Here is a 43,341-nt window from a genome sequence, read left to right on the forward strand (position 1 = left end):
AGCGCTGATGGTAGTGTGGGGTTACCCATGTGAGAGTAAGTCATCGCCAGCTCATTATTCGAAACACCCCCTGCATAAGCAGGGGGTGTTTTTTTTTGTGTATTTAAAATAATCAAGTTATTATTTAAATCTCAAGCTTTTCAAAAAATGATTGAGATATGTTCAAGTTTAGCTATCAAGATATAGTCAAACCGCTTAATTACCCATACACTCGTTAAAGAAACGACTAAAAAGCTTATCTATTGAGTTAACCAACCATTTTTTCCTTTTTGCTTTCACCCATGCCCACATTTTTTCAATAGGATTAAGGTCAGGACTATAAGGTGGTAACCAAAGTATTTGATGCCCATGTTGGGCTAATAGATCTTGTATATCTTGTCGTTTATGGAAGGCTGCATTGTCCATGACAATTACACTATTCGAGGGTAATTCTGGTAATAAAAACTTATCTACCCAAAAATGAAATACATCCGAATTTACTTTGCTATCAAATAAGCCAACTGCAAATAACTTACTCTCATGGATTGCTCCTATTGCATTGGTTTGATTTTTTAATTGCCAATTATATGTTCCATAACAAGGAATTCCCTGTTTTGAATAACCATGAGGTCTATATTCATGAGATTTAAATCCACTTTCATCAAGATAGATGATCGGGTGTTGACACCTTAATCGGTTTAAATCTTTTAAATACTGCTCTCTGAGTTCTGTTTTTGCTTTCGGGTGCCGTAAGGTCTTTTTTTAACTGTAATATTTAGACGCTTGAGCGCATCTCCAATTGTAGAAGTACCACAACCAAAACGAGCAGCGCGTTCATATTGATAATCATCAGGATATTGCTCAACATCTGCACGTAAGGCATCATCATCAACTTTAGATGGTTTTCTTGGTCGAGTTCTTTTTATTTCGATTCGCTTTTTCCATTCGACAATTGTATTTTTATTAATTTCGAAGTGCTGAGCAACCGCTCGGATAGATTGACCTTCTTCAAGCTTGGCTAATATTTTCTTTCTAAAATGTATTGGATAACTCATATCAGTATTGTATTGGTTTTTTGGCGTGTGGACTATAGTTAGAATAGGACTAAGTGCTAGGTCTTTATTTAATAAATCCTGTGATAGCTTTCTTAGGTGTTACTGGCATGATTTAGATATTAGAATAGAAATTGTTAGAGTAATTGATAAAGATAACCGATTATTTGCTGAGAGCAGTTCGGTATCGTTCAGATATTCATTAGCGAGTGAGTCTTTTCATAACATTTGGTGATTTCAGCGTCGTGGATATTCGTTTTAGTCGTTGGCCTAAAATAGGTGTGTGGCAGAGAGTCTTTGAAGTGCTGTCACATGACAGTGACAATAAATAGCCATGTTCGACTCCACCATTGTGCTCATCAACACAGCGCTGGGGAAGAAAAGGCGATCGGACGGAGGAAAGATAACTTAAGTACCAAAATGCGTGCTCATAATGATGTCTTAGGCAATCCAATAAAATTTTATCTTACTGTTGCTGGGCAAGTTCATGATTTAAATGGTGCTGATATATTGCTGGACTTATTATTCAGTCAAACTTAGCCCATAGATAAACCCTAAAAGTCTAAAGATCGAATAATTGTTCCAATCCATAAAATTAATGTTTAAGGCGTGATACCCTCTAAAAATAACGCTATGAGTCAAGGTGATTATAAACCGATATTTTTATAAAGCACGGCATTTGATCGGGAACTTTTTTGCCAAGCTCAAACAGTATCGTGTTATTACCATACGCTATCATAAATTAGTTCAAAACTTTTTGTCAGCAATTTATCTTGCCTCAACAATAATTTAGCTTAATTGATGACGGACCATAGTTTCGTAAATATAAATAGGATAGAGCATTTAAAACCTAAATTTTAATTTTATATGCTGCAATATCAGTGCTAGCTTTTTTGGTTGCGTACAGTAGCTGACCGAGTAAAACTTCTTTGGAAGAAAGAATGACTATAAGCATTGGAAAATTAGGATGTTGAATAGATGCCATAACAGCCTTACCATTATCTGCATCTAGGGTTATGCTCTGGCATCCTGTAAAATTAATTTCATTCATAAATGCATGAATCATAGCCAGAATTGAACTACTTACAGCTGCAAGTTTTCCATGATTTTCAACATCCTTTTTATGCACTGACGCAAGTTCAAAACCATCTGAAGAGCAGAGCATAACTAAATTGACTTCGGAAACATCCCTAAGAATAGCTTGTATATATTTTTGTGCAAACTGAATTAAATCCTGAGGTGCGGTACGTTTAGATAGTTCATGTAGTGACATATTAATTTAACTCGAAAAGAACTTCAGCTTGTGTGATTAATGCATCAACTAAAAGGAGAATATCTTCTTTATCGCGAGCATCAATTAAAAATAAAGGGTAATTTATATCTTGTTGGTCTAGCCATTCATGATAGATCGATGAGTTATATTGAGCTTTGCTATCTAAATGAGTAATGCCAATTATAATATTTGAAAGCTTGGCTTTATAATAAGTTAAATATTCATTTAGTTGTTCAATGGGGTTTTCTATAGTGTGATCAATGAGTAGAATCACACCTAGAGCGCCTTCCGTAATAATATCCCAAATAAAGTCAAAGCGTTCTTGTCCTGGTGTGCCATATAAGCCAACAATATTTCCATCTTCTAAAATGAGTTCACCATAATCGATCCCTACAGTTGTTTGTGCTTTTTTATGTGCATTTAAATCGGTATTAATGGCTTCCGTACTTAAAACGTCAATACTGGAAATGGTTTGAATCGCAGTACTTTTACCTGCCCCCATACTTCCAGCGAACACAAGTTTGTATCTTTGTAAAACCATGGATTAAACTTTAAAGCCCTAGCTTTTTTCTTAAACTATTAAAGAACCCACTTAGTCCATTATTTTTAGTTTTATTTTGTTGGGTTAACTTAAATGGGGACATATTTTCTGAAATAGGAATTAAATCTCCTGCTAAATCAGAAACACATAAAAAGAAATTAATATATTTATAACCAATTTTTAAAGAAGACTCTGCATAGCTGATATGGCTGCCCGAGCTAAATACAGTAGATAACTTAAATAAATGTATACGGTCGGTTCTGTTTGATATTTTTGGCCAACGTTTAATTTGATAATGAAATGGATAGTTTGGAATCTCTTGGTCGAGATAGTCCCAAATAAATTGCCAGACTCCCTGTTTAAGATCTATGCCTTTTGCATATTTTTTAATGCTTAAAATTTGATTAATACTTGCAGGGATAATGTTTAAATTTTTTGTTGTTATAATTTGAAGATTAGGTTTTAAATAAAATTGAAACCGATCAAAATCGAGTATGGCAATATCATCACTTTCACTTTGTAATAAAAATAAACCTGTTCGATATTTTTTGAATATATCTTTAAATATATTTTCTAAATTATCATAATTGAATTTTTGATTTTGAATAAATAGAGAGTTATTGTTCAGCTGATAAGATAAATTATTAGATTTAAGTAAATTGAAAAAATAGGATTGTATCCATTGAATGAGAGGTTTTTCATCAAATAATGGCAAATAGATCGTATTATTAATAATTTGCTGGGTCGTATTCGTATCAGATTTCTTTATACGCAGAATCTGATTTTTTTTTATCCATTTGTTCAATATGAGGAATATTAATAAAATCCTCATTGATTAAGAGTAATTGGAGTTTTGAATCAGCAAGATGTGTCCAGGAAATCTCATATTTTTCCTGTAGAGCGATATTAATGATGGCCTTGAGTTCATTAATCAAAGCAAGATTTAAACCAAATACAGAGAGATAAATTGTGTCTTTCATATTCAAATTAAATAATAGATTGCCCAAGAATATATGGGCAATCCTGATTGGAAATTAAGAGAAATCTAGTTCTTTTTCGAAACGCTTAAGTTCATGACGTGACATAGCTAAGTTAGCACGCGAACGATCAAGAATAAGATAAAGGAATAGATTTTCATTTGAATCAAGTGGACGAAGAAGATAATATTGCTTACCTAAGGTAATGAGAATATCTTCAATTGTATCATCAAGATTTAAACTCTCTGCAACTTTACGTTTTGAACGAATTACCCCAGTATTACTAGCAGCAGCGAGTTCTAAGTCAATTGTACTATTACCCTGTGTAGCAAGTGCTAAACCACTTTCACTATCAACAAGTGCAGCCGCTACAAAACCACAATACTTGTTAAATTCTCTAAAGAAACTTTAGCCATAATTATCCCCTATTTTCTAAATAGATTTAGCTATTAGATGGAGTTTCTAATAATTAACAAAAAATTGCAATATATATTAAAAACATTAAGTATAAGTTTAATTCTATTTTTCTTAAAAATAATGTAATAAAGATAAATTAATGTAGTTTTTATTATTTAATTTATTCATTGGATTTATTTTTATTTAAATTAATTAAAATAAATGTATGAAATATAATTAAATATAGTTTTTCGCTAGACATATAAAATTATATTTTATATGTTGATATTTAATATATAGGTATAAAGTTGATTGGTTAAATATTAATCTTCCCCAAATTAAATGAAAAAATAAATATGTGATGGGTTTTGCATTATTTTAACGTTTGCAGAATCAATATAGCCGATAAAAGATGAATCAGTTTAATTTTAGGAGTTTTAAACTGATTCAAGCATTATGTTAAAGATAAATTAAATCACATTCTTCAGATCTTTTTTATGCTGTTTCACTTGTTGTGCATAACGTTTGCCTTGCTTACGCATTTTACGGTTTTTCTCATAGGCAGTCGGACCTACATTATAATAGCCCAGTGCTTTTTCTAAGCTACCACTGGATTCATGATAACGAGAAAGAATATGGCTACCACATGAAATATTTATAGCTTCATTATATAAATCATCACCACAAGTCGCTTGCCAATATCTTGGCATAATTTGCATGAGGCCAACAGCTCCAGCATGTGAAGCCACCTGGCTACGATAAGTTGACTCCTGACGAATTACGGCTGCTACAAGTAATGGATCCAGACGGTTTTTTTCTGCATTCTGAATAATCAAAGGTGAAACGCGAGTTGCTGTGGTTGCTGGAACACCGTAGGCTGTCTGAATTCCTTTAGACAGTTGAGCAGAACGTTTTTCTAAAGAATTGCCGCCGAGAGAAGAACAGGCACTAAATAACACGGTACTTAGACCAAGCAGCCCAATTTTAAAAATTGTGCTATTGAATACTGGTAATAATAAGTTTTTTCTAACAGAAAATTTGCCTAACAACTTTCAGCTTCCATGTATTTTTAAAATTAAACTGATCTTAGGAAGATGTATAAAAATCGTCAAGAAATTATATGATTTGTTTACAAAGTCAAAGTAGATCTACTTGAATCATGGATGATTTATGAAGAGATGATCAAAGAAAAGCCGGTTGGAATAGAGATTTATTTAAGGCTTTTCTTGGTGTTATGGAGAAGATGAGGATCGACATCGATTAGGCTAGGTTTTTAAGCATCCAGATTTCACAGGCTTGACTATGGCCAGTGTCGCCTTCAGGCCGATCCAGATGCTCAAAACCTAAGTTCTCGTACAGCTTCACCGCTTGCCAAAGGTTTTTGGTAGTCTCGATATAAATCCGTTCAAATTTATGTTGTCGGGCAAAATCAAAGGCCAAATTCAAAATCTGTTTTGCAAAGCCATATCTACGAATGGCTGGTAGAAAATACATTTTCTGTATTTCTAGAATATTGTGGTCACCTTGTAGTGGAGCAATACCACCACCGCCATAGACCTGATCCTGTTCATCAACAATGACCCAATAGGCAGAATTTGGCTGTTGATATACGTCATACAGGTGATCCAGGATTGAATCACCTACAGCGAAACCGGACTCCGCTGCCAGACCAAACTCCATGGAAACGTCACGAATAATCTTGGCAATTTGAGCATTATCTTGAGGCTGAATGGGACGAATAGAATACATAGCACATGACATAAAAGAAGATGGAATTTTTATAGTCCGAAAACTTTAAAAAAGCCATCTTTTTCGTTCAATTTTCCTTCGATAAAGTTTTATTTTAGCTCACTCGAAGATTTACCCAGTTCGCGTCGGGCGATAATCAGTTGTTGAATCTGCTGGGTACCTTCAAAAATATCCAGAATCTTGGAATCACGTGCCCATTTTTCCAACAGTTCAGTTTCGTTATAGCCTACCGCAGCTGCCAATTCTACACATTTTAAGGTGATTTCATTACCCATACGTCCAGCTTTGGCCTTTGCAATAGATGCTTCACGTGAATTCGGTTTATGATTATCTGCCATCCACGCCGCTTTGAGCATCAGCAAGCGCGCAGCTTCCCATTCTGCTTCCATGCGATAGATTTGTGCAGCGATATTGGAGCTTTGTAAATAGGGCGTGACATAACTGGAATCCAGTTGATCCTTAAAAATTTCCTTGATACGTTCCAGCGAGGCTTTGGCACAGCCAATTGCCATGGCAGCGACCAATGGCCGGGTATTATCAAAGGTTTCCATTACACCGGCAAAGCCCTTGGCAACATCGATTTCTGCATGACCGAGCAAGTTTGCCGCAGGTACTCGACAATTGATCAGGCGAATCGTGGCAGTATCCGAAGCTTTAATTCCTAACTTATGTTCCAGTCGTTCAACCTTCATTCCGGGCGTACCTTTGGTCACCACAAATGATTTAATTGCCGATCGTCCCAGTTTTTTATCTAATGTTGCCCAGACCACGACCGCATCGGCACGTTCCCCAGAGGTCACAAAAATCTTCTCACCATTTAAAATATAGTTATCACCATCTTTGGTCGCAGTGGTGCGAATTGCAGCGGAATCTGAGCCGAAACCTGGTTCGGTAATCGCCATGGCTGCCCAAGTCCCATGAAAACGTTGTTGCTGTTCTTCATTTGCCACCGCTGCAATGGCTGAATTTCCTAAACCTTGACGTGGCATAGACAGCAATAAACCCGTATCGCCATAGCACATTTCAATAATACTCAGGGCAGTAGACATATTAATACCATTTTTATTGCTGCTGTCGGTCTCGCCCCGTTTATTCACTGCTGCGCCCGCATTCATACCTTCACTGCCTTGGTTCATACCATCTACGATGGAGGCCAGCATATCCAGCTCTTTAGGATAAGTGTGTTCAGCCTTATCATATTTACGCGAAATAGGGCGGAGTACATTGAGTGCAACTTCGTGCGCTTGATCAATCAGGAGTCTGAATTTTTTTGGATTTTGTAGATTCATGATAGTTTTCTTTATTCTCCGATCAGGCATGTAGGCCAGAATGAACAATCGCAGTGGCTCTGAGGTCTCGATACCAGCGCTCGACCGGATGTTCTTTGGTAAAGCCATGACCACCCAAAATCTGCACGCCATCTGTACCGATTTTCATGGATTTTTCTGCGCAGAGTAAACGTGCCAGATAAGCTTCTCGATGAAAAGGTTGGCCAGATTCAGCCAGACTGGCAGCATTAAGAATAAGCATCTGCATGGCATCAATTTCAATCGCCATATCGGCAATCATAAAAGCGACACTCTGACGATGGGAAATGGGCTCGCCAAAGGCAGTCCGTTCATTGGCATATTGTATGCAGTATTTTTTCACGGCTTCACAAGTGCCGACGGCCATGGCACCCCACATCAAATTGCCTAAATCAACGAAAGTATGATAATCAAAATCATCATCACCCAAACGCTGCGCTGGTGTATTTTTAAATTGAAGTGTGACGCTTTCAGTTGCTTTTAGACCCATGGCAGGGGATTTTTTTGCAGTAATGCTATGGTCACGTTGTACCACAAAGACCTCAGGTGTTCCGTCTAGATCGGCACTGACCAGATAAAGATCCGCATTTTCTCCGAGCATGACCAAGGTCTTTTCACCGCTAATCAGATAATGCGCCTGATGAGCAATCGCTTGAGTTTTTAGTTGGTACGGATTAAATGCGGCGGTTTCTTCCTGTACCGCAAAGCTTGCTTTCAGCTCTGGATTTTCTGCGAAAGCACCAAGATATTTTGCCTGAATCTGCTCTGAACCCCAGCGGGTAATGGCATTGATCACACTAAAGCTAGACAGTAAACCGGCAGTCAAACTGAAATCCCCGCGAGCCAAATGTTGTGCAATTAAAATATTACTGACAATGTTTTGTTCGGAGGCGACACCCCCTAACGCTTCGGGCAAGGCATAGAAATTCAGGCCGAGATCGGTGTTATATTGCCACAGTTCATACGGAAATATTTCCTGCTGATCGGCAGCATGCGCCAATGGATAAAGTACCTCTTGAGCAAATTTCTGCATCGCATCGCAGGTCAGTTGCTGTTCTGCAGACAGGTTTAGATCAAACAGTGCTTTAGATTGAGGGGGGAGACGCTGTTTTTGAATGTTCTGGCCAGATTTCAGGATTTTCTGGGTTTGACTCAGGGTTTTAAATCCTGCTTTGGAACTTTGATACAGGGATTTTTCTATAAATTTACGCAGCTTTAATTGATCTAATATTTCGCTACCCGCAATTTTGGTCAGCATGGACAAGCCAAATCCTTGAGCTTTGTTCACCATATTATTCATTTTGATTATCCTATGGGTGTTGTCACGTTATTTTAGTCATGCTGACATGCACGCCAAGAAAAAACCATGTCATCGCTGACATGAATGATTGACAATTTTTAAGTTATTAAAAGTTAATAGATGGTAAGCTAAGTTTATGAAAATATAATTAAAAACAAGAAAAGAGAAAATTATTTTTGAATAAAAATTGACCCGGATGACAAAATCATCCGGGTTTCTATGTGGCGTCTATTGGGGTATCAAAGGTGATTTTTGATCATGGCACGCACATTGGTTTTGGCATCAATCACGGTCATAAAGGTATATGCACCGATGAATTTACGGCTAATAAACATAAATTCCTTGGGTGGAACACTGAAATAACGTGAAGCCATAGATCTTGAAGCCTGTTGCATGACACGGCTATGCAATTGGCTTTTTTTCCAGTCATAACGATTATGTTGATCCATCACATTAGCTGGCAGCTCCTGATTATTCAATGGTGAGCTAAAAGCCTCAGTGGCCAGTAAAAAGACCTTGGCCATATCTGGCTTGATGCTTTGCGGAATTGAATCAAAAAACTCATAACCGGTCATGGCTTTGACCATCATATCTGAGTCGTGATGATAACCGGCCTGAATCAGATTGCGCGCGACGCTGAGCAAATGCTGGTCAAACTGACGGATGGCACCAAAGTCGAGCAGGACAATCTTGTCAGGAATATCTTCGCCATTGCCCAGACGAACCAGATAATTCCCAAAGTTCGGATCGGTCTGCATTTCACCCCATTCAAAAATTTCACGTACGGCAATTTCTAACGATGCTTCACCCAACTGGTTGCGGCGTTCTTGTGGCAGAGACAACATTACTGGGCTATTGATCGGCACACCGCGTTCGAAAGTCATGCACAGCACGCGATCAGAGCAATACTCATCAATAATCGTCGGCACGATATAGCGCGGATCGTCTTTTAAACGTGCCGCAAAACGCCGTGTGGTATCTGCTTCAATCTGATAGTCCACTTCACGATGCATCATCTCACGGACTTCATCGAACCACTGGTCGAACTCGCGGGTTTGCGGCACCAGACGCGTCAGTTTGAGCATGTTTTTAAACAGGCTCATATCCGAATCAATGGCTTCTGCCACACCGGGATACTGAATTTTTAAGACCAGTTCCATGCCATCAGATTTGCGGGTAGCGCGATGGACTTGGGCTAAAGATGCAGTGCCCAAAGGCTCATGATCAATGGTGAGATCATTCAGCTTTGCACCGAGCTGCTGCTGTAATTGTGTCTTGATCGCTGGCCAAGCCAGTGCCACGGTCTGGTTGTTGAGCGTATTTAAAGCCTGAGTGACTTCTTCTGGCAAAAAGTGTTCGCCATACAGCGCCATCATCTGGCCGATTTTAACAATTGAACCTTTGAGCTTACCAATTTCTGCAACCAGATAATCCGCCTGCTCTTTCATGGCTTTTTTACGTTTCTTTTCTTTTTCTTCTTCACTCGAAAATATGGAGCCTGCACTGGAAGCCGCCCAACGCGTGCCTGCCAGCAAGGATGCCTTTGCGATCGATAAGCGTCGATCCATAGAGGAGGTTTTCAGTTGTTTAAGCTTATCGTTCTGATCTGACATGTAAACTCAATCCTTTCATCATCAGCATGAAGCAGAATAAATCATTGTAGGGGATATTAGCGCTTCTGCACGTATTAAAAAAGTTTAAGCCGCTGAATTCATAGTAAAAGCTAGGCAAGCTTTCATTTATTCACCAGCCTGTATCAGTTTAGACAGGGCATTATGCCATTTGAAATTGGATTTTTAATTCAGATCGTTGTTGTAACTGTTGTTTATTTGTTTGAATATGTTGATGAATCAGGTGCTGGACACTGTCGTGCATAAAACCCAATGCATAGCCTTTTACAATCACAATACTCGGCAAACCAAAAAACAGATATTTGGCATCGTCCAGTGTCGCACTGCTAAATACACCATGCTGGATTAAAGTTGACTGCAAAAATACCTTTTCTTGCTGCACCTGACCGGAAACCTGGTCATTCCAGTAATTTTGGCGCATCGCCATAAGATTATTGTGCTTATAGCTCATAGGACCGGGCTCGTTTGAAGATTTAATTCGGATTATATGTGGGTGATAGGCCAGTTTTCAATTGCACAACTGTTTAATTTGCTGCCGGAGAAATACATAGGATTATTGCAAGGACTGCGTTAATATTCATGGATAATTTAAACAATATTGATTGTTAAACATTTATTGGAATTATACCAGTTTAGGTAAAGGGGATTTTATGCGTCTTGCATGGTTTTTGGTTGCAGTTTTTGCGGGTAGTGCAGTTCAGACTCAGGCTGCTGTAGGATATTCCAAGGAATATTCGCAGTGTATGAACTTTAGTTATGGTAATACCGCTAAAGCAGAGAAATGCCTAAAGAAAGAGCTGAAACTACACAACAAACGTCTGAAGAAAAGCTATAAAAATTATCTAAAGCTGAATCCGAATCAGACCGCGGCCATCCGCAGTCAGCATGTGCTTTGGGAACGCAAACTGTCGCAGCAATGTAATTTAAGAGTGTCTGGAAAATATGCCAAACAGCAGCAAGGTCAATGTATGCTGGCCTTGATTATGGATCAGGCAAATCTTTATCAATCCCGCTCTTATGCACCAGGTTCACGATAAATCAATACATGAGGCATAGTTTGAATCGTCTGAACTTGCTCTAAAAAACTAGAATGACAGGTTGAGGATTGGGTAAAAAAACACGAATTTTATCATTTTTATGAGCCTAGAGAATTCGTGTTTTTCATACTTTTAGCATTATAAAAGCAGGCAAAACAAGGTATCATAAGGCGTTTAAAAAAATGACCTTGGAGACGCCCTACGTGGATCGACCGACTATTAGCCCTGAACATATTCAGGAAGCCGCTGAAAACCTAAGCACAATTCGTGATTTTATCCGCTTTGGTGTGACAGCATTACGTCAATATGATGCGCACTTAGGCCAAGGTACAGAAGATTATTTTGCTGAAAGTTCAGCATTGGTATTACAAAGCATGTCATTGGAATGGAAAGCGGATGCTGAAATTCTCGAGGCAAAATTACTCCCAAGTGAAAAAGCTGAATTTTTAGGATTGTTGGAGCGCCGTATCAATGAGCGTATGCCAACTTCATATTTATTGAATTTAGCCTACTTTGACGATAAACCTTATTACGTGGATGAGCGTGTACTGATTCCACGTTCACCGATTGCTGAACTGATTCAGAACCGTTTTGCACCTTACTGCCTGGATGAAAATTATCAGGCGCGTGAAGGGGTAAACAATCTACCTGAAAATCCAGATCCAAAAATGCCTCGCCGTATTTTAGATATGTGTACAGGTTCAGGTTGTATCGCGATTGCTCTGGCTTATGCTTTTCCGGAAGCCGAAGTCGATGCCACTGATTTATCTAAGGATGCTTTAGAAGTAGCACAAATTAACTGTGAACATCATAACCAACAGTTTAATGTGGCCTTGCTTGAGTCTGACCTGTTTGAAAAAATTCCTGCTGAAAATCAATATGATTTAATCGTATCGAACCCACCATATGTGGATGCAGAAGATATGGCTGATCTTCCCGATGAGTTCCATCACGAACCTGAAATGGCATTGGCTGCGGGTCAGGATGGTTTGGACCTTGTACGTAAAATGTTGGCACAAGCTGCAGATTACCTGACTGAAGACGGTCTTATTGTCATTGAAGTCGGTAACTCGGAATGGGCGATGAAACAGAACTTCAATTCAGTCGATTTCTACTGGTTACAATTCCAGAAAGGTGGTTCAGGTATCTTTGCACTCACTGCACAGCAATGCCGTACTTACCGCGATTTATTCATTCAGTCTATTCAAGCATAAGGAGTCGTGTGACATGGCAGGTAATAGTATAGGGCAACTGTTCCGTGTGACGACTTGTGGTGAATCTCACGGTGTGGGCCTGATGGCCATCGTTGATGGGGTTCCACCGGGCATTGAGCTGTGTGAAGCCGATTTGCAAAAAGATTTGGACCGTCGTAAGCCGGGTACATCGAAATTTGCCACCCAGCGTAAAGAGCCGGATGAAGTAGAAATTATTTCTGGTGTGTTTGAGGGTAAAACCACTGGAACATCGATCGGGCTCTTGATTCGTAATACGGATCAGAAATCGAAAGATTATGGCAATATCGCGCAAACTTTCCGTCCGGGTCATGCAGACTATACCTATACCCAGAAGTACGGTTTCCGTGATTATCGTGGTGGTGGCCGCTCAAGCGCGCGTGAAACAGCGATGCGTGTGGCAGCGGGTGCCATTGCCAAGAAATTCCTGTTAGAGAAATTTGGCATTGAAATTCGTGGCCATGTCACACAAATTGGTACTGAAAAAGCAGAAAAACTGGACTGGGATGAAGTGCCAAACAATCCATTCTTCTGTGGCGATGTGGATGCCGTGTCACGTTTTGAAGCGCTCGTGACTTCACTACGTGAACAAGGCACCAGCTGCGGTGCAAAACTTGAAATTATTGCGTCTAAAGTACCTGTGGGTTGGGGTGAACCGGTCTTCGATCGTTTAGATGCAGATATTGCGCATGCCATGATGTCGATTAACGCGGTCAAAGGCGTTGAAATTGGCGATGGTTTTGGCGTCGCTGAGCAATTTGGTCATGAAACACGTGATGAGTTAACAACAGACGGTTTTCTGGCAAACCATGCCGGTGGTATTTTAGGCGGTATTTCTAGTGGTCAGGACATTCGTGTCGCGATTGCACTGAAACCAACGGCTTCAATCACTACTCCGGGTAAAACCATTAATATCGATCGTGAAGATACAGACGTGTTGACCAAAGGCCGTCATGATCCTTGCGTGGGCGTGCGTGCGACACCAATTGCAGAAGCGATGCTGGCGATTGTGCTAATGGATCACTTTATGCGTCATCGTGCGCAAAATGCCGATGTAGTTACGCCTTTTGAGCCGATTGAACCAAAATAATTCGCTTTTCATCTGAAGCGGATACGATTAGAGTCAGACTTCGGTCTGGCTTTTTTTATATTTATATAATGAAAAATAACAATATTCGCTTGGCAAAAACTACAGATATTCAGAACATTGTTGTATTGATCAATACAGCTTATCGTTCCAATCGTGGCTGGACACATGAACATAAGATGGTTGCTGGTCAACGGATTAATTGTGATCAGGTAATGATTCTCTTGGCACAGACTAATGTTAAGCTTTTTGTATTAGAGAATCATGATCAGATCATTGGCTGTATTGGGCTGACTGAATTCGATGACTCTATCGAAATTGGAAGTTTTGCCATTGATCCAGACCAACAAAACTCGGGTTATGGAAAGCAGTTACTAGATTTTGCCGAGTTTTATATTATTGATACGTATCAGAAGAAAGTGATTCGAATGTCAGTATTGAATGTCCGTACAGAATTGATTGCTTATTATCAGCGCCGTGGCTATCTATTGACTGAAAAAATTGAAGCATATCCACTAGATCAAAATGTCGGAGAGCCTTTGATTCCGTTACATTTACTGATTTTAGAAAAAATGATCAGATCAATATAATGAGTTGATGAAAATTCAAGCATTTTACTTCTTAAATTAATTGGTGAAACAGCCACTAAATATGCTAGTTTTTGTGCACCGTCTAAAGGGTATTGAAAAATAGACGGGAAACAGACCAGGATGGCACATGCTGCAAATTATTTTAACTTCTTTATTTCCTCTTATTGGCTTGATCAGCTTTGGCTATCTGCTTAAGCATGGGCAATGGTTGAGTGAAGACTTTTGGCGCGGTGCAGAAAAGTTAAATTATTATGCACTGTTTCCAGTGATGTTATTTTTAAATCTGGCCACTGCCAAGATTCAGATGAATGTGATTCAGGATGTGGTACTGGTGGTATTTAGTATCATGATCGTGGTCAGTATCGCACTGTATATGTTGCGCCATATGTACCAGATATCTTATACGCGTTTTGGCGTCTATGTTCAGGGCTTGTTGCGCTTCAATACCTATATCGGACTTGCTGCGGTCAGTAGCTTATTTCATCAGCAGGGCATGACCATCTTCGCTGTGATCATGGTGTTGTGTATTCCTTTGGTGAATATCTTGTCGGTGCTGGCATTTACCCGCAGTCACGATATGCAGCTGAAAAAAATCATTCTGGATTTATCTAAAAATCCATTAATTTTAGGCTGTATTGTGGGTGGTGTGTTTAATCTTTCCGGTTTGGCACTCTGGGCCGGAGCAGAGCAATTTCTTAAACAGATTGCACTATGCAGTTTGCCACTCGGTCTGATGTGTGTAGGAGCAGCCTTAAAGTTTCAGGGCTTTCAGCGAGATGTATTGCCACTCAGTCTGATGACCTTTGGTCGCCTGTTTGGAATGCCGCTGATTGCATTTTTAGTCTGTAAAATTTTCCAGATTGATGTATTCACCACGCAAGTATTGGTATTGTTCTTTGCCTTACCTACTGCCTCAGCGTCTTATGTGTTAACCCGGGTATATGGCGGCGATAGCCAGTTAATGGCGAGCATCATTAGTGTACAAACCGTCGTAGCGGCGGGAAGCTTAATATTGGTACTTTCCTGGATTATTTAAAATTCCTTGATTCTCAAATAGATGATATAAGATTTAAATACTGAATTTAAACTCTCTATGCTTTGAACCATTAAAATAGCCTAAGCAATAAAGGTTCTATTTAAGCGCTAAAATCAAATCAATCCTAAAATCTTATAAAGTTTAGAATCTGTTGTATCTCGCTGAATAGAACAAAAGTGAAATCTAAAAATTTGGTAGATGGGCAATATCAGTCAGCAGCAATAATTCAGTTTAATTCGGAACAGTAATTACAAATTGATTCACGTGAACTCACATAAATAAAAACTGTCTTATTGAATAAAATGGTATATAAATTGCTCATGATAATAAAACATTATTGCAGGAGAGAAATGCTTCTGCATTCGCCGAAGGAGCAAGTTCCCAGGAAACTCTCAGGCAAAAGGACTGTGATAATGGATAAAAACTCTGGAGAGAAGTGTTCAATCACTCACCGAAGGGGAAGGTGCTCGCATTGATGTGCAATGCAGCGACCGAAGCTCTCAGGTACACATGACAGATGGGAAAAGACATCAATATAATCAAGGAGGTGTCTATGCGTCATGTCGTGGTGATTGGGGCGGGTATTACTGGGGTAACCACAGCGTATGAGCTTGTTTTGGCAGGCTATCAGGTGACTGTGGTAGATCGACATCTCTATCCGGCCATGGAGACATCTTTTGCCAATGGCGGCCAGCTTTCGGCCTGTAATGCCGAAGTATGGAACCAGAAAGCCACGGTACTCAAAGGTATCAAATGGATGTCTCAAAAAACTGCACCACTTTTGCTCAATCCTTCTTTTAGTGTGCATAAATATAGTTGGCTCATGGAATTTTTGGGAAATATCAAACATTATGAAGCCAATACCCGAGAGACTGTACGTTTGGCTTTATTGGCCAGAGCACGTTTGTATGAAATTGCCCAAACAGAACAGATTGATTTTGACCTGGAAAAACGCGGCATTTTACATTTTTATCATAACAAGACGGATTACGATGTCGCGATCAAGGTCAATGACCTGTTGTGTAGCGGCGGACTGGAGCGCAATGCCATTTCCAATGCGGAAATCAAGCAGATCGAACCTGCATTAACAGGCGATTACTATGCCGGATTTTACTGCCAGAGCGATGCGACCGGAGATATTCATAAATTCAGTACAGGACTGGCCAAAGCTTGCATGCAAAAAGGCGTGAAATTTGAATTTGGCCAAGATGTCTTTGCCGTCGATCATCAGGCTCAACATATTCGGGTGAAATGCAAACCCAGTACTGAAAATGTACATCATTCTACAGATGACATTCTGGAAATTAATGCAGATGCCATTGTGGTGTGTGCGGGTGTGGGCAGTTATCAATTGGCCGAGATTTTAGGGGAACGAGTCAATGTTTATCCGGTCAAAGGCTATTCAATTACCGTGCAGCTGAATGATGAACAGAGCCAAAACAATGCACCATGGGTCAGCTTGCTGGATGAAAGTGCCAAAATTGTCTTGTCACGTCTGGGTAAGGATCGTTTACGAGTCGCAGGAACCGCCGAGTTTAATGGCTATAACCGGGATATTCGTGCAGACCGGATTCAACCACTGATTGACTGGAGCAATCGTAACTTTGATCTGTGTACCGAGCATGTCGTACCTTGGGCAGGTTTACGCCCGATGATGCCAAATATGATGCCTGTGGTGCGCCGTGGTCAACATGAGCGGGTATTTTATAATACCGGCCATGGTCATCTGGGCTGGACCTTGTCGGCTGCAACGGCTGCACTGATTAGCAAGGAAATTGCTCAATACTATCCTGTTTAAATTGATGGCCCGCATGTGGGCTATTTTTTACATCAAATTTCTCATTTTATATAAGGTTAAGTTTTTAATATTTTTTAAATTGAATCAATCATATAAGCGATAAATCCCAGTAAAACGTTCACAACCTTTTTGTTGAGTGTTGACGGCTAGAATTGCTTTACTATAGTTAAACTCATAGCGGCAGTCATTTTCATTATCCATGATCTGTTCTTTTGCTGCAGGCGTGGTGTAGGCTAAAAATGGAACAGTCTGCGTTTCGGCCCGGTTATTGGGATTGCGATAGGCCAGACCTTCAATCTTGATGCGGTCTTTAGTCAGTTGATGAATCTTGATATGCACAGGCTGTTTGGCCATTTGTCCCTGCTCGAACTTAATATAATGCTGAGTCAGGCTTTGATTCAGTGAAATATAGATATTTAAATCATCGAGGCGCCATTCAAACTGCTGTTTAAAACAGTCCAGCGTTTTGCATTGCTGTAACCGATTTGCCCATAACTGTTGGGTGTCTTGCAATAAGCGAACGGGGGCATCAGTAATTAAAAAAGCGGTCAAGTATTGGTCAGCGAGTTTTTCCCGAGCTTCGGACAGCGCTACTGAGCAGACTTTATTCATGGCCGCTGTTTTTTTGCTGTCGTTGTTACAGTCGAGTGGGTTCGCTGAACTACCCGCAGATATCATCCCCAGGCCGAGCATCAGGCCAATTATTTTCAACATATTTATATCAGTTTTCAGTAGCATGATCGCTTATACTTTCACTGTGTTACGCTTGGTCTAACTATAGCGAAATAGAAAGCAAGTGTACAAGATTTCAATGGGCTATTTCTAAAGGATGTATAAGGTGATCGCACAAATTCGTATTGGTCAGGGTCTGGATGTGCATGCATTTGAAGAAGGTGATTTTGTTACTTTGGCAGGCATTCAAATTCCGCATACGCACGGTCTGAAAGCACATTCGGATGGTGATGTGATTCTGCATGCACTATGTGATGCTTTGTTAGGTGCATTGGCGCTGGGAGATATTGGCCAGCATTTCCCGGATACAGATCCGAACTTTAAAGGTGCGGACAGCCGGGTATTGTTGAAGCATGTTTATCAGTTAATTCTGGATCGTGGCTATCAGCTGAACAATGCCGATATTACGGTCGCCTGTGAACGTCCGAAACTGGCCAAACACAATCTGGCAATGCGTCAAAGTATTGCGGATGTGTTGAGTGTCGATGTTACTCAAATCAGTATCAAAGCCACGACGACTGAACAGTTAGGTTTTACCGGTCGTCAGGAAGGCATCATGTGCATGGCAACCGTGCTATTGAGCCACAGCAAATAAGATCAGGCAAAATGATTCGGATTAATCAGGGATAATTCCAGTTCCTGAGTAGCTTTACGGCCTTGTAGTTGCAGGGCAACCGCATGCATGAGACCGGTCCAGGTTTCATTCGTTTCCCAGATTTGATGCAAATGCTCATGCGCCGTAGGCAAATCTATATCCATATAGTATTGACGATATAAATACATCAAACAGCTGACATGATAGTTTTGCAAACAATGCACCCAGACCATTTGCTCTTTCACCAGGTGATCGATCAGGTCCAGTACCAGCAGGCATTGATTGTCTGAAGGCGTTTCCCAGGAAATCGGAACCTGAATATAGTTCAGTCCCAGCTCAAGGCAAATTTTATCTTCATGTGGTAGATACTGTTCACTATCGGTTAATGCCACATTGATGACTGTAGATACACCATATTCTTTCATCAGCTTTAATTGGGCAGTGGTCGGTTGGCCGGAGCTAAACAGATGTTCGTGTATGAACTGAAAATTCTCAATCTGGCTTAATGCCGTTTCAATATCATTCATCAGATAAATTTTCCTTATTCTAGAAATGCAAACGCCATCTTGGCGATGGCGTTGGTCAGATCATTTAACGATTAGGTAAAATGTCTTTCAATGCCTCATGCATGTCGAGTAAAACTTTTTCAGTCGTTTCCCAGTCGATACAGCCATCCGTAACGGACTGACCGTATTCCATATCATTCAGGTTGGCCGGAATGTCCTGACGACCGCCCTTAAGATGACTTTCTACCATAATACCAACAATTGACTTGTTTCCATCAAGAATTTGTTCTGAAATGTTTTTAAGTACAAGTGGTTGCAGGTACGGGTCTTTGTTTGAGTTGGCGTGGCTGGCATCAATCATGATCTTGGTGCTGACTTTGGCTTTGGCTAGCGCGGCTTCTGCATCTGCCACCGAGCCGGCATCATAATTCGGTTTGCCATTACCGCCACGCAGTACCACGTGAGCATAAGGGTTACCTGAAGTACGAATCACAGCCACCTGACCTTGATCATTTAGACCGAGGAAGCTGTGACCATGTTTGACCGATTGCATCGCATTGGTTGCCACGGTTAAACCGCCGTCCGTCCCGTTTTTAAAGCCGACTGGTGACGAAAGACCTGAAGACATTTCACGATGCGTCTGGCTTTCAGTCGTACGTGCACCAATTGCAGACCATGAAATCAGGTCTTGATAATACTGCGGTGAGTTCGGATCAAGTGCTTCAGTGGCACATGGTAAACCTATTTCATTCAGTTCAAGTAACAGCTTACGACCGATACGCAGACCTTTTTCGATATTGAACGAGTCGTTCATATCCGGATCGTTGATCAGGCCTTTCCAGCCCACTGTGGTACGTGGTTTTTCAAAATAAACCCGCATCACGATGTATAAGCTGTCTTTAACTTTTTCGCTTAACACTTTTAAGCGTTCAGCATATTCGTGTGCAGCCGCAGGATCATGAATAGAACAGGGGCCGATGACAACGAACAGGCGTTTGTCTTCACCATCCAGGATTTTACGAATCGTTTCACGACCATGCAGTACGGTTTGATAAGCAGTTTCAGTCAAAGGTAATTCTGCTTTAAGCTCAGCAGGGGTTACCAAAGGAATCATGCTGTGGATATTCACGTCATCAATATCTGATGCTGAAATGGGATTTGACTGTTGTGTATTCATTGCCGTCACTGGTTCGATCATACAAAAGGTTGTTTAATAGCCCGAATATAACATGAATGATGCGTCACTTTGTTATAAAAAAGATGAATACTTCTTTGAAAAAAAAGTGATGAATCGCATAGTTAAATTAAACGGACTGGGAATTCTGGCTCATGACGACCATCGCTGTTTCGGCAGGTTGAGCCGGTTTTGATTTTACAGGGTTAAGCATGAAATTCAGGCCGAGCCCAAATAAGGTAATGCCTAAAATTTTGCGAATCAGTTTTTCTGGCATCCGTGAACTGAGCAAAGTACCAACAATAATCGCGGGAATAGAGCCCACCAATAACCACATGAGCAGCATGAAATCGACATTGCCTGATGACATATGCCCCAAGCCTGCAACCAGCGTCAGTAACACCGCATGCACCACGTCTGAGCCAATGATACGAATCATCGGCAGATTCGGGAACATCACCACTAAAGCCATGATGCCAAATGCGCCGGCCCCCACTGAAGAGAGGGTGACAAAGATGCCCAAGATAACGCCCATAATCATGATGGCGATGCGCTTTTCCTTGGCTTGCAGTTTTACTTTTTCCAGATCCTGCGTCATATCTGGCAGTTCTTGTTTTCGGTATTTGTTGAAAAGATTTTCGATCTGGGTGCGAAACAGAATAGACAAGCCGGTAATGGTCAGCATAAAGCCCAATACCATGGTCAGGACAGCCTTATAATGCGTCGATTGGCTTAAATAGTTGTCGAGTACCCAATGCGTGGCAAAAGATGCTGGAATACTGCCCACTGCCAGCCAGATTACAATTGGCCAGACAATATTCATTTTTTTGGCATGCACAAAAGAACCGCAGAATTTTGAAATCGCGGCATAGAGCAGATCAGTACCAATTGCAATGTGGGGTTCAATCCGGAATAGGCTGATCAGAATGGGTGTCATCAATGAGCCACCACCGACACCGGTTACTCCAACACAAAAACCTACCAACACACCTGCTAAAATAAACTCAATCGGACCAAACATGCATATATGCCAAAATCAAAAAACGTGGATATCTTATGACTTTTGGATATAAGTCGTTGTCTTGATTATTGATTTACTTATGCATAAAAAAGATAAAGCACTGGGCTTAAAATTAAATGAAGTTTCATGTTCATCCTCGCTAAGAAAATAACGTGAAACACCGGTCACTTATTTTAAAGGACACTTTGATCTGCCTGAAAATGAAGATGAATCAGGAAAACCACTTCAATAGAAAAAATCATCAGGGAAGATTAAGAGTAGGCTAAGTAATTCTAAAGCATACCTTTCTTAAAATATAAGATGCTCACTGCTTATTCAGGCATAAACCCAGCTTTATGTTAGAATTACGATTAAATACAGTTCAATACGGATCTGAGAGGGAACTCACTTGCTAAATCGAAAACTAAAAATTGGAATCGTGGTCGGTGAGGTCTCTGGAGATACGCTTGGCGCAAAGTTGATTCGCCGTTTTCGTGAGCAAGGGATTGATGCCGAATTTGAAGGCATCGGTGGTCCACAAATGATCGCAGAAGGCTTTAAAAGCTATTATCCGATGGATGTTTTATCGGTGATGGGCATTGTTGAAGTTCTCAAGGATATTAAAAAACTCTTTGCTGTACGTGATGGGCTGGTCGAAACTTGGACTAAAAACCCTGTCGATATTTTTATTGGTGTAGATGCACCTGATTTTAACCTGCGCCTGTCGAAAACCATTAAACAAAAACAGTTGCCGATTAAGACCGTGCAATATGTCAGTCCTTCGGTCTGGGCATGGCGTCAGGGACGTGTGCATGGTATTAAGACCAACATTGATCTGGTGCTGTGTTTATTTCCATTCGAAAAAACCTTCTTTAAAAAATGGGATGTGCCAGCCGCTTTTGTTGGTCATCCTCTGGCCAGTCAGTTGCCGCTTGAAAATCCGATTATCGATGCTAAACAAGAACTGAATCTTGATCCGAATCAGAAGCATATTGCACTATTACCGGGAAGTCGCCGCGGTGAGATTGAACGTTTGGGGCCTTTGGTTCTGGATGCAGCCAAGATTCTGCATCAGAAATATCCGGACTATACTTTCCTGATTCCGGCAATTAATGAGGCGCGCAAGCAACAGATAGAACGCTTGCTGGTGACTTATCCTGAAAGTCTAAAGATTCAAATCCGCTTAATGGAAAACAGCGGTACCGAGTCAAAAATCGGCCGTCAGGTCATGAATGCATCCAATATTATTGCGCTGGCGTCAGGTACTGCTACATTGGAAGCGATGTTATTACATCGTCCGATGGTGACTTTCTATAAGCTGAATTGGTTGACTTATCATGTGGTGAAATTTCTCATCAAAATTCCTTATTATTCGCTACCAAATATCATTGCCGGCAAAAAAGTCATTCAGGAGCTGATTCAAGCCGATGCTACGCCTGAAAAGCTGGCGGCTGAAATTGAAAAACTAATGAATATTGAAACTGCACAAATTCAGGTGATGCAGCATATCACCATGCATAAGCAGCTATTGTCTGGTAATAGCGAAGACCCGGTCAAAGCCGTGCTCGCGCTAATCCAGTAATTTGACGTTATTGTTCTAACAATTCAGCCGGTACTGGGTGGGCGTCTGTTCAAACTGTTTTTTAAAACTTTGACTGAAGGCTGTCTCGGATGAATAACCGACCAAATAAGCAATTTGCTGAATGCTGAATCCGCTATTTCGCAAATATTGTGCCGCCAGTCGCAGGCGATGCTGTTGTAAATAAGCCAGTGGCGGCTCACCAACAATCTGGGTAAAGAGCTGGGCAAATTTGGAACGTGACATATGACATTGCTCAGCCAGACTTTCTACGGTCCAGAACTGCTCAGGTTTGCCATGAATTGCAGCCAGTGCATTGGACAGTTCCGGATGCGAGAGCGCATTCAGCCAGCTCGAGGCATTTTCCAGATTTAAAATATAATCCCGCACACATTCAATCAGTAAAATACTGACCAGATGATCCAGAATCTTGTCACGTCCCGGCCGCATCTGCTGGGTTTCCAGCGCCAGAAACTGCAAACCGACCTGTAACCATTCCGGTGCGGTGTCGCCCAGAATATGCTGAATATGCAGGTATTTAGGTAAGGCACTTAGTAGAGGTTTTGCCATCTGCATATCCAGACTGGAACGAAGGGTGAGCATGAAGCTGTGTGCTGCTGAACTCTCCCGATTAAGATCAACACATTGCTGTGCATGGGTCTGGAAATAAGCATTAATTGAACGATGCTCAGAAAAATCGGCACTGCCGGGGCAAGAAATGCGATGGGCAGAACCTGCGGGTAAGAGTACCAGATCACCTTGTTGCAGCTCGAGCAGATCGCCGTTGGCGAACTTTAATTGTGCCTGTCCTTGTAACAGGATATAAGCCAGCATAAAAGGCTCATGCTGATAGTCAAAGCCGCCCGGATGAAACACATTCAGATAAAGATATTCAGATTTTGCCAAATGAATATCATCAAAAATTTTACTCAAAGCATCCATGCCTAACTCTATTCTTCTATTTATTTCACTTAATTGACTATAAATTTTTTAACTTTTTGATTTTAGGCCAGAATTTGGCTGCATGTGCCAAAGACGCTGACATAGGTTTTCTGGACGTTGAATACTGTTCGCTGTTGCTGAAATATTCAACTATAAGTGCAGAGTAACATAAAAAAGGAAGCTCGCAATGAATGCCCCTGCACAAATCCAGAAAGCGCAGTTTACGCAGGAAGCGTCAGCACTAAAAGGTGTAAAGCTGGATAAAAAACGTTTTGGCTGGTTGCTCAGCCCAGGTTTGCCTGTGATCGGAATGGGAATTTTGGCCGGTTATCATTTTGGCCCCAAAGCGACTAAAAAAGTCTTTGCTTTGGGCGGGCCTTTATTATTGCATGTGATTATTCCGACTCTGGATGCCCTGATTGGCGATGATGCCAACAATCCGAATGACGAACAGATTCAGGCGCTGGTCAAAGATCCGTATTATGACCGGATTGTAAAAGCCTTTATTCCCTTGCAAATGGCAGCCAACGCTTTTGCCGGCTATGTGGTGACACGTCCAAATGTATCGATACTGGATCAGCTCTTATTGGGAGTTTCCATGGGTGCGATTAACGGCATTGCGGTCAATACGGCACATGAACTGAGTCATCGTCCGCAGAAAAAAGACCATTACTGGTCGCATGCCAGCCTGATGCCTTTGGCCTATAATCATTTCCGTATTGAACATCCTTATGGGCATCATAAACGGGTGGCAACGCCAGAAGATCCAGCATCTTCACAAATGGGTGAATCTTTTTACCGTTTCTGGCCACGTACCGTAATAGGCGGATTAAAATCTGCAATCCAGATTGAAAAAAGACGGCTCGAGCGTAAGGGACTGAAATTCTTTAATCAGGAAAATGAGCTGTTTCATGGTTGGGCCATGAGTGCCGGCTATCATGCCTTGATGCTAAAGGCGTATGGCAAGAAAATTATTCCTTATACACTGACACAGGCATTTTATGGCGTTAGCCTGTTTGAGATTGTGAATTATATCGAGCACTACGGACTGAAACGTGGACAGAAAGCGGATGGCAGTTATGAGCGAACCTTGCCGGAACATAGCTGGAATAACAACAATATCGTAACTAATCTGTTTTTGTATCAGTTACAACGCCATTCTGATCATCATGCTTTTCCAAGCCGCCCATTTCAGGCACTGCGACATTTTGATGAAGCACCCGAATTACCCAGTGGTTATGCCACCATGTTGATTCCGGCTTTAATTCCGCCGTTATGGTACAAAATGATGGACCAACGGGTCTATCAGCATTATCAGGGTGACCTGACTAAGGCCAATATTCATCCAGGCAAACGTGAGAAAATTTTTAAAAAGTTTGGACTTATTTTAAGTACTGAAGCATAAACCTAGTTTTAAATAAAAAATGCGCTTCTTACAGCTAATGCCAGTCAGTTAAGGAATTGACTGGCATTTTCTTTTTCAAATTCATGATTATATCTGATAGATAAAAAAGTCATCCGCAACTGTTTGAGGCAGGACTACATTTAAAAATGATTGTTTCTGCGACAAATTTACTAGTCGATGGTGGCTGACGAGTTTTGCGGTGAGGAGTGTTGCTCCGCAAGATGCCCTCCTTGCGAAGCTTCGCTTCTCATTTGGGCGAAACCAAAGTAACAAATAATTTACAAGAATTTGATTTATAACATTAATACTCCGCATTGAATGACTAAAAATTAAAGAGTCTGTTTCTAAACTCCTTAACTGATCAGCATTACTTCTTACAGCGCATTTTTATTTAGCTATGAACCTTAAAACCAGTCAGCTTGCATATTCCTGCAGCTATCATCAAAGTTCATCAGTAACTTGGCCTGATGTTCAATTTCAGGCAATTCCCAACGGATAAAATATTGGGCTGCCTGAAACTTGCCCGCCAAAAAGTCCTGATCTTCTTTTTGATCGGAATTGCCAAATTTAAGTTGTGCCTGCTGCGCCATGTCTAAGCAGAGCCAGGCAATCATGGTTTTTCCCATCATGTCTAAATAAAGCCCAGAGTTGGCTAATGCTTCATTGATTTGGCCTTGATGCAGAGCCTGACCTAAAACCTGGGTGGTTTTTTGCACGGTAGCCAGATGTTGTTGAAAGCTTTCTGCCAGTGCGACTAACTTGGGATTCTGAATCTCAGACAACGTATGCTGGATGCGTTGCATCAACAGGCTGAGTCCCTTGCCATTGTGCTGCCAGAGTTTACGCCCAAGCAAATCCAGGGACTGAATACCATACGTGCCTTCATGAATCGGATTGAGGCGGTTATCGCGGTAGCATTGTTCGACCGGATAATCACGGGTATAACCCGCGCCGCCCAAAACCTGAATCGCCAGATCATTGGCTTTTGGGCCATAGGCTGAAGGGAAGGATTTGACCACTGGAGTGATCAGATCAAGCAAGAGGGCACTGTCCTCATCATGTGCTGCCTGATGTTCATCAATCAGACGCGCCGCAAATAAACACAGGGCCAGTGATCCTTCGACATAAGCTTTTTGTGCCAGCAGCATACGTTTGACATCACTATGCTCAATAATATTGACCGGTTTGGAATCAGGCGATTTTTCATGTGCAAGACGACCTTGCGGACGGTTTTTGGCATAGTTTAAGGATTCCAGATAACCGCGATAGCCAATCATGGCTGCGCCCAAGCCTACGCCGACACGCGCCTCATTCATCATTTTAAACATATATTTTAAGCCATGACCTGCTTCACCAATCAAATAGCCTAAGCAAGCATCATTTTCGCCAAAGCTTAAAACCGTTGAAGTCGTTCCTCTATAACCCATTTTGTGCAGTAAACCAGCCAGCTGTACATCATTGGATTCACCTATAGAGCCATCTGGATTGGTTTTAAATTTCGGCACAATGAACAGGGAAATACCTTTGACCCCTTGCGGTGCATCCTGAATCCGCGCCAGAACCAGATGAATAATATTTTCGGTAATATCCTGATCACCACCAGAAATAAACATTTTCTGGCCTTTAATGTTATAAGTTCCATCTGCCAGAGGAATAGCTTTGGTCGTTAGATCACCCAGAGAAGAACCGACATTCGGCTCGGTCATGGCCATAGTGCCGGCAAAGCGGCCGCTCAACATATGCGGTAAAAATAGCTGTTTTTGTTCCGGTGAAGCAAAGGCTTGAATCAGATTTGCCGCCGCCGCAGTCAGAAAAGAATAGGCAACAGTTGAAGGATTGGCCGCCATAAAATAGGCATTGCAGGCCATATTTAATAAAGTCGGGAGTTGCATACCGCCATGTTCATAATCATGCTGGGCACAGAGCAGGCCGGCCTCGGCAAACTGCTGCCACGCCGTTTTGACTTCAGCAATGGTTTTGACCTGCTTCCCATCAAAGCTCGGTTCATGCTGATCGGCTTTGGCATTATGCGGGGCAAAGTAATCGGTCGCGATACCCTTGGCTGTATCTAAAATACTGTCAAAGGTATTTTTATCATGCTCCTGATAACGTTCCAGTTTTGTCAGAGCTTCAAGTTTGAAGACATCATAAAGTAGAAAATTAAGATCTTTATCATTTATTAGCTCGGTCACGGTACTGTCCTGAATGTAAAATCCTTGAGATAGCGCCAAGACTAACAGTTGCTTTTATTCAGCAGGATTGTCAATAATGACATCAAACAGGTAAAAAATGACAATGAGATCAAGATGCAGCGAGTCGTAGTTTTGGGTTTTGATGGCGCTCTGGCTTCTGCCATTACCGGTGTCGTCGATTTATTTGCCATGGCCGGTGTGAGCTGGAACCGCATTCAGCAGCAGGATGTACAGCGCCTGTTTAAAGTTAGTATTGCCAGTCCTGATGGACAACCGATTCGTTGTATTAATGGTCTGGAATTACAGGCACATTGTTCCTATCAAGAGATTCAAACTGCAGATATTGTGGTGGTGCCAACCATAGCTGCACCGATTCAGGATGTATTGCAACAAAACCCTGAGCTGATCCGGTTTCTAAAATCTGCTCATGCAGATTCGACCTTAATTGCTGGAAATTGCACCGGAAATTTCTTTCTGGCAGAAGCCGGTATTTTAGATAATCGCGTGGCAACGACGCATTGGGGCTTTCAAGATATTTTCCGGACGCATTATCCGCAGGTCAAATTGAATGCCGATCTGATGATTAGCCGCGACCAGAATATCTATTGCGCGGGTGGTGGCCTGGCCTGGTTCGACTTAGGTTTGCATCTGATTGAACGTTTTTATGGCTTTGAGGTGGCCATGCAATCGGCCAAATCTTTTGTGATTGATTATCGACGCGATAGCCAGCTGTCTTATTCCTTACTCAAGATTGGACAACCGCATCATGATGAACTGGTGCAAAATGTCCAGAACTGGCTGGAGCAGCATTTTCATGAGTCTTTTAGCTTGGATGATATTGCAACACGTTTTAATGTCACCACGCGTACCTTGATTCGCCATTTTAAACAGGCACTGGACTTGCCGCCAAATCAGTATCTGCAAGCGATCCGAATTGAAGCTGCACGCAAACGTCTGGAAGAAACCGATCAGGCGGTGGATGTGATCATGCAAAATATTGGTTATCAGGACCCAAGTTCATTTCGCCGTTTATTTCATAGAAAAACTGGCTTGACGCCGCTGGAATATCGGCGCCGCTTTAGCCGTCGCTTTTAGAAGTGTTTAATAAGAAGGTTGTATTTCCCCCGCTTTACGGCCATGCAACAGGTAATACCAGATCAGACAGCTGATGGTCAGTACAGCAGAGTACAGGTAAAGCTGACGATAACCGATCTGATCCAGAAGCATGCCGAGGAAATAAGGTCCAAAACCCAAACCTGCATCTAGCGCAATAAAGAAGGTTGAAGTCGCCAGCCCCATACGCTGCAAACTGGTACTTTTTACCGCAATGGTCTGACAGACGGACTGGAGATTACCAAAGCCAAAACCAAGCAGTGCGGCGCTGGCCAATAACATCGTAGCATTATGGGCCTGACTGAGTAATAAAATTCCTAAGGCCATAATCACAATGGCCGGATAGATGATGATGTTTTCACCTTTACGATCCATTAGCGGGCCGGTAAATGGACGTGAAAGCAAAATCGCAATGGCATACATCAGAAAGAAAAAAGAAGCCGTTTCGACTAAATTAATCTCTTTGGCATAGAAATGAATAAAAGATAAGACGCCGGAATAGCAGGTTGCCACAATCAGAACAATCATCGAAATCGGCAAAGCCTTGGGTTCAATATATTGCGCCAGTCTGCTAGATGATTGATTTTCTATATGATTGACTGGATTCGTTATTTTAATCTGTGGCGGCTGAATAAACAGGCTGCAAATCAGGCAGCTGAGTGCGACTACACTGGTAAAAACAAAAATCACCTGATAGTTAAAATTTGACATTAGCCAGATGCCTAAGAAGGGGCCAATCGCCGTGCCAAGTGTGCTGCTCATACTAAAATAACCAATGCCTTCACCACGTCGAGTCGCAGGAATGGTCTGGGCAATCACGGTGCCTAATACCGTTGAGGCCACACCCATCATAAAACCGTGCATCAGACGGATGCCCAGTAAAATTTCCAGCTTGGCCGGAATCAGATAGAGGCCAGAAAAAAGCAGAAAACCTGTCAGACCGGCCACAAGCGTAATTTTTAGGCCCAAACGGTTTAGCAGTTTCCCGATAATAAGACGGCCGAATAAGGTACCGACAATAAACAAGCCAGAAACCAGCCCTGCCTGTGCCGTGGTTGCACCTAATTCTGCTACCGAGTAGCCGACAATCACAATCACCAGCAAATAAAACACCAGCACCAACTGGAAATTCACCAGACTGATCAAAATAAAATTGGGAGTCCATAAAGGCGTTTGTTCTTGGCTCATTAAAGTCGATCCTGCGAAGCGGGTTGTAACTGCTGAATGAGCTGCATCAAGATATTTTTACTACTTTCAATATCATCTGAGGCAATTTGCTCAAGCAACTGCTTTTCAAATGCCTCAATCTGTGTGGAACCCAGGGCAAAAGTCTCGACTCCTTGCTCACTCAGTGTGAATAGCTTCTGACGCTTGTCTGCAGTTTCGAGTTGGCTAATTAGACCGAGTTCCACTAAATTCTGGATACGTTTACTGATGCTGGGTTTAGATACGTTCAAATAATGAGAAATATTCATCAGGGTACATTGCTGATGCGTCTGAATCACATACAGCACTTGCCATAAGGAATAATTTAACTGTGAAGATAATAAAATCGTATTGATTTCATCACTGAGTAACCGTGCACAACGTAATAACAAGGCGCGAAATGGAAGAGAGGCAGAAGGCATATAGTTAACCTGGCTAACTAATTTAGAGCCAATTTACGCCTATTTTTTGGATTACACAAGTGGTCACCGTTCAATTAAATATTCACTTGCATATTTAATTAAATAGCGCTTACACATTGTTAACTTGAGTAAAAAATAACCGACAAAAGTCTACATATTGCCAAGCCAAATTAAGCCTAAGCTAAGACCAAGAAAAAACACTTCACTAATAAATCTAAGCAAGGCTCCTACAAATAATTATATATAGGTGAAATGTATGACCCTGGGTTTAACCGCATTAGAGTTAGCGCGAATACAATTCGCCTTTACTGTCTCTTTTCATATTATTTTTCCTGCAATCTCAATCGGATTGGCCAGCTTTTTGGCGATTCTGGAATGGCGCTGGCTCAAAACCCAAGACCCGATTTATCGGGATCTGTTTAAGTTTTGGGTGAAAATCTTCGCTGTAGCATTTGGGATGGGCGTGGTCTCTGGCGTGGTCATGAGCTATCAGTTCGGCACCAACTGGAGTGAATTCTCCCGGATTGCAGGTGGCGTGACTGGCCCATTACTGGCCTATGAAGTTCTTACCGCCTTTTTTCTGGAAGCGGGCTTTTTGGGAATTATGCTCTTCGGCTGGGGACGGGTGGGGCCACGTGCACACTTTTTCTCGACCTTGATGGTCGCGGTAGGCACCTGTATCTCGATGTTCTGGATTTTATCCTCCAATAGCTGGATGCAAACGCCGCAAGGCTTTGCCATCGAAAATGGTCTGTTTGTCCCCAAAGACTGGATCGCCATCGTATTTAACCCGTCATTTCCCTACCGTTTGGCGCATATGGCCATTGCTGCCTTTTTGGTTTCTGCATTGCTGGTGGCAGCCACAGCAGCCTGGCATCTTATTCAGGGCCGTCGTGATGCCTTGGTCAAAACTTCATTTTCCATGGCAATGTGGCTGATTCTGGCACTTGCGCCGCTACAGGTTTTGGTGGGTGATGTACATGGTCTAAATACGCTTGAACATCAACCCGCCAAACTGGCGGCAATGGAAGGTCATTGGGAAACCAATCATGATGGCGGCATGCCTTTATATCTGTTTGGACTGCCAGATATGCAGGCTGAGGAAACCAAATATGCCATCGCCATTCCTAATCTGGGCAGCTTGATCCTGACACATTCCATGGACGGTACTGTCACCGGCTTAAAGGATTTTGTACCTGAAGATCGTCCTAATTCGGCAATCGTGTTCTGGAGTTTTCGGATCATGGTCGGGCTAGGAATGTTGATGCTACTGCTGGCAATCTGGGGGGCATGGTCACGTAAAAAAGGTCGCTTTTATGAATCCCGAGGATTACATCGGTTTGCCCTGATTATGGGGCCTTCCGGTTTTATTGCCATGCTGGCTGGGTGGTTTACGACGGAGGTTGGCCGTCAACCCTGGGTGGTCTATGGCATCATGCGTACCAAAGATGCCCTATCGCCGGTATCGGCAGAGCAGGTAGGCTTGACCCTGATTATCTTTGTCGTGGTCTACTGTGTGGTCTTTGGCGCCGGTATTTATTATATGTTGCGACTCATGCACAAAGGCCCGGAATTTATTCATTCTACACCCCCACATGAAATTGATAGTGACGTAATTCAGGCATCTCGCCGGCCATTGAGCAGTATTCGCGAGAGTATTGAGGATGGGGCCGATAATGCAGATCAGGAGAATAAAAAATGATTGATTTGTCATTGATTTGGGTGGTGATCATCGCCGTTGGTGTCCTGATCTATGTCATTCTGGATGGTTTTGATCTGGGCATTGGCATTCTATTTCCGTTTTTTCCGCATCAGGATGACCGTGATGTGATGATGAATACTGTTGCGCCTGTCTGGGATGGCAATGAAACCTGGATGGTATTGGGTGGCGCAGGTTTATTTGCAGCATTTCCGCTGGTCTATTCCACCGTATTATCTGCACTGTATATGCCGATCATCCTGATGGTGATTGCGCTGATCTTCCGTGGTGTTGCTTTTGAATTCCGTTTTAAGGCCAATCGCAGTAAACATTGGTGGGACAAAGCCTTTATTGGTGGTTCTGCGCTGACCAGCTTCCTGCAAGGGGTGATTTTAGGCGCTTATATTCAGGGAATTGAAACCCGAAATGGCATTTATGCGGGCGGCGGGCTGGACTGGTTGACACCATTTAGCCTGTTTACCGGTCTGAGTGTCATGGTGCTGTATGCTGCCTTAGGCTGTGGCTGGCTGATTTTTAGAACGGCCGATCAGTTACAAGACCGTATGTATCAGCTAATGCCAAAAATGATTATCGCCTTATTGATTATCCTGGGCGCTGTCAGTATTTATACGCCGCTGACTCATCCGCAGATTGCGGAACGCTGGTTTAGTCAGCCACAATTTATGTATCTCATGCCCGTGCCGATCTTAGTCCTGTTATTTACCTGGCTGGCTTTACGTGCCTGCAAACAACGTAAGGAACTTAGCCCATTCATGTACATGCTGGTGCTGGTTTTTCTGGCCTATACCGGATTTCTGATCAGTCTCTGGCCTTATATCATTCCACCGTCAGTGACCATCTGGGAGGCGGCAGCGCCAGAAAGTAGTCAATTATTTACCTTAATTGGTGCTTTATTACTTATTCCAATCATTCTGATTTATACCGGCGTGTCGTACTGGGTATTCCGCCATAAAGTGCGGGTCGGGGATGATGGCTATCATTAAGGAGCAACAATGAAAGGGAAGCAGATATTATGGTTTGTGGGCCTATGGATTTTAGGCTTCGTTACTCTGGCTTTAATTGCAGGCGCATTCAGGTTTTTTGTCCATCTGGCGTATTAATTTAAAAATTAAAAAGTGATCTGGCGAGCCGGATCACTTTTTAATAGCGAAGAGAAATCAGCAAAGATTAGGATTTTACCTGTTTTCGATACACACTTGGGCGTACAGGTCGGCTACTTTTCCAGAGTCCTTTTTTCTGTTTTTTGGCTTTGTTTTGCAAGTCCAGCATATAGCGTAAATGGTTTTTATCTTTAATATAATCTTCGTAGACCCATGCTGCGCCGCGTTTCACGATTTCTTCATTGATATTTTTACGATAGCGGTAAACGACGCCGACGCAGCGACCATAACGGTCAATATCTGTAATTTTCACGCGAACTATTTTGTTTTTCACCATGCTTTTAACTAGACGCTGTGACTCTTTGCCATAGCTTTGGCTGGATTCTGGCGCATCCACATAGGCAAAACGTAGTCTGGTTTCAGAACGTCTAATATTGAAACGGTAGCAGGTGAGGGTATCCCCATCGCTAACCGCCTTAACACGACACCAGTATTTCTGTCCTTTTTTAAAGGGACGAAATATATCCTTGAGGTAAATGGTGAGTTTGTGCAGCAAATAATAGGAAAAGCATAAGGCAAATAAACCCAGCACAATTTGCCAGGTGGGAGAAAGAGGCAACAAGCTAAAATCCAGATCATCAAAAGAAGCTGTAGAAGAACAACAGCAAGCAGATGCATGATTGTAGAGGAAAGCCCCAAGCACTAGAGTTCAAAAGCTAAACAGTCAGTGTTTCATTTTGTATTTATAAATAGCCTAAGCAATTTAGGTTGAGCCTGACATTTCAGGCTACAATACCAACCATTAGAATAGCCTAAGCAAAATTCATATCTACTTAAAATAGCCTAAGTAAAAATGTTATTAATTTCGCTTCGCAAAAATTGATGTCTCTTATTTTCCTGTAAATCTTTGTGCCAATACATTCCCATATTAATCTTAGGCAGTTGCACAGGCACTTCAAAAAAATTCAGAATTTTGGCTATCTGTAAATGTTCTAAGATATTGCGTGGCATAGTCAACATCGCTTGGGGATATTGCTCCAAAATTTGCAACGCAGTTGAATAATGCTGACAGCGTAAAAAAATTTGTCTTGAAAGCTGCTTACGGCTCAAATACAGATCTTCAATTAAGATACCTGTACGGCGAGACGATACGCCTATATGTGGGGAGGAAAGATAGGATTGTTCTGAAATTTTATTTTGCTGCGTACAGACGACAAATTCATCTTGTACTAAGGGTTCAAACTGAATTTTATCTCCCAGTTTTTGCTCAAGATCCATGACAAAATCGACCTGCTGCGCTGCCAGGTCAGCACTGATATTTTTACGATCCAGTTTGATGCTACTAAACTGAATATCCAGATTCATTTTCTGAAAATGTGCCACCAACTTTGGAAAAATCATTGGTTCAATTTCATCATGTACGGCAATTTTTAAACTTTGCACCATATTTGGTTGAAATTGTTGATGCTGAATAGAAATACTTTGAATCGTCATCAGGGCATTTTTAATGGCGGGATAAATCTGTTCAGCAAACGGCGTGGGTTGCATTTTTGCACCAAAACGTACGAACAGATCATCCTGCAACTGATTTCTGAGCCGCTGCAAAGCGTGACTGGCAGCAGATTGGGTGATACATAATCGCTGTGCTGCTTTAGAAATACTGTTCTGTTCAAAAATAGCGACAAAAAGTGGATATAAATTGATATCTATACGATGGAAAACACTCATATCCATCAGTGTTTTATTATGAATGCTATGCATGATGAGCTATGGATTAAAATCATTTTATTCATAATAGTTTTTAAGTTAAGGTCTTGTAAAGCAGAATACAAAATATCCAGAGGGAAATAGCCATGTTTGAGTTATCCGCACGCGCACAAGACTATGTTGAACGGACTAAAAAATTTATTAAAGATGAAATCGACGCCGTTGAAGCCGATTTTTGGCAGCAAGTGCATGAGTTAAATCAAGGCAGTGACTGGACCAAATGGCAATGGCCGACTGAACTGGAAACTTTAAAAGCCAAAGCCAAAGCAGCAGGGCTGTGGAATATGTTTCTGCCATGTCCTGAACTGGGCCAAGGTTTATCAGTCAATGAATATGCTCATATTGCCGAGCTTTCGGGCCGTAGCCTGATTGCACCGACCGTATTTAACTGTAATGCGCCAGACAGCGGCAATATGGAAGTCCTCTGGCGTTATGGCTCTGAAGAACAGAAACAGCAATGGCTTCTGCCATTACTTGAAGGCAAAATCCGTTCTGTATTTTGTATGACTGAACCGGCGGTGGCTTCTAGTGACGCGACCAATATGCAAGCAACGGCGGTCATCGAAGGCGATGAAATTGTTCTGAATGGCCGTAAATGGTGGTCATCAGGTCTGGGCGATCCTAATGCCAAAGTCATTATTTTTATGGCGCATACGCCAGATGAAAGCAAAGACCGTCATCATCAGCATTCCATGGTTCTGGTTCCTGTCGATACGGCGGGTGTGAAAATCGAAAGAATGTTATCGGTATTTGGCGACTATGATGCACCGCATGGTCATGGTGAAGTCAGTTTTGAAAATGTCCGCGTTCCAGTTGCCAGTTTTATTGGTGGTGCCGGTCAAGGCTTTGAAATTGCTCAAGGTCGTCTCGGGCCAGGCCGTATTCACCACTGTATGCGTTGTATCGGTGCTGCGGAAAAATCTTTGGAGCTGATGATTGACCGCGGTATGAGCCGGACTGCCTTTGGTAAAGAAATTTTAAAACTGGGTGGTAATCTGGAACGTGTTGCTGAAGCACGGGTCGCGATTGATCAGGCACGTCTTTTAACCTTGTATGCAGCCTATAAAATGGATACTTTAGGGAATATGGCGGCTTTGACTGAAATCTCGGCCATTAAAGTGGTTGCGCCAAGTGTATTAGAAAAAGTAGTGGACATGGCCATACAAATTCACGGTGGTGCTGGTGTCTCCCGTGATACGCCACTCACCGGATTCTTTGCTCAGGCACGTGCCCTACGTTTGGCGGATGGACCAGATGAAGTGCATAAAGGTATGATCGCAAAACTGGAACTGGCTAAACGTGGTTACAGTACACGCCATAAAAAATAAGCTTAAACACGATATAAAGTTTGAAGACATTTGAAAAAGAATTGAAGGAAAAATTATGGCAGTTATTGATGTCGGTGGATCGGTTCGTGCAGGTGAGGAACTGGATGTTCAGGCTGTAGGAAACTGGCTGATTGGGCAGGGAGTTCAACTTGAAGGTCCGGTCGAAGTTACTCAATATTCGGGTGGCGCATCGAACTGGACTTATCGTCTGAAATATACCAATGCCGATCTAATTCTGCGTCGTCCACCCAAAGGTACCAAAGCCAAATCTGCCCACGACATGGCCCGTGAATTTAAGGTTCAGCACGCACTTTCCGAGTTTTATCCGGTATTACCAGAGATGGTGGCACTTTGTCAGGATGAATCCGTGATTGGCTGCGACTTCTATGTGATGAAACGCATTGAAGGCATTATTCCACGCGCCAATTTACCCAGAGAACTGAATTTTAATGAAGCTCAGGTACGTGAACTGTGTATTAACGTCATTGATAAGCTGATTGAGTTGCATCAGGTGCCTTATGTGGGTACTGAACTGGAGAAATTAGGCAAAGGCGAGGGCTATTGTCATCGTCAGGTAGATGGTTGGGATGCACGTTATGCCAAAGCCAAGACCTTGAATGTGCCATCTTTCAGATATGTCCGTCAGTGGCTTAAAGACAATACCCCAGTGGATGCTAAAACCTGTCTGATTCACAATGACTGGCGTTTTGATAATGTCATTTTAGATCCAAACGATCCGACTCAAGTCATTGGCGTTCTGGATTGGGAAATGGCGACACTCGGTGATCCATTGATGGATCTGGGTTCAGCTTTGGCTTACTGGGTTGAAGATACGGATAATGCAATTTTTAAAGCCACACGTCGTCAACCCACCAACTTAAAAGGCATGTTTAGCCGTAAAGAAGTGGTGGATTATTATCTGGAAAAAACCGGATTAACCCCTGAAAACTGGACCTTCTATGAAGTCTTTGGAATTTTCCGTTTAGCGGTGATCGCGCAGCAAATTTATTATCGCTATTATCATAAACAGACCAATAATCCAGCATTTAAGGATTTCTGGATTGTGATTCATGCCTTGCATATTCGTGCCTTAAAACTGATTGGCCGCCAGAAAATTGAGGCCAATGATATTGCACAGAAATATATGACCAAATTTAAGGAGTTGATGCCGAAATGACGACGATTTATTTAATCCGCCATGGACAGGCGTCTTTCGGTGCAGAAAGCTATGACAAACTTTCTCCAAATGGTGAATTACAAGCCAAATTATTGGGCCGCTATTTTGATGAAATTTTAAAAGAAGCACCTTATGTGGTGGCAGGCTCCATGCAGCGTCATCAACAAACGGCGCAATTGGCCTTGGCTGAATGTTTTCCTGAAAGTGAGCCAGTTACAGATTCAGCCTGGAACGAATTTAATCATCAACAAGTCTTTGCTCAATATGAGCCACGCTTTAATCAACCTGAACTGTTGAAAGAAGATGTATCGCAGCATGCCAATCCACGCGCCTATTTAAGTAAAATTTTTGAAGGTGCAATTGAGCGCTGGACTGGCGGTGACTATCACCATGAATATGAAGAATCCTGGCCGGATTTCAAACAGCGGGTGGAAACGGCATTACAGCATTTGTGTGATGATCTGGCTGAAAAGAAACCGCGCTATGCTGTAGTGTTTACGTCGGGCGGGGTCATTTCGGTTGCTGCGGGCAAAATTCTCGGTTTGTCTCCGAATAAAACCTTTGCTCTAAACTGGGCAATTACCAATACCAGCATGACCACGCTACGTCTGGTAGGCAACCAACCCCAGCTATTAAGCCTAAATGAACATCATTATATTAAAGCGCAACGTCCGGATTTATTGACCTGGATTTAAATCTGTACCGCAAATCTGATCGCTTAGAAAAATAAAGGAATAAGGTAAAACACATGGCAAAAACAATTTTAATTACTGGTGCAAGTTCAGGAATTGGTGCAGGTATGGCACGCGAATTTGCTCAGAAAGGCTATAACCTGGCCATCTGCGCGCGTCGCCTGGATCGTTTGGAAATACTTAAACAAGAGTTGGAGAGTCAATACGGCATTCAAGTAATTGCTAAAACTTTAGATGTCACTAATTATGATCAGGTCTTTGACGTATTTCGTGCTTTTAAACAAGATTTTGGCACGATTGACCGGGTGATTGTCAATGCCGGAGTTGGTGAAGGCCGTCGTATTGGCAAGGGAAACTTTGCCATTAATAAGGCCACAGTTGAAACCAATTTTATTTCGGCCTTGGCGCAATGTGAAGCAGCAGTAGAGATTTTCCGGGCGCAAAATTCAGGCCATCTGGTCATGATTTCTTCAATGAGTGCCATGCGCGGTATGCCTAAACATTTAACCGCTTATGGTGCAAGTAAAGCAGGTGTTGCACATCTGGCCGAAGGGATTCGTGCCGAACTGATTGATACGCCAATCAAAGTCACCACAATTTTCCCGGGCTATATTCGTACCGAACTTAATGAAGGCGCCAAGAAACTGCCATTTGAAGTGGATGAAAAAACCGGATCGCGTTTACTTGCTGCTGAAATTGAAAAAGTGCCAGTAAAGGCTTATGTGCCAAAATGGCCATGGCTGCCATTGGGTCTGGCGATGAAAATATTGCCGCTGAAATTGGTGAATAAATTAGGCTAAGATTTAAAATCTAAAAGCTCCATAAGGGGCTTTTTACTTTTCTAGAACTTCAGAAATTTTTTTGCTGGTAATTTCACTTGAAAAAATTGCTTTGCAAAGTCAACGCTAATGCTGGCGTTATCAAAGTTACAGATAAAAATGTGCCAAATACATGCACTATCCTGTGTAAAGAAAACAAAGCTCGTTAATTCGATTAATCAGGATCAGGTAGTTTGATAAGCTTTTAATAATGAAATATTTATTATTTCAAGGCAAACCAAGTTTAATTAATATAGAGATAAATTTCTGTTAAAAAACAGATTTTTTAGAGACTGAATCTCATAAAAAATTACGCATGACCTCCCTGTATTTTTATTCATCTTAGAAAAAGTGCCAAAATTGTCCAAAACTTGGACATACTCGCTCGGACAGTCAAAAGATCACTTCTCTTTTTTTTAATTTCCTTTAATGTGCAACTGTCCAGAAATTAAAGGTTCTCTATATGTCTACATCTTCAGAGATGACAGACCAGCAGCGTATCTCCAAAGTTAGAACTGTGGTGACACAGGCAGGTGAAGATTTACGTAACCGTTATCCAATATTGAAACATCAAAATTTTATTGGTGCCAGTATTCTCGGTTTTGCCTGGATCGGTATGGTTTTATGCGCATTGGCCTATGCCTATGGCTATCTTTCTGTATGGCTGACGATTCCTTTAATTGCAATTTTTGCTTCACTGACGCATGAATTAGAGCATGACTTAATTCATTATATGTATTTCAAAAAAACGCCCTGGGCACATCACTTGATGCTGGCTTTGGTGTGGTTGGCGCGTCCAAATACCATTAGTCCGTGGGCACGTCGTCGTTTACACCTGCATCATCATAAATATTCTGGAACTGAACATGATCTGGAAGAACGTGGAATCAGCAATGGTATGCCCTGGGGAATTCGCCGGATTTTGATCATCAGTGATCAATTGATGTCGGTTTATCTGCGTCCTTTCCAGATGTTTAAAATGATCCATCTTTTTCTGGAAAAACAGCCTGAAAAAGAACGTAAAATTGCCATGATTTCCCAGCTATTGGGCTTTGTGCCATTAAGCATTCTTTATTATGGCTTATTTTATTTATTTGTCGTGTTCCATGTTTCAAATGCAATCGTGCCTTTATTTGGCTATGAGATGCGCTGGTCGCAAGTCGTAATCGAAGCAATGCCAATCATTAATTTTATTGCAGTCATCTGGCTGATGCCCAATTTTATCCGTTCATTTAGCCTGCAATTTGTCAGCTCGAATATGCATTATTATGGCGATATTGATCCAAGAGATGTCATCAAGCAAACGCAAGTACTGACGCCTTGGTGGATGATGCCATTTCAGTTGTTCTGCTGCAACTTTGGGGCCACGCATGCGATTCATCACTTTGTCGTTAAAGAGCCTTTTTATATTCGTCAAATGACCTCGAAAACGGCGCATAAAGTGATGAAAGAAGTGGGCGTACGTTTTAATGACCTGGGCACATTTAAACGTTTAAATCGCTGGAATGATATTCAAACAAAATAAAACTGAATTAAAAAAATCCTGCAAATGCAGGATTTTTTTATCTACTCTTTGGAATTTGCAAAGAAGTACAGCAAAGCGTCTTGCAATATCACCTGCCAAATTGCATAGGAATGTGCGCCTTCATAAACCTGATATCTGACCTCATGTCCTTTGGATTTTAAAGCTTGTGCCACGATGGGTGACGTTTCCAGAATACTTAAGTCATTGTTGGTACGCGAAGATTCATAACGATTCGCTGAAATATGAAAATACTGTTGAGGCTGTTTTTTTAAATTATGAATCAATTGATTCATACCATTGATTTTTGAGTGTGGTTCAGGTGACCACCAGAACGAGCCGGATAAAGGCACAGCATGACTAATGTGCTGTGGATTTTCCAAGGCAAGATAAGCTGCACTCAGCCCTCCCAAACTGGAACCGAGAAGAACTGTTTTTTGCTTATCACGTACAATTTTCTGATCGAGCCAAGGCAAAAATTCCTGATTAAAAAAACCTGAAAATTTCGGGTTTGGTGTCAGCTCTTTAGGACGAAGTTCACTATTCGGTGCATGTAAAAAAACCGCTTGAATCGGTGGAAGTTTGCCTTGTTCCACCAGAATATCCAGCACTTTTGGCACATCAACCAAATGGGCATATTCATTTCCATCAAAGAAAATAGCCGTGATATAAGATTGTTGTGCAGTTTTTTTAGATTGATAGATTTCAACACGACGTTGATTTTTTAAAAACTGGCTGGATAGCTGATAACGTTTTAGTTCAGGCTGCGGATGATCTGGATAGCGTTTAGGATCGATAAAGGGAGGGGCTTGATCCAGGGCGATAATATTTTCATTCCTCAGTTTAGAGGCAGTATTTTCTTTAAGCCAGCGTTTTGGATTCAATGGATCAAGTTGTAATACCTGCAATACAGCACGGCGCTGCGCCTGGGGTTCTTTGAGTTCTGTGTTTAAATGTGCACAGTAATTCGATAGATAACCGTCCAAATTTGGTAAATCCACTGCAAAACTATAACTGCCGATATAGCGACGGTTCACAATATTTTCCTTAAACCAGATATCGGTATCGGGCAGGCGAGTCAACCATTCATGATCATTACTCGGGCCACCGACCAGACGCACATTATGTTTGGCTGCTTTCCATAAAAAAATCAGTCGAACATGATCCTGATCAAGTGGCTCAATAATCGGTGTAGTTTGATTTTGCACTTTTTCCCAGAATTGTTGGATTAATCCCGCTCGGTTTTCAGGAGACTGCTTTAATTGCTGCTGTAAACTTTTTAACAGGTCGCTTTTGGGTTGAACTGCTTCACACGCTGCAGCATAGGGTGCTTGCTCTATTGAAGAAGGTGAATCTGCCAAACTATGTAATGATAGTGCGCTTAGTAAGAGTGTGCTTAAGTATAAGTAGTTCAAATCATCCCCAATTAATTTTAAAAAATAGTAATGATAATTATTATCAATTATAAATACAGATTTGTCTTTCAATTATTTTTATATATTTATTCAATTATTTACATGATGTTTTATCAAAAATCATAGCATGACAGGTTACAATGACAGGTTACAATAAAGTTCTAATTCATTGTTTTATATTTAAAGTATAGATTTATGTGGCTGAAAATATCGACTCTTGCATTAATTCCAGTATTGGTAATTCAGGGCAATCGCGTCAAAAAAAACACTGTGCAACTCCCAGAACCGGAGGGTGAACGTGAAGGAACGTGCGGTCAAGGCCAGCCGCTTTCTATACTGATTGTCGGCGATTCTGCGGCTGCCGGCGTTGGGGTAGAGCATCAGGATGATGCATTGCTGGGCGCCATTTTAAAAGATTTGCAGCATGACTTTAAAATTCAATGGAAATTGCATGCAAAAACAGGGGATAGCACAGCTAAAGTGATTTGTGCCATAGAACAACTGGAGACAGAACATTTTGATGTGGTCATTAGCTCGGTTGGTGTAAATGATGTAACCAAGCTCATGCCGGCTGATATCTGGATTCAAAAACAGAAAAAACTATATGCCATGATTCAACAAAAATTCAGTCCTGAATTGGTCATTGCAGCAGGTGTGCCACCCATGAATATGTTCCCGGCATTACCAAATCCTTTGGCCTGGTTATTTGGACAATATGCCAAAAAAATGAATCAGCAACTGGCGAAATTCGTAGCAAGCCAAGACAGCATGCAATGGATTGAATATGATATTGAAAAATATCGTGCCATGAATTTAGAAATGGCTGCAGATGGTTTTCATCCGAGTAAGGAAGTTTATACACTTTGGGGACAAGAAGTGGCTAGCAAGATTCGGCAAACACTCTAAAATAGTTGAAAGTTCTCAATTTAAGGAATCCTATGTCTGATATTGAAACGCATCCATTACCGCCTTTTTTACCGCCAAATGCCAAGTTGCTGATGCTGGGTAGTTTTCCACCACCAGCAACTCGCTGGAAAATGAATTTTTATTATCCAAATTATCAAAACGATATGTGGCGGATTTTTGGTTTAATTTTCTTTCAAAATAAAGATTATTTTCTGGATATTGAGAATAAAAAATTTCAGGAATCATTGATCCGTGAATTTCTATTGGAGACTGGAATTGCGATTTTTGATAGTGCCTCTCAGATCAGACGGCTGACGGGCAATGCTTCAGATAAGTTTCTGGAAATTGTGGTACCGACCAATTTAAAGGATTTATTGCTACAGATCCCAGAATGTACCTACATTATGACCACCGGTGATAAAGCCACCGATACCATGATGCTGTCTATGCCTGAAGATGCAGAAAAGCCCAAAATTGGAGAGCCGACGCAAACCAACCTGGAAGGACGCGAACTGCATTTATATCGAATGCCTTCATCTTCTCGAGCATATCCGGTTTCTCTGGAGAAAAAAGCCGAAAGTTACCAGATGATGTTTGAGCATGTGGGTTTGGTTTAATATTTAATCTAATAATCAGATAAAAAATGGTTAAAGAGGTTTTAGGTTGTAGATAAGAAATAAACTTACTATTTGTAAGTTAGTAGCTTTATTCATTCACATATTTGGATATTTGACCCAGCGATAGCTATTGATTTTAATCTCCCGGACATGATGAAAGCTGGACCAGATTAACTGGCTACCTTTGGTCCATTTTAAAGCTCGAATACGAGACTCCACCTGCTGTATTTCCTCTGGCGAGGCCGGACGTAAAGGGCCAATTTCTGCATATAAGCGTACTCCTGGATAACGCTTAAATTTACCTTTAAGCAACGAATGAATCCAAAACAGTTTGCTACTGTTGACGGCCTGTATGCAGACCATGGGTTGATGCTGTAAATTTTCAGAAAAAGTAGTGGAATAAGTATCAAAAAAGAAACCCGCACTGA

The 43,341-nt window shown here is 41.7% G+C and carries 43 protein-coding genes, 2 pseudogenes and 1 riboswitch; of the genes and pseudogenes, 20 read left to right on the forward strand and 25 right to left on the reverse strand.

Annotation, left to right across the window (positions count from 1 at the left end; translation table 11 throughout):
* Positions 1 to 195: 195 nt before the first annotated feature.
* From LOZ91_RS13800 to LOZ91_RS13860, 13 genes and pseudogenes are all read right to left on the reverse strand, one after another.
* Positions 196 to 669, reverse strand: a pseudogene (locus LOZ91_RS13800) (IS630 family transposase); the annotation flags it as partial.
* A gap of 17 nt (positions 670 to 686) precedes the next feature.
* Positions 687 to 1,034: an IS630 transposase-related protein gene (locus tag LOZ91_RS13805; RefSeq protein WP_005093620.1), complete on the reverse strand. Its 348-nt coding sequence runs from the start codon at positions 1,032 to 1,034 to the stop codon at positions 687 to 689.
* Positions 1,035 to 1,881: 847 nt separating this feature from the next.
* Positions 1,882 to 2,304 (reverse strand): roadblock/LC7 domain-containing protein, encoded by a 423-nt coding sequence (locus tag LOZ91_RS13810; protein ID WP_100357943.1) that lies wholly within the window; start codon positions 2,302 to 2,304, stop codon positions 1,882 to 1,884.
* Between the two features lies 1 nt (position 2,305).
* The gene (locus LOZ91_RS13815) at positions 2,306 to 2,845 is read right to left on the reverse strand and encodes an ATP/GTP-binding protein (protein ID WP_244783422.1); all 540 of its coding nucleotides are present in this window, start codon (positions 2,843 to 2,845) and stop codon (positions 2,306 to 2,308) included.
* A 10-nt stretch (positions 2,846 to 2,855) separates the two neighbouring features.
* Positions 2,856 to 3,560 (reverse strand): hypothetical protein, encoded by a 705-nt coding sequence (locus LOZ91_RS13820; RefSeq protein ID WP_244783423.1) that lies wholly within the window; start codon positions 3,558 to 3,560, stop codon positions 2,856 to 2,858.
* Between the two features lie 40 nt (positions 3,561 to 3,600).
* A complete protein-coding gene (locus tag LOZ91_RS13825) occupies positions 3,601 to 3,825 on the reverse strand; it encodes a hypothetical protein (protein WP_244783424.1) in 225 nt (74 codons plus the stop codon).
* Between the two features lie 54 nt (positions 3,826 to 3,879).
* Positions 3,880 to 4,238 (reverse strand): annotated as a pseudogene (locus LOZ91_RS13830) (roadblock/LC7 domain-containing protein).
* Positions 4,239 to 4,688: 450 nt separating this feature from the next.
* A complete protein-coding gene (locus LOZ91_RS13835; RefSeq protein WP_225554207.1) occupies positions 4,689 to 5,210 on the reverse strand; it encodes a transglycosylase SLT domain-containing protein in 522 nt (173 codons plus the stop codon).
* A gap of 268 nt (positions 5,211 to 5,478) precedes the next feature.
* A complete protein-coding gene (locus tag LOZ91_RS13840) occupies positions 5,479 to 5,967 on the reverse strand; it encodes a GNAT family N-acetyltransferase (RefSeq protein ID WP_100535157.1) in 489 nt (162 codons plus the stop codon).
* 89 nt (positions 5,968 to 6,056) lie between these two features.
* Positions 6,057 to 7,256 carry an acyl-CoA dehydrogenase family protein gene (locus LOZ91_RS13845; RefSeq protein WP_244783425.1) on the reverse strand — a complete coding sequence of 400 codons (1,200 nt, stop codon included), beginning with the start codon at positions 7,254 to 7,256 and terminating at the stop codon, positions 6,057 to 6,059.
* Positions 7,257 to 7,278: 22 nt separating this feature from the next.
* Positions 7,279 to 8,574, reverse strand: coding sequence for an acyl-CoA dehydrogenase family protein (locus LOZ91_RS13850; protein WP_244783426.1), 1,296 nt, complete (start codon positions 8,572 to 8,574; stop codon positions 7,279 to 7,281).
* A 239-nt stretch (positions 8,575 to 8,813) separates the two neighbouring features.
* Positions 8,814 to 10,187 carry an AarF/ABC1/UbiB kinase family protein gene (locus LOZ91_RS13855; RefSeq protein ID WP_005097050.1) on the reverse strand — a complete coding sequence of 458 codons (1,374 nt, stop codon included), beginning with the start codon at positions 10,185 to 10,187 and terminating at the stop codon, positions 8,814 to 8,816.
* 160 nt (positions 10,188 to 10,347) lie between these two features.
* The gene (locus LOZ91_RS13860) at positions 10,348 to 10,656 is read right to left on the reverse strand and encodes a hypothetical protein (RefSeq protein ID WP_005097049.1); all 309 of its coding nucleotides are present in this window, start codon (positions 10,654 to 10,656) and stop codon (positions 10,348 to 10,350) included.
* Positions 10,657 to 10,855: 199 nt separating this feature from the next.
* Between LOZ91_RS13860 and LOZ91_RS13865 the strand changes: the two genes are divergently transcribed.
* From LOZ91_RS13865 to LOZ91_RS13890, 6 genes are all read left to right on the forward strand, one after another.
* A complete protein-coding gene (locus LOZ91_RS13865; RefSeq protein WP_005097047.1) occupies positions 10,856 to 11,242 on the forward strand; it encodes a hypothetical protein in 387 nt (128 codons plus the stop codon).
* Positions 11,243 to 11,445: 203 nt separating this feature from the next.
* Entirely contained in the window at positions 11,446 to 12,456 is a 1,011-nt protein-coding gene (gene prmB / locus LOZ91_RS13870; RefSeq protein ID WP_034609000.1) for a 50S ribosomal protein L3 N(5)-glutamine methyltransferase, read from the forward strand.
* 13 nt (positions 12,457 to 12,469) lie between these two features.
* Positions 12,470 to 13,564, forward strand: coding sequence for a chorismate synthase (aroC, locus tag LOZ91_RS13875; RefSeq protein ID WP_005170683.1), 1,095 nt, complete (start codon positions 12,470 to 12,472; stop codon positions 13,562 to 13,564).
* A 68-nt stretch (positions 13,565 to 13,632) separates the two neighbouring features.
* Positions 13,633 to 14,151, forward strand: coding sequence for a GNAT family N-acetyltransferase (locus LOZ91_RS13880; RefSeq protein WP_074382719.1), 519 nt, complete (start codon positions 13,633 to 13,635; stop codon positions 14,149 to 14,151).
* 127 nt (positions 14,152 to 14,278) lie between these two features.
* Entirely contained in the window at positions 14,279 to 15,187 is a 909-nt protein-coding gene (locus LOZ91_RS13885) for an AEC family transporter (protein ID WP_244783427.1), read from the forward strand.
* Positions 15,188 to 15,517: 330 nt separating this feature from the next.
* Positions 15,518 to 15,605: riboswitch (glycine riboswitch) on the forward strand.
* Between the two features lie 135 nt (positions 15,606 to 15,740).
* Positions 15,741 to 16,985 carry a D-amino acid dehydrogenase gene (locus tag LOZ91_RS13890; RefSeq protein WP_180049310.1) on the forward strand — a complete coding sequence of 415 codons (1,245 nt, stop codon included), beginning with the start codon at positions 15,741 to 15,743 and terminating at the stop codon, positions 16,983 to 16,985.
* An 84-nt stretch (positions 16,986 to 17,069) separates the two neighbouring features.
* Here the strand turns inward: LOZ91_RS13890 and LOZ91_RS13895 are convergent, their stop codons facing one another.
* Positions 17,070 to 17,723 carry a hypothetical protein gene (locus LOZ91_RS13895; protein WP_244783428.1) on the reverse strand — a complete coding sequence of 218 codons (654 nt, stop codon included), beginning with the start codon at positions 17,721 to 17,723 and terminating at the stop codon, positions 17,070 to 17,072.
* A gap of 100 nt (positions 17,724 to 17,823) precedes the next feature.
* On the opposite strand from LOZ91_RS13895, the gene ispF reads away from it, so the two are divergent.
* Positions 17,824 to 18,312: a 2-C-methyl-D-erythritol 2,4-cyclodiphosphate synthase gene (ispF, locus tag LOZ91_RS13900; protein WP_005097038.1), complete on the forward strand. Its 489-nt coding sequence runs from the start codon at positions 17,824 to 17,826 to the stop codon at positions 18,310 to 18,312.
* A gap of 2 nt (positions 18,313 to 18,314) precedes the next feature.
* Here ispF and LOZ91_RS13905 read toward each other — a convergent pair whose 3' ends face one another.
* The 3 genes from LOZ91_RS13905 to LOZ91_RS13915 form a co-directional block, all read right to left on the reverse strand.
* The gene (locus LOZ91_RS13905; protein ID WP_244783429.1) at positions 18,315 to 18,839 is read right to left on the reverse strand and encodes a hypothetical protein; all 525 of its coding nucleotides are present in this window, start codon (positions 18,837 to 18,839) and stop codon (positions 18,315 to 18,317) included.
* 64 nt (positions 18,840 to 18,903) lie between these two features.
* The gene (locus LOZ91_RS13910; protein ID WP_180083603.1) at positions 18,904 to 19,995 is read right to left on the reverse strand and encodes a 3-deoxy-7-phosphoheptulonate synthase; all 1,092 of its coding nucleotides are present in this window, start codon (positions 19,993 to 19,995) and stop codon (positions 18,904 to 18,906) included.
* A 127-nt stretch (positions 19,996 to 20,122) separates the two neighbouring features.
* On the reverse strand, positions 20,123 to 21,013 hold the full coding sequence (locus LOZ91_RS13915; RefSeq protein WP_005097034.1) for a sulfite exporter TauE/SafE family protein: 891 nt from the start codon (positions 21,011 to 21,013) through the stop codon (positions 20,123 to 20,125).
* A 388-nt stretch (positions 21,014 to 21,401) separates the two neighbouring features.
* Here LOZ91_RS13915 and lpxB point away from each other — a divergent pair, with 388 nt between their 5' ends.
* Entirely contained in the window at positions 21,402 to 22,574 is a 1,173-nt protein-coding gene (lpxB, locus tag LOZ91_RS13920; RefSeq protein WP_244783430.1) for a lipid-A-disaccharide synthase, read from the forward strand.
* Positions 22,575 to 22,589: 15 nt separating this feature from the next.
* Here lpxB and LOZ91_RS13925 read toward each other — a convergent pair whose 3' ends face one another.
* The gene (locus tag LOZ91_RS13925; RefSeq protein WP_244783431.1) at positions 22,590 to 23,513 is read right to left on the reverse strand and encodes an AraC family transcriptional regulator; all 924 of its coding nucleotides are present in this window, start codon (positions 23,511 to 23,513) and stop codon (positions 22,590 to 22,592) included.
* A gap of 187 nt (positions 23,514 to 23,700) precedes the next feature.
* Between LOZ91_RS13925 and LOZ91_RS13930 the strand changes: the two genes are divergently transcribed.
* Positions 23,701 to 24,918 carry an alkane 1-monooxygenase gene (locus LOZ91_RS13930; RefSeq protein ID WP_244783432.1) on the forward strand — a complete coding sequence of 406 codons (1,218 nt, stop codon included), beginning with the start codon at positions 23,701 to 23,703 and terminating at the stop codon, positions 24,916 to 24,918.
* A gap of 404 nt (positions 24,919 to 25,322) precedes the next feature.
* On the opposite strand, the gene LOZ91_RS13935 is transcribed toward LOZ91_RS13930, so the two are convergent.
* Positions 25,323 to 27,110, reverse strand: coding sequence for an acyl-CoA dehydrogenase (locus tag LOZ91_RS13935; protein ID WP_180077796.1), 1,788 nt, complete (start codon positions 27,108 to 27,110; stop codon positions 25,323 to 25,325).
* A gap of 114 nt (positions 27,111 to 27,224) precedes the next feature.
* On the opposite strand from LOZ91_RS13935, the gene LOZ91_RS13940 reads away from it, so the two are divergent.
* Positions 27,225 to 28,205, forward strand: coding sequence for a helix-turn-helix domain-containing protein (locus tag LOZ91_RS13940; protein ID WP_005097027.1), 981 nt, complete (start codon positions 27,225 to 27,227; stop codon positions 28,203 to 28,205).
* Between the two features lie 6 nt (positions 28,206 to 28,211).
* On the opposite strand, the gene LOZ91_RS13945 is transcribed toward LOZ91_RS13940, so the two are convergent.
* Together LOZ91_RS13945 and LOZ91_RS13950 are read right to left on the reverse strand one after the other, a co-directional pair.
* Positions 28,212 to 29,411, reverse strand: coding sequence for an MFS transporter (locus LOZ91_RS13945; protein ID WP_005097026.1), 1,200 nt, complete (start codon positions 29,409 to 29,411; stop codon positions 28,212 to 28,214).
* Positions 29,411 to 29,851: a winged helix DNA-binding protein gene (locus tag LOZ91_RS13950; protein ID WP_159138084.1), complete on the reverse strand. Its 441-nt coding sequence runs from the start codon at positions 29,849 to 29,851 to the stop codon at positions 29,411 to 29,413. The genes LOZ91_RS13945 and LOZ91_RS13950 overlap by 1 nt, the downstream gene beginning before the upstream one ends.
* 256 nt (positions 29,852 to 30,107) lie before the next feature.
* Between LOZ91_RS13950 and LOZ91_RS13955 the strand changes: the two genes are divergently transcribed.
* Genes LOZ91_RS13955 through LOZ91_RS13965 form a run of 3 tightly spaced genes read left to right on the forward strand, consistent with a single transcriptional unit; the run spans position 30,108 to position 32,671 of the window.
* Positions 30,108 to 31,553, forward strand: coding sequence for a cytochrome ubiquinol oxidase subunit I (locus tag LOZ91_RS13955; RefSeq protein WP_005097024.1), 1,446 nt, complete (start codon positions 30,108 to 30,110; stop codon positions 31,551 to 31,553).
* Positions 31,550 to 32,554 carry a cytochrome d ubiquinol oxidase subunit II gene (gene cydB, locus LOZ91_RS13960; protein ID WP_005097023.1) on the forward strand — a complete coding sequence of 335 codons (1,005 nt, stop codon included), beginning with the start codon at positions 31,550 to 31,552 and terminating at the stop codon, positions 32,552 to 32,554. The genes LOZ91_RS13955 and cydB overlap by 4 nt, the downstream gene beginning before the upstream one ends.
* 9 nt (positions 32,555 to 32,563) lie before the next feature.
* Entirely contained in the window at positions 32,564 to 32,671 is a 108-nt protein-coding gene (locus tag LOZ91_RS13965; RefSeq protein WP_100328576.1) for a DUF2474 domain-containing protein, read from the forward strand.
* Positions 32,672 to 32,738: 67 nt separating this feature from the next.
* Here the strand turns inward: LOZ91_RS13965 and LOZ91_RS13970 are convergent, their stop codons facing one another.
* Together LOZ91_RS13970 and LOZ91_RS13975 are read right to left on the reverse strand one after the other, a co-directional pair.
* A complete protein-coding gene (locus LOZ91_RS13970) occupies positions 32,739 to 33,293 on the reverse strand; it encodes a thermonuclease family protein (protein WP_005170726.1) in 555 nt (184 codons plus the stop codon).
* 221 nt (positions 33,294 to 33,514) lie between these two features.
* Positions 33,515 to 34,432, reverse strand: coding sequence for a LysR family transcriptional regulator (locus tag LOZ91_RS13975; RefSeq protein ID WP_074382731.1), 918 nt, complete (start codon positions 34,430 to 34,432; stop codon positions 33,515 to 33,517).
* A gap of 92 nt (positions 34,433 to 34,524) precedes the next feature.
* Here LOZ91_RS13975 and LOZ91_RS13980 point away from each other — a divergent pair, with 92 nt between their 5' ends.
* The 5 genes from LOZ91_RS13980 (at position 34,525) to LOZ91_RS14000 (ending at position 39,978) form a co-directional block, all read left to right on the forward strand.
* Positions 34,525 to 35,766: an acyl-CoA dehydrogenase family protein gene (locus LOZ91_RS13980; RefSeq protein ID WP_180001444.1), complete on the forward strand. Its 1,242-nt coding sequence runs from the start codon at positions 34,525 to 34,527 to the stop codon at positions 35,764 to 35,766.
* Positions 35,767 to 35,821: 55 nt separating this feature from the next.
* Complete coding sequence (locus LOZ91_RS13985; RefSeq protein WP_244783433.1) at positions 35,822 to 36,943, forward strand: phosphotransferase family protein; 1,122 nt, start codon at positions 35,822 to 35,824, stop codon at positions 36,941 to 36,943.
* Complete coding sequence (locus tag LOZ91_RS13990; protein WP_074382732.1) at positions 36,940 to 37,638, forward strand: histidine phosphatase family protein; 699 nt, start codon at positions 36,940 to 36,942, stop codon at positions 37,636 to 37,638. Before LOZ91_RS13985 ends, LOZ91_RS13990 begins: the two co-directional genes overlap by 4 nt.
* 53 nt (positions 37,639 to 37,691) lie before the next feature.
* Positions 37,692 to 38,435 carry an SDR family oxidoreductase gene (locus LOZ91_RS13995; RefSeq protein ID WP_100354797.1) on the forward strand — a complete coding sequence of 248 codons (744 nt, stop codon included), beginning with the start codon at positions 37,692 to 37,694 and terminating at the stop codon, positions 38,433 to 38,435.
* Positions 38,436 to 38,916: 481 nt separating this feature from the next.
* Positions 38,917 to 39,978: a fatty acid desaturase gene (locus tag LOZ91_RS14000; protein WP_100357630.1), complete on the forward strand. Its 1,062-nt coding sequence runs from the start codon at positions 38,917 to 38,919 to the stop codon at positions 39,976 to 39,978.
* A 41-nt stretch (positions 39,979 to 40,019) separates the two neighbouring features.
* Here the strand turns inward: LOZ91_RS14000 and LOZ91_RS14005 are convergent, their stop codons facing one another.
* Positions 40,020 to 41,390: an alpha/beta hydrolase-fold protein gene (locus LOZ91_RS14005; protein WP_244783434.1), complete on the reverse strand. Its 1,371-nt coding sequence runs from the start codon at positions 41,388 to 41,390 to the stop codon at positions 40,020 to 40,022.
* A gap of 195 nt (positions 41,391 to 41,585) precedes the next feature.
* Between LOZ91_RS14005 and LOZ91_RS14010 the strand changes: the two genes are divergently transcribed.
* Complete coding sequence (locus tag LOZ91_RS14010) at positions 41,586 to 42,296, forward strand: SGNH/GDSL hydrolase family protein (RefSeq protein ID WP_244783435.1); 711 nt, start codon at positions 41,586 to 41,588, stop codon at positions 42,294 to 42,296.
* A gap of 32 nt (positions 42,297 to 42,328) precedes the next feature.
* Complete coding sequence (locus LOZ91_RS14015; RefSeq protein WP_100357629.1) at positions 42,329 to 42,913, forward strand: uracil-DNA glycosylase family protein; 585 nt, start codon at positions 42,329 to 42,331, stop codon at positions 42,911 to 42,913.
* A 96-nt stretch (positions 42,914 to 43,009) separates the two neighbouring features.
* Here the strand turns inward: LOZ91_RS14015 and LOZ91_RS14020 are convergent.
* The coding region (locus tag LOZ91_RS14020; RefSeq protein WP_244783436.1) for a pyridoxamine 5'-phosphate oxidase family protein at positions 43,010 to 43,341 on the reverse strand (332 nt) is incomplete at its 5' end.

It is taken from the genome of Acinetobacter sp. F-1 (assembly GCF_022869025.1).
Classification (GTDB): Bacteria; Pseudomonadota; Gammaproteobacteria; order Pseudomonadales; family Moraxellaceae; genus Acinetobacter; species Acinetobacter pseudolwoffii.

What these genes read in the sequence shown, in the direction of transcription:
- LOZ91_RS13805 (WP_005093620.1), bottom strand. Translation starts at nt 1,034, where the DNA reads ATGAGTTATCCAATACATTTTAGAAAGAAAATATTAGCCAAGCTTGAA.
- LOZ91_RS13810 (WP_100357943.1), bottom strand. Translation starts at nt 2,304, where the DNA reads ATGTCACTACATGAACTATCTAAACGTACCGCACCTCAGGATTTAATT.
- LOZ91_RS13815 (WP_244783422.1), bottom strand. Translation starts at nt 2,845, where the DNA reads ATGGTTTTACAAAGATACAAACTTGTGTTCGCTGGAAGTATGGGGGCA.
- LOZ91_RS13825 (WP_244783424.1), bottom strand. Translation starts at nt 3,825, where the DNA reads ATGAAAGACACAATTTATCTCTCTGTATTTGGTTTAAATCTTGCTTTG.
- LOZ91_RS13840 (WP_100535157.1), bottom strand. Translation starts at nt 5,967, where the DNA reads ATGTATTCTATTCGTCCCATTCAGCCTCAAGATAATGCTCAAATTGCC.
- LOZ91_RS13845 (WP_244783425.1), bottom strand. Translation starts at nt 7,256, where the DNA reads ATGAATCTACAAAATCCAAAAAAATTCAGACTCCTGATTGATCAAGCG.
- LOZ91_RS13850 (WP_244783426.1), bottom strand. Translation starts at nt 8,574, where the DNA reads ATGAATAATATGGTGAACAAAGCTCAAGGATTTGGCTTGTCCATGCTG.
- LOZ91_RS13855 (WP_005097050.1), bottom strand. Translation starts at nt 10,187, where the DNA reads ATGTCAGATCAGAACGATAAGCTTAAACAACTGAAAACCTCCTCTATG.
- LOZ91_RS13860 (WP_005097049.1), bottom strand. Translation starts at nt 10,656, where the DNA reads ATGAGCTATAAGCACAATAATCTTATGGCGATGCGCCAAAATTACTGG.
- LOZ91_RS13865 (WP_005097047.1), top strand. Translation starts at nt 10,856, where the DNA reads ATGCGTCTTGCATGGTTTTTGGTTGCAGTTTTTGCGGGTAGTGCAGTT.
- aroC (WP_005170683.1), top strand. Translation starts at nt 12,470, where the DNA reads ATGGCAGGTAATAGTATAGGGCAACTGTTCCGTGTGACGACTTGTGGT.
- LOZ91_RS13880 (WP_074382719.1), top strand. Translation starts at nt 13,633, where the DNA reads ATGAAAAATAACAATATTCGCTTGGCAAAAACTACAGATATTCAGAAC.
- LOZ91_RS13885 (WP_244783427.1), top strand. Translation starts at nt 14,279, where the DNA reads ATGCTGCAAATTATTTTAACTTCTTTATTTCCTCTTATTGGCTTGATC.
- LOZ91_RS13890 (WP_180049310.1), top strand. Translation starts at nt 15,741, where the DNA reads ATGCGTCATGTCGTGGTGATTGGGGCGGGTATTACTGGGGTAACCACA.
- LOZ91_RS13895 (WP_244783428.1), bottom strand. Translation starts at nt 17,723, where the DNA reads ATGCTACTGAAAACTGATATAAATATGTTGAAAATAATTGGCCTGATG.
- LOZ91_RS13905 (WP_244783429.1), bottom strand. Translation starts at nt 18,839, where the DNA reads ATGAATGATATTGAAACGGCATTAAGCCAGATTGAGAATTTTCAGTTC.
- LOZ91_RS13910 (WP_180083603.1), bottom strand. Translation starts at nt 19,995, where the DNA reads ATGAATACACAACAGTCAAATCCCATTTCAGCATCAGATATTGATGAC.
- LOZ91_RS13915 (WP_005097034.1), bottom strand. Translation starts at nt 21,013, where the DNA reads ATGTTTGGTCCGATTGAGTTTATTTTAGCAGGTGTGTTGGTAGGTTTT.
- LOZ91_RS13925 (WP_244783431.1), bottom strand. Translation starts at nt 23,513, where the DNA reads ATGGATGCTTTGAGTAAAATTTTTGATGATATTCATTTGGCAAAATCT.
- LOZ91_RS13930 (WP_244783432.1), top strand. Translation starts at nt 23,701, where the DNA reads ATGAATGCCCCTGCACAAATCCAGAAAGCGCAGTTTACGCAGGAAGCG.
- LOZ91_RS13940 (WP_005097027.1), top strand. Translation starts at nt 27,225, where the DNA reads ATGCAGCGAGTCGTAGTTTTGGGTTTTGATGGCGCTCTGGCTTCTGCC.
- LOZ91_RS13945 (WP_005097026.1), bottom strand. Translation starts at nt 29,411, where the DNA reads ATGAGCCAAGAACAAACGCCTTTATGGACTCCCAATTTTATTTTGATC.
- LOZ91_RS13950 (WP_159138084.1), bottom strand. Translation starts at nt 29,851, where the DNA reads ATGCCTTCTGCCTCTCTTCCATTTCGCGCCTTGTTATTACGTTGTGCA.
- LOZ91_RS13955 (WP_005097024.1), top strand. Translation starts at nt 30,108, where the DNA reads ATGACCCTGGGTTTAACCGCATTAGAGTTAGCGCGAATACAATTCGCC.
- cydB (WP_005097023.1), top strand. Translation starts at nt 31,550, where the DNA reads ATGATTGATTTGTCATTGATTTGGGTGGTGATCATCGCCGTTGGTGTC.
- LOZ91_RS13965 (WP_100328576.1), top strand. Translation starts at nt 32,564, where the DNA reads ATGAAAGGGAAGCAGATATTATGGTTTGTGGGCCTATGGATTTTAGGC.
- LOZ91_RS13975 (WP_074382731.1), bottom strand. Translation starts at nt 34,432, where the DNA reads ATGCATAGCATTCATAATAAAACACTGATGGATATGAGTGTTTTCCAT.
- LOZ91_RS13980 (WP_180001444.1), top strand. Translation starts at nt 34,525, where the DNA reads ATGTTTGAGTTATCCGCACGCGCACAAGACTATGTTGAACGGACTAAA.
- LOZ91_RS13985 (WP_244783433.1), top strand. Translation starts at nt 35,822, where the DNA reads ATGGCAGTTATTGATGTCGGTGGATCGGTTCGTGCAGGTGAGGAACTG.
- LOZ91_RS13990 (WP_074382732.1), top strand. Translation starts at nt 36,940, where the DNA reads ATGACGACGATTTATTTAATCCGCCATGGACAGGCGTCTTTCGGTGCA.
- LOZ91_RS13995 (WP_100354797.1), top strand. Translation starts at nt 37,692, where the DNA reads ATGGCAAAAACAATTTTAATTACTGGTGCAAGTTCAGGAATTGGTGCA.
- LOZ91_RS14000 (WP_100357630.1), top strand. Translation starts at nt 38,917, where the DNA reads ATGTCTACATCTTCAGAGATGACAGACCAGCAGCGTATCTCCAAAGTT.
- LOZ91_RS14010 (WP_244783435.1), top strand. Translation starts at nt 41,586, where the DNA reads ATGTGGCTGAAAATATCGACTCTTGCATTAATTCCAGTATTGGTAATT.
- LOZ91_RS14015 (WP_100357629.1), top strand. Translation starts at nt 42,329, where the DNA reads ATGTCTGATATTGAAACGCATCCATTACCGCCTTTTTTACCGCCAAAT.